Consider the following 55,342-nt stretch of genomic DNA (forward strand, 5'->3'; position numbering starts at 1 on the left):
CGCCAAGCCTCGGGCCGGATGGCCATCCGGCCCGAGGCTCAATCGCTTCCATCGCACATAATCATCTCGTGCAGATACAAGGGGCAGCGCTACCCTAGAACAAGTTCATCACTGCCCCGGCGCGATCAGCCTGAAATCCGGCAGCTCGCGCAAAACCAGTTCAGGCCCGGCCGGCGAATAGACGACGAAAAGCTGCATCGGCCCGTCGCCGGTGTTCAGCGTCGAATGAAAGCGGCTTTCCGGGACATAGATGGTACAGCCGGGGCCGACTTTTGCGACCACCGGATTGCCCTTTTCGTCCTCGACCATCTGCTCGCCATGACCGGAGATGACGAAGATGATTTCTTCCGCGCCCGGATGGTTGTGGCGCGTGTGGCCCTTGCCGGAGGGCAGGTCGACCACGCCGCCGGAAAAGCGGGTCGCGCCATTCACCTCCGGCGCCACCGTCAGTGCCAGTTTTCCCCAGTCGAAACCGAAGGCGCTGACGTCCTTCGGGTAGACAAATACCTTGCTCGTGTCGGTCATCGTCTCATCATCCCTTCTTTTTCTTCGTGGTCTTGTCACCACCAAGTGTCACCGCCTTGAAATCGGCCGTCTGTTTGGCGATCGCGGCTTCCGCCGGCAGCCGTTCCATCGAGCTGGCGCCATAGAAGCCGTGCAGGCCCTTGGCATGGGAGAGGATGTAGCGGGCGTCGTCGGGCATCGAGATCGGCCCGCCATGGCAAAGCAGGATGACGTCCTTGCGCACCGAGCGCGCGGCGTCGGCGATGGCATCGATCTCGACGATGCAGTCGTCGAGCGACTTGGCCGAGGTGGCGCCGATCGAGCCGCCTGTCGTCACACCCATATGGGCGACGACGATGTCGGCGCCGGCTTTTGTCATGGCGCGGGCCTCGTCGGGGTTGAAGACATAGGGCGTGGTCAAGAGATCGAGCTTGTGCGCCTCGGCGATCATGTCGACCTCGAGCCCGAAGCCCATGCCGGTTTCCTCGAAGCTTTGCCGCATGCTGCCGTCGAACAGGCCGATGGTGGGAAAGTTCTGCACGCCGGAAAAGCCCATGGTCTTCAGCTCTGCCAGCAGCAGCGGCATGATGACGAACGGGTCGGTGCCGTTGACGCCGGCCAGCACAGGCGTGTGTCTGACCACCGGCAGCACCTCGTAGGCCATTTCCTTGACGATCTCGTTGGCATTGCCATAGGCGAGCAGGCCGGCGGCCGAGCCGCGCCCGGCCATGCGGTAGCGGCCGGAATTGTAGATGATGATGAGGTCGATGCCGCCAGCCTCCTCGGCTTTCGCCGACAGGCCGGTGCCGGCGCCGCCGCCGACGATCGGCACGCTCTTGGCGATCATTCCCCTGAATTTCTTCAGTATATCCTTGCGCGGTATGGCGGGCATCTTTCTGGATCTCTCACTGTCTGGCGATGTCGAGGAAGGCTGATGTTGCAGCCTTTGCGAATTCCGGGTCGTTGATATGCAGCGGCAGGCGCGTCACGCGGCGCTTGCTGTTGGGTTCGATGGTGCGCTCGATGGCATCGAACAGAACGGCGTCGGCTTCCGGGTTGAAGAAGGCGCCGCCTTCGATGTCGAGCGCCGAGACGCCTTTTTCCGGGATGAGAAAATGCACCGGCCCTCCGCAGCGGGCGAGTCTGGTGCCGATCCACTCGCCGATCGCGCGGCATTCGTCCGCCGTGGTGCGCATCAGCGTGACATTGGGATTGTGTTCGTAGAACAGCCGATCGCGATAGGGCTCCGGAATGGTCGAAGGCGCCCAGAAGTTCACCATGTCGAGCGCGCCGACGGAGCCGACATAGGGCAGCCCCGTGCGAACTATGGCGCCGAAACGATCCTCCGTCGCCGGCAGCACGCCGCCGAACAGCAGATCGCAGACTTCGGTCGTGGTGATGTCGACGATACCGGACAGCAAGCCGCTGTCGGCCAGCTTTTCCATGCTGCGGCCGCCGGTGCCGGTGGCGTGGAAGACCATGCAGTCATATCTGGAACGGAGCTGGTCGGCGATGGCGGTCACGCAAGGCGTTGTGACGCCGAACATGGTGAGGCCGATCGATGGTTTGCCGTCGGGTGGCGGCGCCGGCTTGGTTGCCATGCCTACGATCGCCTGGGCGGCATTGTGCAGCACGACACGGGAGATCCGGTTCAGTCCGGCCATGTCGGTCACCGCAGGCATCATGATGATGTCGGAGACATCGACATAGGGTGCGGTATCGCCGGAGGCGAGCGTCGAGACCATGATCTTGGGCAGGCCGAGCGGCAGGGCGCGCATGCCCGACGTGATGATCGAGGTGCCGCCGCCGCCGCCAATGCCGATGATGCCGGAAATGTCGGCGCGCGACTGGACGAAGCGGGCGAAGGCGATGCCCATCGCGGCGACCGCGGCGCCACGGTCATTGCCGCCGAGCACGGCGTCACGGCCGCCGGGATGATGGTCGGCGATTTCCCTCGCGCCGATATCGACGGGGATGGTTGCGTCGCGCGTTCCGACATCGACACGACAAACGATGGCGCCCGCAGCAGTGATCGCATCGGCCAGGAAGGCGAGCTCCTCGCCCTTGGTGTCCGCGGTACCCGCCACATAGATACGCTTCATTGCGCTCCCCCGATCCTGGCAGGCGCAATGCCGCCCCCATTGCTCATTGCTCGGGCCACTCGACGATGCGGACACCATTGCAAATTTTTGAGACACGCGTATCGTATTGGTATGAATGTCTCACGTCAACAATCCACTGCGAGCGACGACGCTGAACGGGCAGCCGGCCCGGTGCCCGAACGTGGGCCGCGCGCGCGGACCAAACGGCTGATGCTGGAGACGGCAACAAGGCTGATGCAGGCGGGCGTCACGCCCTCGGTCAGCGAGGTCGCCGAGGCGGCCGAGGTTTCCCGTGCCACCGCCTATCGTTACTTCCCGAGCCAGTCGGCACTGGTGCAGGCCGCCGTCAACGAGGGGCTGGGGCCAATCCTCACCTGGCAATCGACCTCCGCCGATGCCGAGCGCCGGGTCGCGGAGCTGTTCGATACGGCCATGCCGCGCATCGAGGCCTTCGAGGCCACGTTCAAGGCAGCACTGAAGCTGTCGCTCGATCAATGGGCGCGGCGTCAGGCCGGCACGCTGGGCGGCGAGCCCGCCTTTACGCGCGGCCATCGCATCGACTTGCTGAAAGATGCGATCGCGCCGCTCGAGGGCCGTTTGCCGCCGCGCGACTTGAAGCGGCTGGCGCAGGCGCTGTCGCTGATCTTCGGCGTCGAGGTGCTGATTGTGCTCAAGGATATCTGGGGACTGGACAGCCGCCGGACGAGGGCGGTCGCACAGTGGGCAGCCGGGGCGCTGGTGCGTGCGGCAGTCGCGGAATCGGTCGATGAAGGAGGCAGCCCCGATCCGAAGGCAGTCATGAAATAGAGCCTATCTGGTTCGACCAGATTGGCATGCACGCTACTGATCTTAGCCGTTGAGTGGGGTGTCGGACAATACCCAATCATATCACTGAGTAGGAAAATCTTGGTAAAACAGGCAGATAAAGCCGGAATCCGATGGCAATGACCACGTCAAGCTGTCAAGAAAGGGCTTGACGTGCATGCAAAATTGGTAATACCAGATTGGATCAGAAAAGCGGATCGAAAGTGAGGGCTGCGATCCATTTTCCGGCAGGGGCGAGGAGGCTCGAAACCGGGAAGGTGCGATCACGGGAGGAACTACCAGGGCCGGCCCCGTTGCCGGCTCGCACGATAAGGTAGAACGCGCACAAGGGAGGAAATCATTATGCGCAAGTTAGTGACCAGCGCACTTGCTGGTATCGGCTTAACGCTTGCCTGCGGAACGTCCGTTTACGCGCAAGACAAAGAACTCACCATATTCTGGGCGGAATGGGATCCGGCGAACTATTTGCAGGAACTCGTCAATCTCTACGAGGCCGAGACCGGCGTGAAGGTCACGGTCGAAACCACACCTTGGTCCGACTTCCAGACCAAGGCATTCACCGAGTTCAACGCCAAGGGCAGCGCCTACGACATGGTGGTCGGCGACTCGCAGTGGATCGGTGCCGCATCCGAGGCGGGCCACTATGTCGACCTTACCGACTTCTTCAACAAGCATAATTTGAAGGAGGTGATGGCGCCGGCGACTGTCAAGTACTACGCCGAATATCCGTCGGCCTCCGGCAAGTACTGGTCGATCCCGGCCGAGGGTGACGCAGTCGGCTGGTCCTACCGTAAGGACTGGTTCGAGGACCCCAAGGAAATGGAAGCCTTCAAGGCCAAGTATGGCTACGATCTCGGCGTGCCGAAGGATTTCAAGGCGCTGCGCGACATTGCCGAATTCTTCCACCGTCCCGACCAGAAGCGCTACGGCGTCGCCATCTACACCGACAATTCATATGATGCCCTGGTGATGGGCGTCGAGAACGCCATCTTCTCCTACGGCGGCGAACTTGGCGACTATGCCACTTACAAGGTCGACGGGATCATCAACTCCGATCAGAACGTCAAGGCGCTCGAGGTCTACAAGGAACTCTATTCCTTCACACCTCCTGGTTGGGCCAAGAGCTTCTTCATCGAGGACAACCAGGCGATCACCGAGAATCTGGCTGCGATGAGCATGAACTACTTCGCCTTCTTCCCGGCGCTCATCAACGAAGCCTCGAACCCGAATGCCAAGAACACAGGCTTCTTCGCCAACCCGGCCGGCCCGAACGGCGACCAGTTCGCCGCGCTCGGCGGCCAGGGCATCTCCGTCATCTCCTATTCCAACAACAAGGAAGAGGCGATGAAGTTCCTGGAATGGTTCATCAAAGACGAGACGCAGAAGAAGTGGGCGGAACTCGGCGGTTACACGGCAAGTGCCAAGGTGCTCGAGTCGCCTGAATTCCAGAACGCCACGCCTTACAACAAGGCTTTCTACGAAACCATGTTCAAGGTGAAGGACTTCTGGGCGACGCCGGAATATGCCGAGCTGCTCATCGCGATGAACCAACGCGTCTATCCGTACATCACCGGCAATCAGGGCACGGCCAAGGAAGTGCTCGATTCGCTCGCCGCGGACTGGAACGCGACGTTCAAGAAGTACAACCGCGTGAAGTAAGCGGTACTAACGCTCGGAAGGGGTGGGAGCCCACCCCTTCCGTTTTCTTTTCTCAAGGAAGGAACTGGCTTTGGCCACTGCAGTCATGACCACGCTGGATCCCAACTCGCGCTCCGCCACCCGCGGCATGAGCGACCTCACGATCCGAAATCTCTTCATCATTCCGACGATCGTTTTCCTGATCGTCTTCAACATCTTTCCACTGCTCTATTCGCTCGGCTATTCGTTCACCGACTTTCGCGCGTCGAGCCCGGCGGCGGCCAATTTCGTCGGACTGCAGAATTACCGCGAACTGCTCAACGACCCGTTCATCTGGTCGAATTTCGCCATCACCGCCAAATATGTCATCGTCTCCGTGGTCGGTCAGGTCATCGTCGGCTTTGGCGTGGCGTTGCTGCTCAACCGCGATATCCCGCTGAAGGGCCTGCTGACGACACTGCTGCTGTTGCCGATGATGCTGTCGATGGCCGTCGTCGGTCTGTTCTGGAAACTGCTCTATGATCCGTCATGGGGTGTCATCAACTATGCACTCGGCCTCGGCAATTTCGAGTGGCTGTCCAACCCTGACATGGCGCTCTACGCGGTTGCCATCACCGACATCTGGATGTGGTCGCCCTTCGTCATGCTGCTGTCGCTTGCCGGCCTGTCGGCAGTGCCGAAGCACCTCTACGAGGCGGCGGCGATTGACCGCGCCGGCTCGTTCTATACCTTCTTTCGCATTACGCTGCCGCTGGTCGCGCCGATTCTGATGATCGCGATCATCTTCCGCACCATGGAGGCGTTCAAGACCTTCGATCTCGCCTACATCCTGACCAGCCAGCCAACCACCGAGGTGATCTCGATCCGGCTCTACAAGATGGCGTTCCAGGAATGGCAGACCGGGCGCTCCTGCGCGCTTGCCTACATCGTGCTGATCATGGTGCTGGCTATCACCAACATCTACGTCAAATACCTCAACAAGGTGAAGGAGCGCTGAGATGGCCGCCGTCCGCACTTCTTCCGAAATCGGCTTCAATCGCGTCGCCATCGTCGTTGTCCTTTTGGTGACGATCATCTTCCTCGCGCCGATCTACTGGATTGCCTCAACGGCGTTCAAGCCGCGCAATCTTGCCACGACCATCCCGCCGACGGTGGTGTTCCAGCCGGAGATATCGCCCTTCGTCAAACTGTTCACCAAGCGCTCGCAACTGCGCAGCGCGCCGACGCCGGAAGAGTATGCGGCAGCGCCCTGGTGGGAGCGCGTCGTCTTCGACGGCGGTGAAAAGATCGTGCGCGACGGCAAGGGCCAGGTGCAATGGTCCGGCTATCCGAGCCGCTTCATGAACTCGCTGATCATCGCCATCACCTCCACGGTGCTGGCGGTCGGCATGGGCACCTTCACCGCCTATGGCTTTTCGCGCTTCAAGGTGAAGGGGGAGGCTGACCTGCTCTTCTTCATCCTGTCGACACGCATGCTCCCGCCGGTGGTGGTGGCGATCCCGATGTTCCTGATGTACCGGGCGGTCGGCCTCAACGACACGCATGTGGGCCTGATCATCCTCTACACCGCCTTCAACCTGTCCTTCTCGGTGTGGCTGATGAAGGGTTTTATGGATGAGATACCGAAAGAGTATGAAGAGGCGGCCCTGGTCGACGGTTACACGCGCATGGAGGCCTTCTTCAAGATCGTGCTGCCCGAGGCGGCCACCGGCATCGCCGCCACCGCGGTGTTCTGCTTCATCACCGCGTGGAACGAATATGCCTTCGCACTGATCATGACCAACCGCCGCGCCCAGACCGCACCGCCCTTCATCCCGAGCCAGGTCGGCTCGGGCCTGCCGGACTGGACGGTGATCGCCGCCGGAACCTTTCTGTTCCTGCTGCCGGTCGCGATCTTCACGTTCCTGCTCCGCAACCATCTGCTGCGCGGCATGTCCTTCGGAGCGATTCGCAAATGAGCTTTCGTGCCATCAACCAGAAATATCTGGAGCCCGGTTCGCAGGTGCTGATGGTGCTCGGCATCATAGCACTCTGCCAGCCCTGGAACCTGTTGTTGCACACATATGGCCTGACCATCATCCTGATCGGGCTGGTCGGCTTCAACGTCACCTCCAAGATCGCACCTGAGGAAAAGGCCGGCACCGGCCAGGTGCGCAATCCGGGAGCACAGCATTGACCCAGATCGAGCTTCGCGGCGTCCAGAAATTCTTCGGCGCCGTCCAGGTCATCAAGGACCTGAACCTCAAGATCGCCGACAACGAGTTCATCGTTCTGCTCGGCCAGTCGGGCTGCGGCAAGACGACGACGCTGCGGGCCATCGCCGGGCTGGAAACGATCGACGAGGGCGACATCCTCATCGACGGCAAACCGATCCAGCATCTAAAGGCCGCCGACCGCGACATTGCCATGGTCTTCCAGTCGTTCTCGCTCTATCCGCATATGAGCGTCTACGAGAACATCGCCTTCCCCTTGCGCGCCACGCGCAAGAGCAAGACGGAGATCGACAGCGAGGTTCGCTCCGTCGCCAAGACGCTGCAGATCACCGATCTGCTGGACAAGAAGCCATCGGCGCTCTCGGGTGGCGACATGCAGCGCGTCGCCATTGGCCGGGCGCTGGTGCGGCGGCCGAAGGCCATGCTGATGGACGAGCCGATCGGCGCGCTCGACGCCAAGCTGCGCGAGGAGATGCGGGCCGAGATCAAGCGGCTGCACATCAAGCAAGGGTCGACGACCATCTATGTGACGCACGACCAGGTCGAGGCGATGAGCCTCGCCGACCGCATCGTCATCATGCATGAAGGCGTGCTGCAGCAGGTCGGCTCGCCCGACGAGGTCTATTCGCACCCGGCCAATCTGTTCGTGGCGCAATTCGTCGGCAGCCCGGTGATGAACGTCGCCGATGCGGCAGTCGCCGAGACGGCGTCCTCGGTCTCGGTGACGGTCGGCGGGGCTCCCGCCGGCTTCGAGTTCCCGCGGGCGCTGCTGTCGAAGCTCAACGGCCATGCAGGCGGCCAGCTCGCGCTCGGCATCCGGCCGGAAGGCGTTCTCATCCGCCGCGAGGCGACGGAGGGGTTTTTGCCGGTCGAGACGCAGATCGTCGAGCCGCTTGGCTCCTTCGACATTGTCGATCTCAAGGTCGGCTCAAAGATGCTGCGCGCACGCACCAAGAGCGGCTTCGTCGCCGGTCCCGGCCAGAAGGTGTTCGCCAGGATCGATCCGGCCCAAGCGCATTTCTTCGACACGGCAAGCGGCAAGTCGCTGGGAGTGAGATTGTGATGGCCGAAGGACACGAAAGGCCAATGATTTGGCCTTTCGAACAATCGAACGCCCGGAGCTATAGCGGAGGGCAGACGCCCTCGAAAAAGAGATCGGGACGATAGACATGGCCCATATCCAGCTCAAGAACATCTCGAAGACTTTCGGCAACCACACTGCGCTCACCGGGCTCGATCTCGATATTGCCGATGGCGAGTTCTTCGTGCTGCTGGGCGAGACGGGCGCCGGCAAGACGACGACGCTGCGGCTTATCGCCGGCCTGGAAAAGCCGAGCGAAGGCCAGGTCTTCATCGACGGCGTCGACGTCGCCGACTGGGGTGCGGCCGAGCGTGACGTGGCGCTGGTGCTGCAGCAATACTCGCTCTATCCGCGCTACACGGTGCGCGAAAATCTCGAATTCCCGCTGAAGCCGAAAATTCGCCGGCTGCCCGACGCCGAGATCAAGGATCGCGTCGACCGTGCCGCCCGTACGCTGCGGATCGAGCATCTGCTCGACCGCAAGACGGATCGGCTGTCCGGCGGCGAGATGCAGCGCGTCTCGATCGGCCGCGCCATCGTGCGCAAGCCGCGTGTGTTCCTGATGGACGAGCCGCTGTCTGCGCTCGACGCCAAGCTGCGCGAGGCGCTGCGGACTGAACTGAAGAACCTGCAGATGCAGCTCGGCGCCACCTTCCTGTTCGTCACCCACGACCAGATCGAGGCGATGTCGATGGGCGACAAGGTCGGCGTGCTCAACCATGGCCGCATCGTTCAGACCGGCACGCCGCACGAGATCTACAACAATCCGCGCGATACCTATGTGGCGAGCTTCGTCGGCTCGCCGCCGATGAACCTCATCGACGGCAAGCTTGTGAACGGCCGCGCGGTGATGGCTCCGTTGAACTTCGAACTGCCTTTTTCGGGGGGAGCCAAAGCGGGCGCGGCGACCGACGGTCGCCCGCTCGTCTTCGGCATTCGTCCCGAGGACGTCTATCTCGAGAGCGGCGCGCCGGTCGAGGCGCATGTTCACGACGTCGAGAACCACGGCGTCGAAAAGATCCTGACGCTGCGCGTCGGCGACGCGACACTGCGTGCCACCGTACCGGCCAGGACCGACGTCGCCATCGAGCAGGCGGTGCGCTTTGCCTGGAACCCCGACAAGGTAGTGCTGTTCGACAAGGGCAGCGGCGTCAGCTTGCGACACGCCTCATAAAGCGCGTCGCGCTGAAACGGATTCATGCGACGCGCTTTAGGTCTTTGTTTTTGTGCATGTCGTTCTCCAAAAACCGAGGTCACTTTTGGGCGACATGCGTTAGGCCGCATCCCAGCCTATTTCTGGAAGTAGGTTTCGTAGGGCGTGTCGTTGATCAGCAGGATCACGCATTCTGTGTCGGAGACGCAGGCGTCGTCATGCATCTCATTGGCTTTCTGGGTCCAGTAGGATCCAGGAGGCAGTTCGACCTTGGTCGCCTCGCCGCCATCCATTTGCCAGTGCGCCCACAGCCCCTTTATGACCACCGCGCGATAATCTGCGGTGTGCGCATGGACCGGTGCACGCCAGTTGCCGGGAACCTTCAGCAACGTGCCTGCCGGACCCTTGGCCCGCTCGCCCCACAATGGGCCAAGACGATGCGGCTGGTCGGGTACTTCCGCCACATAGGGGATCTTGTCGGCCGGCAGGTAGCTGTCCTCGAGGGCAAAGGCGCGCCCGGGAACCGCAAGCATGACGGCGAGTGCGATGACCTTCGGATGATCTGGCATGGTTCTCCTCTTCGGACCGACTGGACGCCGGCCTCTGGCTGCCTGGTGCTGGCAAGCTATTGCATGCGGGTGGCCCGGCAATGGCATTGCGTCCGGAAGGCTTGGCAATTCATCCAGACCCGGCAATTCATCCAGACCCTGCGATCCATGGCCGCGGATCCGGGATCGCCTCAGCGGTTTTCGGAGGTGCCGTCGACGGTGCGCAGGTGGCTGGGCGCGATGCCTATGATGCGCTTGAACGCCCGGCTGAACGACGCTTCGGAATCGTAACCCAGTCTGGCGGCGACCACCGAAACCCGCATCCGATCGTCGATCAGCCATTGCCGCGCCTGGTGCATGCGTATCCGGGCGACATATCTCGCCGGTGTTTCGCCAACGACGGCCGTGAAGCGTTCGGCGAAGGCCGATCGCGAAGCGCCCATTTCGCGCGCCAGCGCTTCGACAGTCCAGTTCCTGTCGGGCTGCAGATGAATGGCGGCAAGTACGCGGCCGATGTCCCGATCCCTGATCGCCGCGATCCAGCCTCTGGTGTCGCCGCCGCTGTTTTCCACCCATGAACGGATGATGCTTGCAGCCAGTACGTCGGCCAGCCGCGCCAGCATGCCGCCGGAACCGGCGCGGTTCATGGTGATCTCGCCGGCCATGGCTTGCAGCAGATGCGGAATACCTGGCTCGCCAGCCATCAATTCCTTGGCGCGCATCATGTCCGGCATCATGCCCAGCAAGGGGTGCGATCCGTCCAGGTTGAAGTGCATGCTGCCGCAAAACAGCAAGATTTTCGGGCCGTGGCCGCCATTGGAGACATTGAAGACATTGTCCTGCAAAGGCTCGACAGTGTAGCTTTCGATCGGCACGGCAGGAATGCCAGGCGCGCTGGCAACGACATGCTCGGCGCCGCGCGGCAAGAGCAACGCATCGCCGGGTGTCAGCTCAATCCATTCTCCGGCTGGCGAAAACAGCCAGCATCCGCGGCGGCCAATGAAGTGAAACCGCGCAGCCTTCTGGGCTGGAAACAACACGGCCCACGGCTCTGAAAGTTCGCAGCGGCCATAGTCGACGCCATCAAGCCGCAATCCGCGCAAGATGTCGGTGAGCGGACCCTCCGAGGCCGGCAAGGCAGTCTTGGGCGAGGTGAAAACCATGCGGATTTTTCTAGAGCAGTTCATCGTTTAACGGAAACGTTGAACCGCTCTATCTCTTTGTTTTGACGCAATTCCGGACGGAAAAACCGCTTCACAGTTTTCCTGGAATTGCTTTAGCCTGGAACCACCAGTCCGTCACGGCCTCCATGCGTCGGCTCAGGGCAATGAACTCGGGTCAACGGGTTCCTTCGGAGCTTTCGCCAGCGTAGGGACGGAGCATCAAACGAAAAACCCGCCTGTGCGGCGGGTCACTGGCGCAAATCAGCACCATAGACAGAAATGTAGCATAACTGAGGTCACCGAGTCAAGAAAAAATTCCTATCGCGAAAAGCCGGCACAAAAGCTGCCGGGACCGCCGAACTGGCTGCTGCCTTTGGCAAGCTGAGTTCGAAACCCTGTGCGTCAGCTGGCCTGGCGGATATCGGCCTGTTCCTCGCCCCGGAGATGGCTGCGCGCCAAGCCGATGACGCGCTTGAAGGCGCGGCTGAAGGCGGCATCGGATTCATAGCCGAGACGCCGAGAACCATCACGGTTTTCGGGCCGCTGCCGTTGTGATGGCAGCGACGAAGCGGTTCAGGCTGTCCTCGACATAGGCGGCCACTTCGATCGCCGGGTCAAAGCTCCACCACAGCAACGAGCCTTGCCAATGCGAGGCCATCAGCAGGCCGATGTCGCGTGGCGGGTTGGGCGTCTTGGCAAAACAGGCTGCAAGTGTGTCGCACAGGAACGCCTTCCAGGCCGCACCCCGCGCCCTGAGCACGGGATCGCGCAGATCCTCGCGCAGGACAAGCAGGCCTTCGGCATAGGATTCGATGCCGCCATAGGATTGCGACAGCGCCACCAGCAACGCGACCGCACCGGTGGGGGTTCTGGGAACGGTGGCTGCCAGCTTTCTGGTGTTCTCGTCGAGACCGTCCCAGGCGTGCAGCAAAGTGCGCTGTTTCAGCTGCGCCTTGTTCTTGAAGCGCTGCACCAGCGTTGCACCGGAGAGACCGCAGGCCTTTGCCAGACGCTCGAAGGTGAGTGCTTCGGGACCATGCTGGTGGATTAGCCGGTGCGCGGTCTCCAGCACCTGCTCGTCGGACTGGGTTTTTGGCCGTGTCATCTTGACATCCCGATATAACCGAATGATCATTTATATATATGGCGCGAACAGCACAAGCCAGCCTTGTCTGATCGATGAGTCCGTTTTTGGGAGAGTTCAATGACGCTGCAAGGGAAAGTTGCTCTGGTCGCCGGCGGGACGCGCGGCGCCGGACGGGGCATAGCGATCGAACTCGGCGCAGCCGGCGCCACCGTCTATGTCACCGGGCGCAGCACGCGCGCCCAGCAATCCGAATATGCCCGGCCCGAAACCATCGAGGAAACAGCGGAACTGGTCTCGGCGAACGGAGGCAAGGGCATAGCCGTTCAGGTCGATCATCTGGTGGCCGACGATGTGCGCAAACTGGTCGAGCGCATCCGCACCGAACAAGGCCGGCTCAACATACTGGTGAACGACATCTGGGGTGGCGAGAAACTGTTCGAGTGGGACAAACCGGTCTGGGACCACAATCTGGACAACGGCCTGCGCATGCTGCGGCTCGGCATCGACACGCATCTGATCACCGCGCACTGTGCGCTGCCGCTGTTGATCGAACGTCCGGGCGGGCTGCTCGTCGAGGTCACAGACGGCACGGCCGAATACAATGCCGATCACTACCGGCTGTCGCCATTCTACGATCTCGCCAAGGTCGCGGTGACGCGCATGGCATGGGCGCATGCCCAGGATCTCGCAAAACACGACGCAACGTCCGTGTCGCTGACGCCTGGCTGGCTGCGTTCGGAGATGATGCTGGAAGCCTTTGGCGTGAGCGAGGGCAATTGGCGCGACGCCACCACTGAGGTGCCGCATTTCGTCATTTCCGAGACGCCACGTTTCGTCGGCCGCGCCGTTGCGGCTTTGGCGGCGGATCCGGGTCGCGCGCGCTGGAACGGGCAGTCGCTGTCCAGCGGCGGGCTGGCGCAGGTCTACGGCTTTACCGACCTCGACGGCTCACGGCCCGACGCCTGGCGTTATGTTCCCGAGGTTCAGGACGCCGGCAAGCCCGCCGATGCGACGGGCTATCGATAGGTAATTGGTTCCTGCGCAATTTCGGACGGAAAACCGCTGCGCACTTTTCCTGGAATTGCGTCAGGCGGACCGCCCGTCGAAATCGAAGACCGACAGCGTCGAAGGGTCGAGATCGGCCACGCAGTTAATGTTGATATAGGCGCTGCGTTCACGGCCCTCGCGGACATCCTCCGCAAAGGGATGGATGCCGCAAGCCCGGCAGAACCGGTGCGCGATGGCATGGTTGCCGAATGTGTAGGTGCCCAAATCGTCGCCCCAGGCCAGGACCCCCAAGGTCTCATGCGGGATGGCACACAGCAGGGCGCCCTTGCGCGTGCAGATCGAACAATTGCACCTGATGGCACCGGTCAGTTCGGCCTTGAATTCGAAGGCCACCTTGCCGCAGTGGCAGCTGCCTTTGTAGAGCATCGGGTTTTTCCTCGTATTCGACAGGGTGCAAAACTGCCTGCGCCGGGTTAAGTCTGGGCAAGCCATGCACTGGCCGCACCCCCTTAAGACGTTCAAGGCGTCCGGAGTCCGACACCGAAAATGCAATCCGTCCGTGATCATCTGGAAACCATTCTGGCGCGCCTCGCCGCCCGTGCCGGCGAAGAGCACGTGTTCACGAAGCTCTATGCCGAAGCCGCACGGGCCGCGGCTGATGCCAGCGATGCCCGCAAGCGGGCCGGCGTGACACTCGGACCGCTCGACGGCACCATCGTCTCGATCAAGGACCTGTTCGATGTCGCCGGCGAGCCGACCACGGCCGGTTCGCTGATGCGCAGGACCGCAGCACCTCCGCTGCGCGATGCCGTGATCGTCAGCCGGCTGCGGCAGGCCGGCGCGGTCATTATCGGCAAGACCAACATGACCGAATTCGCCTTCACCGCGATCGGCGACAACAGGCATTTCGGCACGCCTGGCAATGCCGTGGACGCCAGTCGCATTCCGGGCGGCTCTTCCTCGGGCGCAGGCGTTTCCGTCGGCGAGGGGACAAGCGAAATATCGATCGGTTCCGACACCGGCGGTTCGATCCGCATTCCGGCTTCACTCAACGGTGTCGTCGGCTTCAAGCCGACAGCGCGACGCGTGCCGCTCGCCGGCGCGTTCCCATTGTCCGCCACGCTGGACTCGATCGGGCCGCTTGCCCGAACCGTCGCCCAGTGTGCCGCCGCCGACGCCGCGATGGCCGGCGAGGTGCCGACCGCGCTGGCGCCGATTGCCCTTGCAGGGCTTCGCATAGGCATTCCGCGCGGCGTCCTTTTCGAAGAGACGGAAGGCGAGGTGGCGACCGCGTTCGACCGCTGCCTTGGCAAGATCGAGCAGACAGGCGCGCGGATCGCCGACCTGTCGATCGACGATCTGCTTGCCGATTTGCGCGCGGCGACCAAGCGTGGCTCGATCGCTGCGATGGAAGGGGCCGAAGTGCATGCCGACTGGCTGGCGACAGGAGCGTCGGTGCCGGTCGACCCGCATGTCAGCGGACCTTTGTCGCGGGCGGCAATGCTGCCGACGCCTGTCTACATCAGGGCAATGCGTCGCCGCGCAGCACTTGCTGCCGCCATGGACGAGCGGCTGGCATCGGTCGATGTGCTGGCTCTGCCGACCACGCCGGTGACGGCGCCGACCATCGTCTCGATGGCTGACGACGCCGAGCTGCGCGACCGCACCGAGGGCCTGCTGCTGCGCAACACGCAGGTTGCCAACCAGTTCGATCTCTGCGCGATCTCGATACCGATGCCGGGTACTCCGCTGCCCGCCGGATTGATGCTGGTGGCGCGCAACGGGCATGACCGGCGCCTGCTGCGGATTGCCGCTGAAATAGAGCAGCTGCTTGGCGCGTGACCAGGGCTGAACCGCCTATCAGTGCGACGAACAGTGCTTGCGTTCGCTGTCCTTGGCGGTCCGCACGATACGGGTCGCGACCAGCCAGGGCAGATTGTACTTCTCGCCGGTGATGGTCTGGGTGCGGTGCTCGATCGAGCCCCTGACGACGATCTTGCCGGCATAAAGCGCGTCGGAAAGATCGGTTATCGCCTTGTCGGCCTGCGGCAATCCGCTTGGGTCGATCGAGACGCCCTTGATGATCGCCCCGGTGGCAAGGTCGAGTGCGCTGTTCGACGGGCACGGCGCCTTGAAGCAGCGCAGCCCGTTGTCGCAATAGACATAACTGCTTTCGGCCGCGAATGACGGCATGGCGCAGAGCGAACAAACGACGACTACCAGGGATGCGAGGCGTGGATCGGACATGGCCCTCAGCGTCGCGAAGAATTGGGGCGAAACCGCGATGCGTTACAGGTTCGCCGGAAACCGCCGCCGATAGTGATCGACCACCTCCGGATTGCGCAGATTGACCGGCAGCTTGTTGGCCAGCACCAACAAGGCTTCACCCGCCGCGCCGACGCCCATGCGCATCATCGATTCCTCGGTGATCCCGGCCATGTGCGGCGTGATGATGACATTGTCGAAGCCGAAATAGGGATGGTTCGACGGCAGCGGCTGTGTCGCAAAAACATCGAGCGCGGCACCGCCGATACGGCGTTTCTGCAACGCCTCGATCAGCGCATCGTCATCGATGACCGGTCCGCGCGACACGTTGATCAGCAGCGCATGCGGCTTCATTCGGGCGATCCGCTCACGGTTGATCAGGCCGCGCGTTTCCGGCGTCAGCGGGCAGCACAGAACGATGATGTCGCTCTGCTCGACGAGAGCGTCGATCGACAGGAAACCGACCTTGTCAGGCGCCGGCTGCATGCTGCGCGTCGTTGCCACCACCTTCAGGTCGAAGCCGTGCGCGGCGATATGGCCAACCGCCTGGCCGACGGCGCCGAGGCCGACGATGCCGATCGTCTTGCCGGCAAGCTCGCTGCTGGAATTGGCGTGCTCGCGGCCGGCGAGCCAGCCTTTGGTGCGCAGGTCGCGGTCGACGACGCGGAAGTTGCGCAGCAAGGCGAGCGCCGCGAACATGACGTGCTCGGCAACCGAGCGGGCATTGACCGCCGGCACATTCGCCACCAGCACGCCGGCCGCCGCCGCTGCTTCCATCGGGATCATGTCGAGCCCGGCGCCATGACGGATTGCCGCCCGCAGCAGCTTTGCGCCGTCGAAAAGCTGTGGTGGCAGCGGCGCGCGCACGATGACGATATCAGCATCCTTCGCCTCGGCAGCCAGCGTGGCCGGATCGATGGCGGAGGCGACGACGAGTTCTCCGGCGCCGGCCAGCATGGCCGAGGCGCGCGGGTGCAGGGCGTGGGTCGTGAGGATACGGGCCATGTCGGTCAAGCTTTTTCGAGCGCCGGGCTTTGAGGTTCCTCGCCATGGCCCTCGATCAGGCCTTTCCAGTAGCTCTCAGCCCCTTGCAGATGGGCGCTCATCAGCGCCTGGGCGAGATTGCCATCGCGGCGCAGCAGCGCCTCATAGATCTGGATATGCTCGGCATGCGAGCGCACGTTGCGCTCGGGGTCGTTGAAATAGATCGGCAGGCGCTGCTCGCCCATCATGTAGTAGACGCTGCAGACATTGTGGAAGACGCTGTTCTTGGTGGCGCGCACGATCTCGAGGTGGAATTCACGGTCTTCCCTGGCAAGCCCTTCGCCGGCGGCAATGCGCTCTTCCGAAGCTTTCAGTATCTCGCGCAGCCGCTCGAAATTCTCCTCTGTGGCGCGCGAACAGGCAAGTTCGGCCGCCTTGATCTCGTGGATTTTGCGCAGTTCGACCGTTTCGTAGATCTGGATCGGGTCGAGCGGCAGGCCCGCGCGCGCAAAAAGCGCCATGGCCTCCACGCTGGCCTGCTTGGTGTCGATGTAGATGCCGGACTTGGCCCGGCGCTCGACGATGCGCATGGCCTCCAGGATGGCCAGCGCCTCGCGGATCTGGCCGCGGCTGACGGCGAAATGCTCCGCCAGTTCGCGTTCCGAAGGCGTTCGGCCGCTCTCCTTGTCCGAATGGGAGAACAGGTAGGCAGCGAGTTCCGCGAGGAGGTTCTTTTCTTTCATCGTCAACCGCGTTGCGCGTGCGCCTCCAGGAACCGCTCCGAAATGGTGAATCCCAGACCCGGTTTTTCCGGGATCGCTATCATGCCGTCCCTGGCTTCGACAGTCTCTTCGACCAGATCATGGATCATCGGGTTGGCGCCGAGCGAATATTCGACGGTGAAACTCGACGGCGAGGCGGCGCAGACATGCAAGCCTGCGAAAAAACAGGGCGCGCCGGCCCACAAATGCGGTGCAAAGCGCAGATTGAAGGCGCTGGCGATGGTGCCGATCTTCATCGCCTCGCTGATACCGCCGCAGAAGGCGGGATCCGGCTGGAAAATGTCGGCGGCTTTCAGCACCGCGAGATCGCGGAAGGCATAGCGTGTCGCCTCGCTTTCGCCGGTGGCGATCGGGACGGCACCTGACGCCCGCACTTCAGCCATGCCGGGCTTGTCGTCGGCGATGATAGGCTCCTCGAACCAGGCGAGGTCCAGATCGTTGACGAGATGGATGAAGCGCTTGGCTTCGGCCACCGTGTAGGTGCCGTGCGCGTCGACCATCAGTTCGACATCGGGGCCGAGCGCCTGTCGTGCGGCCCGCACGCGGGTGGCGGAAATGTGCGCCGCGCCGTCCATGGCGCCGACCCGCATCTTCAGTGCCTTGAAACCGCCCTTGGCGATATAGGATTTCAACTGCTCGCCGATGGCGTCGGCAGCCGCCCAGCCGCCGGACGCGTAAGCCGGCATGCGATCGAGCTTGCGGCCGCCGAGCAGCCGCCAGACCGGAACGCCAAGCGATTTGCCAAGAATGTCCCACAGCGCGATGTCGACGGCGCTGATGGCGGCGATGCTCATGCCGCGCCGCGCCAGTTGCGGCATGGCGTGGCCGCCGCGCGCGGCGCTGTCGTGGCGCACGCCATTGTAGAGCATCTCCCATATGACGCCGATATCGGCCGGATCGCGACCGATCAGTTGCGGCCCGACCTCATGGTTCAGCATGTGGACGAGTGCACCGTAGCTGCCGGCACTGCCGGCGGCGTTCTTGCCTTCGCCCCAGCCGACCAGCCCGTCATCGGTTTCGATGCGCAGAATGGCGGCGTCGAAGGTCGTCACCTGACCGAAGTCGCTGCGGTGCTGCCGAGCGGCTTCGATCGGAACGCGGATCCACCAGGCTTGGACGGACTTGATACGCATATTCTTCCCCAGCCCCGCCGCCGGTCAGGGCGGAAGGGCGAATTTCCCAGAGGCAGTCGGCTACTTGATCAGCGGCAATAACGTTTCGGCGTTGATGCGCATCTGGTCGGTGTAGAATTTCTCGGTGAGCACGCTGGAGCCGTGGTCCTGGATGAACTTCAGCTGCTCGGGCGAGATGTCGACCGGATTGCGCTCGACCATGTCGGGATAGGGGGCTGCCGGCGTCCGGTCGACGGGCGCGACGAACTCATTGGTCAGCGCGCCGTCGTAGCCGATCTCGCGCAAGGTGGCGACGATCTTCGGCCAGTCGATCTGGCCGAGGCCGGCGGCAAACCGGTTGTTGTCGGCGACGTGGAAGTCGAACAGGCGCTTTCCGACCTGCCGGATCGCGTCATGGACGTTAAATTCTTCCATGTGGATGTGGTAAGCGTCGAGGCACACGCCGCATTCGGGGCTGACCGCGTCAGCCAGCGCCAGTGCCTGGGCGCCGCGATTGAACAGATAGGTCTCGAAGCGGTTGAGGGGTTCGACAGCGATCTTGACGCCGACCTTCTTGGCGTGGGTGAAGCATTCACGGGTGGCGTCGACGACCCACTTCCATTCCTCTTCTTCGGTCCCGTCAGGCACGACCTTGCCGACGGTGGCCGGAACCAGCGTGATGATCTCGCCATCGAGTTCGCTGACCATGGTCAGCACGTCCTTGACATACTGAACGGAACGCTCGCGCTGGCCCTGGTTCCTGGCGGCAAGATTGCGCTCGCCCAGCATCAGGGTCACCGCGCCCCAGCAGCGAATACCATGCTCCTTCAGCAGCGCCCGGGTCTCCTTGGTCTTGTACTGCTCGGGCTCGCCGGAAATCTCGATCGACTCATAGCCGAATTTCTTGATGCGCTTGAGCGTCGTCTCCAAGGGTTCCGCGCGCATCCAGTTGTGCGTCGAAAGATGCATGGTCTGTCCTTCCCAAATCGTCTCTATGGTTCGCCTGCGACATGCATCGCCAAAAGGCGACACAAAGGTTCCTCCCCAAGGCGTTCCCAGCCTTTTTTCGCAAACTGGTTCGACCAATTGGGCCTGAGGCGAGGTCTACAGCAAATTCTCCAGATCGGCAAGAAGCGCTGGGGTGCAACTTTCTCTATGGATTATTTCCTTGATTATATTGAGATATATAGGCCTGCAACAGGTGATTTTGGGGTCTTGATGGCGCATTGCGCGGCTTGACCAAATTTCCACATTTGGTAATACCAGAATGGCGGTGCGTGCAAGCACCCGTTGAGAAAAGACCAAAGTGGCTGGCCCTGCTTCCAATCGGCGCTATGCTCGGTCGAGAGAGAAATGAGAGAGGATGCGATGCCGACGACAATGAAGGGCCCTGGGCTGTTTCTGGCGCAGTTCGCGGGCGACGCCGCGCCGTTCAACTCACTGGCGTCGATCACCAAATGGGCGGCCGGTCTCGGCTACAAGGGCGTGCAGATCCCGACCTGGGACGCGCGGCTGTTCGACCTCAAGAAGGCGGCTTCTTCCAAGGCCTATTGCGATGAGGTGAAGGGCATCTGCGCTGACGCCGGCGTCGAGATCACCGAACTGTCGACGCATCTGCAGGGGCAGTTGGTCGCGGTTCATCCAGCCTATGACGCGCAGATGGATGGCTTTGCGCCGCCGTCGGTGCACAACAATCCCGCAGCCCGGCAGGAGTGGGCTGTCGAGCAGATGAAGTTCGGCGCTAAAGCATCGCGCAATCTGGGCCTGAATGCTTCAGTGTCGTTTACCGGCTCGCTGGCTTTCCCTTACCTCTATCCGTTCCCGCAGCGACCGGCTGGACTCATTGAGGAAGCGTTTGGCGAGCTCGGCAAACGCTGGAAGCCGATCCTCGACGTCTACGAGGACAACGGCGTCGATGTCGGCTATGAAATTCACCCCTCTGAGGACGTGTTCGACGGCGCCACTTTCGAGATGTTCCTCGACGCGGTCGGCGGCCACAAGCGCTGCAATATCAACTACGATCCGTCGCACTTCCTGCTGCAGCAGCTCGACTATCTAGAATTCATCGACATCTATCACGAGCGCATCAAGGCGTTTCACGTCAAGGACGCCGAGTTCAACCCGACCGGCCGGCAAGGCGTCTATTCCGGCTACCAGAGCTGGACCAACCGCGCCGGGCGCTTCCGTTCGCTGGGCGATGGACAGGTGGATTTCGGCGGCATCTTTTCCAAGCTGACGCAGTACAATTATGATTCCTGGGCGGTACTGGAGTGGGAGTGCTGCCTGAAGCATCCGGAGGATGGTGCGGCCGAAGGCGCGCCTTTCATCGAGCACCATATCATCCGGGTGACCGAAAAGGCATTCGACGACTTCGCCGCCGGCACCACCGACAAGAAGATGCTGCGCGCCATGATGGGCATCTAGCGCGGTTTCCCCTCCCCCTCGAGGGGAGGGTGGCCCGAAGGGCCGGGAGGGGTCGGTTCATGCCGAGCTCTGCCTCAACGACCCCACCCGATCCGCTGCGCGGATCGACCTCCCCTCAAGGGGGAGGTGAGCAACAGCGAGGAGCAAGATATGGTCGGCGCATCGAAGTCGGAAACGGGAGGCGGCCCGATCCGCTACGGCATGGTCGGCGGCGGGCAAGGCGCGTTCATCGGCGCGGTGCACCGGATCGCGGCGCGGCTGGACAATGATTTCGTGCTGGTTGCCGGTGCTTTGTCAGCCGACCCGGCCCGTGCCAAGGCCTCGGCCGCCGAACTGGGGCTCGACCCCGCACGCAGCTATGCATCCTATGCCGAGATGGCCAAGGCCGAGGCGAAGCGCCCCGACGGCATCGAGGCAGTGGCCATCGTCACGCCCAACAATGTCCATGTGCCGGCGGCAAAAGCTTTCCTCGAGGCCGGCATCCACGTCATCTGCGACAAGCCGCTGGCGACGACGCTGGCCGAGGCGAAAAAGCTTGCGGCGATCGTCGAGAAGACCGGGAAGGTGTTCGTGCTGACGCACAACTACACCGCCTATCCGATGATCCGGCAAGCACGCGAAATGGTCGCCAAGGGCGTGCTCGGCGACATCCGCATCGTGCAGTCCGAATATCCGCAGGACTGGCTGACTGAGGATTTGGCCGCGACAGGCCAGAAGCAGGCGGCGTGGCGCTCCGACCCCAAGCAGGCAGGCGCCGGCGGCGCGCTGGGCGATATCGGCACGCATGCCTACAACCTCGCCCGCTTCGTCTCGGGGCTGGAACTGGACTCCCTGTCGGCCGATCTCGACGCCTTCGTGCCGGGCCGGCTTCTCGATGACAACGTCAACGTCATGCTGCGCTTCAAGCCTATCGGCAAGACGCATCCGGCCAAGGGCATGATCTGGGCAAGCCAGGTGGCGCCCGGCCACGAGAACGGGCTGAAGCTGCGCATCTATGGCTCCAAGGGTGGGCTGGAATGGGTGCAGGCCGACCCGAACTATCTCTGGTACACGCCGTTCGGCCAGCCGAAGCAATTGATCACCCGCAACGGCGCCGGCGCGCTGCCGGTGGCGGGCCGTGTCAGCCGCGTGCCGTCGGGCCATCCGGAGGGCTATCTCGAAGGTTTCGCCAACATCTACCAGGAGGCCGCGCGGGCGATCCGGGCAGCGCGCCGCAAGGGTGGCAAGCCGCCCAAGGATGTCGTCTTCCCGACCATCCAGGACGGCGTAGAAGGCATGGCCTTCATCGAGGCCTGCGTGAAGTCGTCGAAGAAGAATGGGGCGTGGACGAAGCTCTGAAATAGAGGCGGTCCGGGGGATTCAAGGGGAGGGGCGTCGATGAAAATCGGCATGTGCATGTTCTTATGGACGACGGCCGTGTCGAAGAAACACGAGCCGCTGTTGCGCGACATCAAGGCAACGGGCTTCGATGGCGTCGAGATACCGATCTTCGCCGGCGCGCCGGACGATTATAAAAAACTCGGCGATCTGCTCGACCGCATCGGACTGGAGCGGACCTCGGTTTCGGCCATGGGCGATCCGGCGATGAATTTGATCTCGGCCGACGCGGCGACGCGCAAGGCCGGTGTCGACTATATGAAATGGGCGATCGACTGCGCGCAGGCACTTGGCGCCAGCACACTGAGCGGTCCGCTGCATTCGACGCTCGGGTCGTTTTCCGGCTCCGGACCGACCTCTGCCGAGAAGAAGCGCTCGGTCGCCTCGCAACGCGCGATCGGCGACCATGCCGGCAACAAGGGCGTCACCATCGGCCTCGAGGCGCTCAACCGCTTCGAATGCTATCTCCTCAACACGATGGCGGATTTGTCGGAGCATATCGACGCCATCGACCGGCCGCACATCAAGGCGATGTACGACACCTTCCACGCCAATATCGAGGAGGCCGACCCGATCGGCGCCTACACGAAACACCGCAGGAATGTCGTGCATATCCATATTTCGGAGAATGACCGCGGCGTGCCGGGGCGCGGCAACATTCCCTGGACCGAAACGTTTTCCGCCATCCGCAAGAGCGGCTATGACGACTGGCTGACGATCGAGGCGTTCGGCCGTTCGCTCAAGGATTTGGCGGCGGCGACCAAGGTGTGGCGCGATTTTTCCGAGAGCCCTGAAGCGGTTTATCGGGATGGGTATAAGCATATCAGGAACGGGTGGAAGAGGGCCGGCGCCTGAGACGCGAGCCGAAGGTCGGCGAAGCAAAACCGGTACCACCTTTGCTTCGTCGACCTTCGATTCAGGATCGTGGTCTAAGCCGCCGGCAGCAGGCGGGCGGAGGCGCCCCGCGCGCGCTCGTCGTTGCCGTTTCCGACGGTCCCCATCAGTTTGCGGCGGAGATAGTTGGAGATATTGTCGAAGACAAAAACGACAATCAGGATCAACAGCACCATGTAGAAAACATTGGCCCAGTTGGTGCCGGTGCGCATGGCTTCCCATAATTTCAGACCGATGCCGCCGGCACCGACGGCGCCGATGATTGTCGCCGAGCGGGTGTTCGATTCCCAGAAATAGAGGGATTGGCTAAGGAACACTGGCAGAACCTGAGGCAGCACGCCGTAGCGTTGCACCATTGTTGGTGTGGCGCCCACCGAGCGGATGCCTTCGCGCTGCTTGTCGTCGATGTTTTCCAGCGCCTCGGAATAGAGCTTGCCCAGGGTTCCGGTATCGGTGAAGAAGATCGCCGACATGCCGGCCAGCGGCCCCGGACCAAAGCCGCGGGTGAAGAACAGCGCCCAGATCAGCATGTCGACAGACCGCAGGAAGTCGAAGAAGCGTTTTGTCGCCTGGTTGGTCAACCAGTTCGGCGTGATGTTGCGCGCAGCCAGGAAGGCGAGCGGAAAGGCGACGACCGAGGCCAACACTGTGCCGACAAAAGCCATGACGATGGTTTGCAGAAGCTTCAGCCACACGTCGCCGTGTTGCCACTCGGCATTGTAGAGGATGTTGTCCCAGGCAAGCGCTGCGTTTGACCTCGACGGATCGATGCGTTCTCCGGAGACGATCAATGAAGCGACCTCGCCAAACGATTTTCCCCAGAATGGCGAATTCGTGTCAAACACAAAATTCGCCCAACCAAAAAACCGCCTCCAGGCGATCACCTCGTCATTTTGCACTTCAGCGCGGCCCAAAAATCCGAACGAGACATAGGCTGTCGAACCTGGCTTGCGTTGCTCTATCCAGTCAGGCAGCGGTGTGCGCGGCGTGACAGACCTGTCCTTGGCAATGTCGAAGACGACGCTTTCGGCGCCGCGCGTCACCGTGACAAGATTTGGCGCAATGGCAATCTGGCCGCTGCCAAGGACGACGGTCGCCGCCACCACGGCCTTTTCGCGCACCGTTTTGGGCGCGGCCGGAACTGGTTTGTCTGGCGAGGGGGCCGGATTCTCGGCCGTTGGCGCGCCAGCCGCCATGAACGAACCCTGCGACGACTTGTCGGTCGCGGTCGCCGGTGCCGGTGCGGCGTCGACCCGCCGCTCGACCTCGGCAATCTGCTTGATAACCCAGTCGGGATTTGGATTGGATCCCAGTTTGGAGAAACGAGAGTAGTCGATGGTCAGATAGCCGTCCTTGAATTCGATGTCCGGGCGGATTTCGTAAGACACCCAGTCGGCGAGATAAGCGCCGGCCAGGTTCCAGTTCGCCTTTCCGAGAACGATGCCGATCGAGAAGAACCACGAGCAGTAAAAGGTGTAGAGGATGCATAGAAGGATGCCGAACGGGGCGGCATAGCGCTTCCATAAAGGCCGCTGAAACGCATCGGGATAGCGAGCGGCGATGTCGTTGATGGCGTCGGCGTTCATTGCGTTACTCTCCGCGCCCGTATGCGAACGCCTGCCTGCCGACGAGACGTTGTCTCAGCCATGCCGAAAACTGGTCAACGGCGACAATCGTGCAGAACAGCAGAAACACGATGGCTATGGTCTTGGCCTCATGGCCCCGGCTGATCGAAAGACGCAGGGATTCGCCGATGCCGCCGGCGCCGACGGCACCGAGAATGGTCGAAGCGCGCACATTGATCTCGAAGCGGAGCAGGAAATAGCTCATGAAGTTGGGCAGAACCTGAGGCACCATGCCGAACCACACCCGTTCGACCCAGTTGGCGCCAACGGCCCGCAAGCCTTCGTCAGGCTTCATGTCGGCGTTCTCGACCACTTCGTAGAACATTTTTCCGAGCGCGCCGACGGTGTGGATGCTGACCGCGAGGATCGCTGGAATGGGCCCAAGCGAGAAGATCGCCAGAAAAAAGCCGGCAATGACGATTTCCGGAAAGGCGCGGACAATTTCGAGGAAGCGGCGCGTGGTGAAGCGGAGCCAGCGGCTGGCCGTCACGTTGCTTGCAGCCAGGAAGCAGAGCAGGAAACCGAAGGTGGAGCCGACCAGGGTCGAAAACAGCGCAATGTTCAGGGTCTCGATCATCCGGTAGAAATACTCCGGAATGTAGATGCCTTGGGTCAGGTAGACCCGGCCTTCGGGATAGTCGAATTTGAGGCTGCCATCGTCATAGGGCGACGGCAGGTCGAACAGCGCGCGCACCGGGTCGAACCAGTCGCGCGGCTTCAATTCGACGAAAAAGTCGGCGATGTGGGGAAGGCGGTCGAAGAACTTTCCGGCGTTGGTTTCATTGGCGAACCAGAGCGAGCCCGAGAGCGCAAGTAACAGGAAAACCAGGCCTCCGATCGTGTAGAGGCGCCGGCGAGCGGCGAGGTCGCGCCAGTGCCGCTCGGCTAACGCTCCTTCCGTGGAGAGCGCAGGCGCGCGGTAAATTTCGGTCGCACTCATCGATAGTTCCCCAGCCCGTGACGCGGCAACGCCGCCGGCGGCACTTTGGCCCCGGCGGCGTCGTGCCTTTTGGCTTACGAGCCGATCTTCGCCTTACGAGCGTCGATGATCGCCTGATAGAATTCCGGGGTGACCGGCGAATAGCTCTTGAAGTCGCCGCCTTGCACCGCCGCGAAACAGGCCGGGTCGGTCTGCGGAAGCTTGGTCAGGAAATCGGTGATCTTCTGCTTGGTGTCGGCGTCGAGCGAGGTGCGTATGACCAGCGGGCCGTTCGGGATCAAGGGGGACTGCCACAACTCTACGAGGTCGTCCATCTTGAGGACACCCTTGTCGACCATCTTGCGCAGATTGCCGGAGCTGTAGCCATCCTTGAAGTCGCCGACGCCGGAGGCCCAGGTGGTGCCGGCATCGAAGGTGCCCTTCAGAACTTCAAGGACAAGCTGTTCATGGCCGCCGCCGAAACCGGTCGACGCGAAATAGCTCTTCACATCCATGCCGATGTCTTTGGGCAGCGAGGTGACCGGGACCAGGTAGCCGGAAGTCGAATCGGGATCGGCGAAACCGAGTTTCTTGCCCTTCATGTCAGCGAGTGTCTTGATGCCGGAATCCGCACGGGCGACCATAACCGAATGGTAGCCGGTCGAACCGTCGGTCTGGACCGTCGTCAGGATCGGCTGAACCGCGTCCTTGTTCTCGAGGTAGACCTTGGCGTAGGCGGAAGCGCCGAGTTCGGCATAGTCGAGCGTGCCGCCGAGCAGACCCTGGATGACGCCGTCGTAGTCGGCGGCCGGGAACAGCGAAACTTTCTCGACGCCGAGGACTTGCTTGATGTGGTCGGCGAAGCACTGGTAGTTGCGCAGACGGTCGGCTTCGTTCTCGCCGCCCAGAATGCCGACGCGGAATTCCTTCAGATCCTGTGCCTGGACCGAGCCCATCGCCATGGCCATGATGGAAACGGCACCGAAAAGTATCTTTCTAAACATCTCTTCTCTCTCCTGTTGGTCCCGGCATCGCGCCGGCTGCGTTGGGATATGATGCCCTTGACGCGGGCTGGCGATCCAGGTCGCTCAGTAACCAGGAAAGGCTGGCTCAAGCGGTCCGGCGGATGCGGCGATTTTTTGCTTGATGATGACACTGGTCGAGGTGATGGCCTCGGAGATTTCGCCGCCGCTGCTGTCGGCGCCGTAGACCATGCGCACGGCCTCGCGGTTGAGCTCTTCCGGCGGGCCGTCGAAGACGACCTTGCCGGCAGCCATGCCGATGATACGGTTGCAATAGGTGCGGGCCGTGTCCAGCGTGTGCAGGTTGGTGATCACGGTGATGCCTTCGCGCAAATTGATATCCTGCAGCGAATCCATAACCACCTTGGCGTTGAGCGGATCGAGTGACGCGATCGGCTCGTCGGCGAGGATCACCTTCGGCTGCTGCATCAACGCGCGGGCAATGGCGACGCGCTGCTGCTGGCCACCCGACAAGGTGCCGGCGGCCTGCAGCGCGGTGCGGGCGATATCGAGACGCTCCAGCGCTGCTATCGCCTCGGCTCGTTCCTCGCGGGAGAAGATGCCGAGCAGGTTCGACATGGTGGAGCGGTGGTTCAGCCGGCCGAGAAGCACATTGGTCAGCACGTCGAGGCGCGGCACCAGGTTGAACTGCTGGAAGATCATGGCGCAATCGCGCTGCCAGCGCCGTAGTGGCGAACCGCGCAGCTGGGAGACCTCGGCGCCGTCAAAAAAAATCGACCCCTGGCTGGGATCGATGAGACGGTTGATCATGCGAAGAAGCGTCGATTTGCCGGCGCCCGAACGGCCGATGACGCCAACCATCTGACCATGCGGGATCGCGATGTTGATGTCGCTGACGGCAGTGTTCTTGCCAAATCGTCGGGTGACACCGCGGATTTCGAGCGTGGCGGAATTTGCTGGCATGGGGGCAGGTTCCAGGTCCGGACCATTGATCGTCAGGCTCTCGCCTAGCGCAGCCACATGAACCTGCCGTGTCGCGGTGATGTCAGTTTTGTTACGCTCCACAGGCTGGAGTCTAGTGTCGACCCTGGGTCAGCAGTCGAAGGTGATTTGGAACGCGGGCCTGGCGAGCTGGTGCCATCAAGCGTTCCAGACAAGGGCCGTCATGGCGCCGATGCTGGTGTCGAGAGGCATGTCATGCGGATAGTAGGGGCCGGGGCGGTTTGTGATAATGCCCCGCTGCCCCGCGTCAGTGACCGCCATTCCTGGACGTCGCTATCCACCATATTTCTCTAGGAACGTCTCGGCCTCAAGCTCCCGGAAATCATCCAACGCGGCGCGCAGCCTTGCATGGTCCCAGTCCCACCAGGCGAGCGCCTGGTAGCGTTCGGCCGTGCGGCGATCGAAGCGTTCGCGGATCGGCTTTGCCGGCACGCCGCCGACAATGGTATAGGGCGCGACATCTTTCGAGACCACCGCACCCGCGCCGACCGCGGCGCCATCGCCGACGGCGACGCCGGGCAGGATGGTCGAGCCGTGACCGAGCCAGGTGTCGTGGCCGATGGTGACGCGTTTAGCGCGGCGCTGGGCGAAGAATTCTGTCTCGTGCTCGGCATCGTCCCAGTAGTCCGAGGCGCGATAGGTGAAGTGATGCAGCGTCGGCCGCCAGGTCGGGTGGTTGGTGGCGTTGATGCGAACGCTGGCGGCGATGTTGGCGAATTTGCCTATTGTCGCGCACCAGACGGAGCAGTCCTGCATCATGTAAGAATAGTCGCCGAGTTCGCTTTCCGAGACCCGGCTGCGGTCGGCGATCTCGGTCCAGCGGCCGAGCGTCGAATTCTGTACATCCGCCGTCGGGTGGACCAGCGGCGTCTCGGACAATTTCCCGGTCATGCAGCGATTTTTCCGGACGCGAACGCGGTGACGTCGATGATGCGGTCGGCAACCGCCTCGCGCACGTCGTGGTCATGGAAGATGCCGAGCAGGGCGACATCAGCCGCCTTCTTGGCGGCGATGAGTTCGATCACGACATCGCGGTTCCTGGCGTCGAGCGAAGCGGTCGGTTCGTCGAGCAGCAGGATCGGATGCTCGGTGATGAAGCCGCGCGCGATGTTGACGCGCTGCTGCTCGCCGCCGGAAAAGGTCGCAGGCGGCAAAGCCCAGAGTTTCTCCGGCAGGTTGAGCTGTGCCAGCAAGGCGCGCGCCTTGCCGCGGGCAATCTCGCGATCCTCGCCGCGCTCGACCAGCGGTTCGGCGACGACATCGAGCGCCGAAACGCGCGGCACGGTGCGCAGGAACTGGCTGACATAGCCGATCGTTTGCCGGCGCACCGCAAGCACGGTGCGAGGGCTGGCGGTGGCCAGGTCGATCAGCCCGTCATCATGCGTGACGATGATCTGGCCTTCGTCGACGGCGTAGTTGCCGTAGAGCATCTTCAGGATCGAGCTCTTGCCGGCACCGGACGGGCCGCCGAGCACGGTGCATTCGCCGGCCCTGATCGAGAACGAGACACCGGCGACAACAGGCAGTTTGATGCCGTCACGCAGATGCATGGTGAAGCTCTTGGCAACGCCGGAAACAACGAGCGGGGTTGCCATCAGAAGGTTCTCCAATCGTCAGTCGTTTGCGTCATCGTCAAACCTGCAGAATCGAGGAAACAAGCAATTGCGTGTAAGGCGCGCGCGGGTCGTCGAGCACGCGGTCGGTGAGACCGCTTTCGACGACGCGGCCGTCCTTCATCACCATCATGCGCTGCGACAAAAGCCGCGCCACGGCAAGGTCATGGGTGACGACGATGGCCGCCAGACCAAGATCGGTGACCAGACCGCGCAGCAGGTCGAGCAGGCGCGCCTGGACCGAGACGTCGAGGCCGCCGGTTGGCTCGTCCATGAACACCAGACGCGGGCCGGTGACGAGGTTGCGGGCAATCTGCAGGCGCTGGCGCATGCCGCCGGAAAAGGCGCGGGGCTCGTCGTCGATGCGGTCCTCGTCGATCTCGACGCGCGATAGCCAGTCGACGGCGGTGGCGCGGATCTTGCCGTAGTGGCGGTCGCCGACCGCCATCAGCCGCTCGCCGACATTGGCGCCGGCCGACACCGTCATGCGCAGGCCGTCGGCCGGGTTCTGGTGGACAAACCCCCAGTCGGTGCGCATCAGGAAGCGGCGCTCGGCCTCACTCATGCGGTAGAGCTCGCGGAACTGGGCGTCGCGCATGCGGTAGCTGGCGGTGCCGGAGGAGGGCAATAGCCGCGTCGACAGGCAGTTGAGCAATGTCGTCTTGCCGGAGCCGGACTCGCCGACCACAGCCAGGACTTCGCCCGGCCACAGGTCGAAGGAGACGTTGTCGCAGCCGACGCGCGAGCCGTAGAATTTGGAGAGCGCCGAGACGCGCAGCAGCGGTTCGTCGGTCATTGCGCCGGCTCCATTTTTTCCGAGGCAAGATGGTTTTCTGGAGCAAGGTGGCCGTGATGGCCGTCCGCCCGCCGCTTCTCGCAATGATCCGTGTCGGAGCAGACGAACATGTGGCCTCCATGGTCGTCGAGGATGACCTCGTCGAGATAGACATTCTCGGCCGCGCACAGCGCGCAGGGCTGGTCGAAGGTCTGCACCTCGAACGGATGATCCTCGAAGTCGAGGCTGACCACTTCGGTGAAGGGCGGCACCGCATAGATGCGCTTTTCGCGCCCGGCGCCGAACAGCTGCAGCGCCGGCGAGCGGTGCATCTTGGGATTGTCGAATTTCGGCGTCGGCGACGGGTCCATCACATAGCGGCCCTCGACCTTGACCGGATAGGCATAGGTGGTGGCGATGCGGCCGTGTTTGGCGATGTCCTCGTAAAGTTTCACATGCATGAGGCCGTATTCTTCCAGCGCATGCATTTTCCGCGTTTCGGTCTCGCGTGGCTCGAGGAAGCGCAAGGGTTCCGGGATGGGCACCTGGTAGACCAGCACCTGGCCCGCCGTCAGCGGATGCTCGGGAATGCGGTGACGGGTCTGGATGATGGTGGCGCTGGCGGTGTCGGTCGTCACCGCGACGTTGGCGACCTTCTTGAAGAAGGCGCGGATCGAGACCGCGTTGGTGGTGTCGTCGGCGCCCTGGTCGATCACCTTGAGCACATCGTCTGGGCCGATGATCGAAGCGGTGACCTGGACGCCGCCAGTGCCCCAGCCATAGGGCATCGGCATTTCGCGCGAGGCGAACGGCACCTGATATCCCGGGATGGCGATGCCCTTGAGGATCGCGCGGCGGATCATCCTTTTGGTCTGTTCGTCGAGATAGGCGAAGTTGTAGGTGGCGATGTCGGTCATGATGCGACCTCAAATCCCTTGGCGTAGCGCGCCAGCCGCTCATTGAGCGTGCCCGTGTGCAGTTCGAACATGTGGTTGTCGTCGTCGTAGAAATAGATCGAGCGGCCCTCGCCCTCGACGCGCGGGCGCGGCGGGCGCATGTCGAGGCCGAGCTTGCCGATGCACTCGGCATAGTGGTCGAAATCGGCGTCATCGATCTTGAAGGCGATGTGGTTGTAGCTGCGCTCCGGCAAGGGCTCGCCCTCCATGATGGCGACCCAGATGTCGCCGATCAGGAAGAATTTTTCGCGCGACACCGAGAACTGCTCGGCATCGCTGGCATAGATTTCGCGTGCGTCGAATACGCCCTCGAGGATTTTGGTCATCCGCTCGAGATCGCGGACGATGAAGGTCATGTGGGAAAGCCCTTCGATCATTCCGCGGCCTCCCGCTTCTCTTCGACCTTCACGGGGTTTTGGTGGGCGTCGTGTTCGGCGCGCATGCGGCGCACGAGGTCGAGTTCGGCCTGGAAATCGACATAGTGCGGCAGCTTCAGATGCTCGACGAAGCCGGTCGCCTGGACATTGTCGGAGTGTGAGATGACGAACTCCTCGTCCTGGGCCGCGGCGACGACATCCTCGCCGAGCTCCTTCGCGCGCAGCGCCCGGTCGCAGAGCGCCATCGCCATCGCCTTGCGCTCGCTCTGGCCGAAGACGAGGCCATAGCCGCGGGTGAACTGCGGCGGCGCCTTGGCTGAGCCTTTGAACTGGTTGACCATCTGGCATTCGGTGACACGGACAGTGCCGAGCGGGACAGCGAAGGGCAGTTCGGGAACGTCGAGCTCGAGCTCGACCTCGCCGATGCGGATCTCGCCGACAAAGGGATGGTTGCGGGCATAGCCGCGCTGGGTGGAATAGCCGAGCGCCAGCAAAAACCCCTCATCGCCGCGCGACAGCGCCTGCAGCCGGATGTCGCGCGCCATTGGGAATTCCAGCGGCTCGCGGGTGATGTCGCCGGGGACATGGTCCTGCGGCATGTCGCCATCCGGTTCGATCAAGCCTTCGCGGGCGAGGATGGCCGAAACGCGCGGCATGGCTTGCGCTTCCGTCTCGCGCAGCAAGGGCTCGGCGACCTCGGCCCCCGCGGCAAGCTCGGGATCGAGCAGTCTGTGCGTGTAGTCGAAGGTGGGCCCGAGCAATTGGCCGCCGGGCAGATCCTTGTAGGTCGCCGACACACGTCGCTCGACCAGCATGGTGGCGGTGTCGATCGGCTTGGAGTAGCCGAAGCGTGGCAGCGTGGTGCGATAGGCGCGCACCAGGAAGATCGCCTCGATCATGTCGCCGCGCGCCTGGACGATGGCTAGGGCGGCCAGCTCCCGATCGTAGAGCGAGCCTTCGCTCATCACCCGGTCGACGCCGAGCGCCAGCTGTTCGACGATCTGGTCGAGGCGAAGCGCCGGCACCGAACGGTCGCCGCGCCGGCGGTCGGCAAGCAGGCTGTGGGCGTTGGCGATTGCGGCTTCGCCACCTTTTACCGCGACATACATCTTACGCCTCCATCGTCTTAATGCGCGTCGTGCGCGGCAGGCAGGCAATGCCGCCTGATGTGACGAGGATGATGTCGACGCCACGCGGAAAGCGCTTGATGTTCTGTTTCCACTGCTCGACGAAATGGCGCGGCATCTGTGCCGGCGCGATCGTGGCGCTGGTTTCGATGCCGGGACCTTCGAGCAACAGCGGCGTGCCGGAGACGAGATCGCCGACTTGCAGGATCAACGTGGTCGAACGGTCGGGATAGTCCTGCGTGCCCTGCGAAAAACCATCAAGCGACATCATCTCGGCCGGGGCCGCGATGAAGGCGAAATGCGCATCGGCCGGTGTGTTGGCCACGGGCGCGCCAGTGTGGAACCCAAGCCAGGATCTGATCGCGGCGGAAGCTTGCAGGGCCTGGTCGAGCCAGAGCGGGGTGTCGTTGTCGCACAGCGCCAGTGCGATGGCGCCGGCGGTCGCCGAGAGCGGCGCCATCGGGCGGGCGAAGGCCGGCAGCGGCTGCACGCTGCCCGGCCGAGCCATTGCGTCCATGACGGCGCGGAACACGGTCTGGGCGTCGAAGACCGGATCGGCGAAACCGCCCTCGATCGATTGCGCTGCAATGTCCATCAGTCTTCTCCGCGAACCATGGTGAAGAAATCCACCTTCGTTGCCGCCGTCTCGGCGCGGCGTTTTTCATGCGCTGCGGTCAGAGCCGACCGCAGGGGCGCTATCAGCCCGGTCTCGACCTCATTGCGGCGGGCAGGGTCCTGCCACAGCGCGTCGGCAATGGCCGCCAGCTTCGCCTTCTGCTTGTCGCGGCCAAGCGCATAGCAATGGCCGACCTGACCGGAGGGCAGCCGGACGGTGGCGCGGGTAACGGTCGCCTCGCCGACATTGAAAGGGGCGCCGCCGCCGCCGATGCGGCCGCGCAGGGTGACAAGGCCGGTTTCGGGGCCGCGCAGCAACTCGGCGTCCGAAGGCAGTCCGGCCTCATTCCAGAGCCGTACGATGTCATCGCCGCTGGATTGCGTAAGGGTTGCCATGGCGGCTTTGCGCTCGGCCTGGTCGCGGGCTTCCTGTCCTCGCATCAGCAGCATTCCTCTTTGTCAATTTGTCTATTGATGTAGACAACTATACAAATTATATCTATTATCTAACGCGTGTCCATGACGGGTGGATGACAGCGATAGAAGACTGGGCGCTGGAAGGTTGGGGCAATGATGGTCGGGCGGCTGTTAGCGGACAGCATCGAGCGGCGCAGTGGCGTTTCGCTGTGGCGGCAGATCGCCGACAAGATCCTGCATGCGATCGCCATCGGCGATTTCACGGAGAATGCAGCGCTGCCGCCGGAGGTGGCGCTGGCAGAACGCTATGGCGTCAACCGTCACACGGTGCGCAACGCCATATCAGCCCTTGTAAGGGAAGGCGTGCTGCGGGCCGAGCAGGGGCGCGGCACCTTCGTGCTGTCGCGCAAGCGGCTGTCCTATCCGATCGGGGCGCGCACACGTTTTTCGACAGGGCTGCAAGGGCAAACGACGGAACGGCACATCGTCCTGCTCGCCTCGTCGGTCGAGCCGGCCAGCCAGCGCGTCGCCGAGGGACTGGGTCTTCCCAAGGGAGCCGATGTGATCCGGCTGGAAACGCGCGGCGAAGCCGACGGACGGCCGGTGTCGCGCGCTGCCGGCTGGTTCGAGGCCCGGCGCTTTGCCGGCATCGATGCCGCGATGGCGGAAACAGGGTCGATCACCGCATCGCTGGCGCGTTTCGGCATCGACGACTATCTCCGGCAATCGACCGTGCTGTCGGCGCGCCATGCCGATGCGGCGGACCTTGCCGACCTCGACCTGCAGCCGGGCGCCATCGTGCTGGTCACGGTTGCCGTCAACGTCACGCCGGGCGGCCAGCCGATCCAGTTTTCCGAGTCGCGCTTTCCGGCCGAACGGGTGGAGCTGAAGCTGTCGGCGCTGTAGGGAGTGCCCGGCCCAGCTCGGCCGCATTCACTTGCCAGCGGCGGCGCATTTGAGGACCGGCTTCGCCGTTTGCCATGTTATGATCCGACCTCGATCACAGCCTTGATCAGGCCGGATTTCTCATGTGCCCAACGAGCCAGATCGCGCGGCGTGCCGGCGAGTGTGGTGCGGTGTGTAACGAGCTTGGCCAGGGGAACGGCGCCGTTGCGGATCGAGGCGGCGACGTGATCGAAGTCGGCGCGCAAGGCGTTGCGGCTGCCGATCAGCGTCATCTCGCGCTTGTGGAATTCCGGATCGGAAAAGCTGATGTCGTCCTTGACAACGGAGACCAGTACCAAGGTGCCGCCATGCGCGACATGGGCAAAGGCCGACTGCACCGACTGGGTGTTGCCGGTGGCGTCGAAGACCACATCGAAGCCTTCGCCTGATGTCGCTTGCCTGACCAGATCGGGCACCGCGCCGCGCGAGCCGTCGAGGGTCTGGAAACCAAGCTCATTTGCGGCGAAGGCGAGCCTTTCACTGCTCATGTCGAGCAGCGTCACGTCGAGTTCGGCGATGCGGGCGAAGATGGCGGTGCCGAGCCCGATCGGGCCGGCGCCGATGACCAGCGTGCGGGCGCCGGGGTCGGCGCGGGCGCGCCGCACGGCATGCGCGCCGATGGCCAGGAACTCGACTGCGGCGGCGTCGGCCAGCGACAGGCCGTTGGCCGGATAGAGATTTTGCGCCGGCACCAGGATCTGTTCGCACATGGCGCCGTCGCGATGCACGCCCAGCACCTCGATCCTGACGCAGCAATTGGGCTTGCCGTGCCGGCAGGCGATGCACTTGCCGCAGGAAAGATAGGGGTTGATCACCACGGGCTCACCAACGGCAAGATCGACGCCGTCGCCGGTCTCGACGATCGTTCCCGACACCTCATGGCCCATGATGCGGGGATAGGCGAGGAACGGGTGCTTGCCCTCGAAAATGTGGTAGTCGGTGCCGCAGATGCCGACATGGCTGACCGCCACCAGCGCCCAGCCGGGAGGCGGTGCCTCTGGTGCGGGCCGGTCTTCAAGGACGAGATCGCCGGGCGAACGGCAGAGGACGGCTTTCATGCGCTAATCCAGTCATGAAATCGCCGGCCCGTTGGTGTGGCGGGCCGGCGGTTGATTGCGGGATCGCTACTTGCCGCGGCGGCGCAGGCCGTCGAAGTAGACGATGATGATGATCAGCGCGCCGGTGATGATGCGCTGCCAGAACGAATTGACGTTGAGCAGGTTGGCGCCGTTGTTGATGGTGGCCAGGATGAAGGCGCCGAGCAGCGGCCCATGCACCGAGCCGACGGCGCCGAACAGCGAGGTGCCGCCAATGACGGAAGACGCGATCGCCTGCAGCTCCCAGCCCTCGGCCTGCGTCGGGTTGCCGATGCCGATGCGGGCGGCCAGCAGCACGCCGACAAAGGCGGCGCACAGGCCCGACAGCGTGTAGGCCATGTAGATGGTTCGCTGGACATTGACGCCGGACAGACGCGAAGCCTCGGCGTTGGAGCCGACCGAAAACAGGTATCGGCCCCAGCGGCTGTGGTGGAGGAAGATATAGGCTGGAATGCCGACCAGGATCACCATCCAGAACAGGTTGGGGATGCCGATGAAGGAATTGCGAGAGAAGGCGGTGAAGGTGTCGCTGTTGATGTTGATCGAATTGCCGTTGGTCATCAAAAGGCCGATGCCGCGCAGCGAGGTCAGCGTTGCCAGCGTGATGATGAAGGGCGGCAGGCCCATCTTGACGATGCCGAAGCCGTGGAACATGCCGATGGCGACGCCGACCAGCAGCGTCACCAGAATGGCGAGCCAGATGGGGAAGCCGGCATTGATCATCATGGCCACGACCACCGTGGCGAAACCGACCACGGCGCCGACCGACAGGTCGATGCCGCCGGTGATGATGACGAAGGTCTGGCCGACCGCCATGATGGCGATCATCGAGCCCTGGCGCAAGAGATTGGCCATGTTGTTGGCGGAGGCGAAGCTCGTGGTCGCCACGGAGAGAAGAATCCAGAGCAGAACCAGCAGCGCCAAAAGCGTCAGCCCAAACAGGACGTTGTAGTTGCGCTTCGGTTTTTCGACGGCGATCGCCTCGGTGCTCATATCTGTCCTCCCAGCTTTTCTTGTTTCTCGGCGAGCGCCTGAGTGAGAATATCCTCGTGGCTGGCGGCGTGAAAACCGTGCGTCGCCACCAGTTTGCCGCGCCGGAACACATGCAGCGTGTCGGCGAGTTCATAGACTTCCGGCAGATAGGACGAGATCAGGATGATGCCGGCTCCCTTTGACAAAAGTGCGCTGAACAGGCGGTAGATCTCGGCCTTGGTGCCGACATCGACGCCGACCGTCGGTTCGTCGAAGATGAACAGCTTGGCGCCGTGCGCCAGCCATTTGCCGATGACGATCTTCTGCTGGTTGCCGCCCGACAGGCTGGATGCCAGCGCGCCGCGCGTCGGTGTCTTGATGCGCAGATCGGCGATCTGGCGATCGGCTTGCGTCTTCTCCTGCGTGCTCGAAATCAGCAGATTGTTCGAGATACGCTTGTAGATCGGCAGGTTGAGGTTGAAGCCGACCGGCAGGTTGAGGCAGAGGCCCTGGTCGCGGCGGCTTTCCGGCGCCAGCGCCATGCCGAGCTTGATCGCGTCATGCTCGGAATTGACCTGCACCTCCTTGCCTTCCCAGAGGATCTGGCCGGCGGATTTGCGGTGGCGGCCGTAAAGCGTGGTGACGAACTCGCTGCGTCCGGCGCCGATCAGGCCATAGAGTCCGACGATCTCGCCGGCGCGGACCGTCATCGAGACATTTTCGAAGCCCTTGCCGGACAGGTTCCTCGCCTCGATGAGGGCGGCGCCCGGCGTGAAATGCTCCTTGTGGTAGACCTGCTCGATCGAGCGGTTGATCATCATCTTGACCAGTTCGGCATCGTTGGTCTCGGCGATGTTGCGGGTGCCGACCAGCGTGCCGTCGCGCAGCACGGAAACACGGTCGGCGAGCTCGAACACTTCCTCCATGCGGTGGCTGATGTAGATGATCGTCACGCCTTCGCTCTTCAGCCGGCGGATCAAGGTGAAAAGCTGGTCGGCCTCTTTGCGGGTGAGGTAGGCGGTCGGCTCGTCGAAGATCAGGAATTTGGTGCCGCGCACGGTGGCGCGGGCGGCGGCTATCAACTGCTGCTGGCCGATGGTCAGGTCGCCAAGCGTGACATGCGCCGGCAGGTCGAAGCCGAGGTCGTCGATGATCGTCTGCGCCTGCCTGACCATGGCGCGCTGCTGCAGGATGCCGAAACGCGAATTCTCCTCGCCGAGGAACATGTTGGCGGCGACCGTCAGGTGACGGCACAGCACGACTTCCTGGTGCACGGCATTGATGCCGAGCGCCATCGCCTCGTGCGGCGTCGCCAGGGCGGCCGGCTGGCCCTCCCAGGCGATCTCTCCGGAGGTGCGCGGCATGACGCCGGTCAGAAGCTTGATGAGCGTGGATTTGCCGGCGCCGTTCTCGCCGACGATGGCGTGGATCTCACCGGACTTGAAGGCGAGGTCGACCGGCTTCAGCGCGTGGGTGCCGGGATAGCGCTTCTCCAGCCCGCGCAATTCGAGGATGGTCCGCCCCGGTTCCAGCACAGGGGCCGGATGCAGTTCCTGCGCCGTCGATGTCATGACAATCCTCCCAGATTGGCCTCACGATTGGCACGCGGCGAGACAAGGATATGTCTCGAAAACAGCCTAGCCTACGCTTATGGATTGCCAAGCCGTTTGTGCGGCAGCTTGTCTCCGGGGCGAGGTGCCCCGGAGACCATTGCGGATGCGACGGCTCAGAGCTTCGGATTGAGCAGCGCGTCGATCTTGGGGTCTTTCATGTTGTCCTTGGTCACCAGATTGGCGCCGGTGTCGACATTGGCTTCGACCTTCTCGCCCTTGGAAGCGGCGAGTGCGGTCTTGATGCCGTCATAGCCCATCCGGTACGGATCCTGGACGACGAGGGCGGAAATGACGCCGTCGTTGAGGAACTTGATCAGCTTCTCGTCGCTGTCGAAACCGACCAGCGCCAGCTTGCCGCCAAGGCTGTTTTCCGCGACAGCCTGACCGACGCCCTGCGCCATGATCAGGTTGGAAGCGAAGATGCCCTTGAGGTTCGGGTTGGCGGTGATCAGGTCGGTGGCGATGTTGAGGCCGGTGGTGGCCTGGCCGTCGGCATATTTATCGGCGACCAGCTTGAGGCCCGGATATTTGGCGGCCAGCTGTTCGGTGAAGCCCTGCTTGCGCTGTTCGAGCGAGCCGGCGCCCGGCGCGTTGGTGATCAGGGCGACGTCGCCCTCGATCTTGCCGCCGTTGGCGGCGCCGATGGCGGCTGCGAGGCCGTCGGCAGCGACGCGGCCGCCCTGGACGTTGTCGGTGGTCAGGAACGAGGTGAAGGCCTTGGAGTCGGCGCCGGAGTCGATGCCGATGACCTTGACCTTGGCAGCGGCTTCATCGATCGGCTTGCCAAGCGCCTTGAACTCGGTCGGCGCAATGACGATCGCCGCCGGGTTGCTGGCAACGGCGTTCTCGAGGATCGAGACCTGGCCGTTGACGTCGGTTTCAGCCTGGGCACCGAGTTCCGGCACGTTGACGCCGAGATCCTTGCCGGCCTTGCGGGCGCCGGCCAGAACGATCTGCCAGTAGAACGACGTGGTGTCCTTGACGATGATCGGAATGGTGACGTCCGCCGCCGAAACCGGCGCCGAATGCATGACGCCGGCGAGCATCGAAGCTGCTGCCAGCGCCATGACGGCGCGGCGGTTGAGAATGCTGGTCACGAATTTCATGAGGTTTCCTCCCTAAGTCGCCCGGTGAACGATACGGAAGCTCCGTCCGGATAGGCGTGATCCAAAACAGAACTTTATCAATAAAAAACAATTGCCATGTTTTGATAATGCATCGAACAGATCGATGCAAGCGCTGTTTGATCAGTCCTTGCGAGGCCTGGCAGAGGCAAATCCACCGCGCTGCTCCCCATTGGCGCCGTCGCACTTCCGTTCCGTTCCGGGAACGTATGGAATATTAATTCCATCATTTCGTCAATATAGAATGTCCATTCCTTCGTGTGACCGCAAGAACAAGAATATGGAGTTTCACACCATCTCCTGCACCAGCGTGTGGGGACGATATCTCGCGTATTCCGTCTCCGGCACGTCGATGTCGAGCAGTTGGAGGTTGCGCGTCAGGTTCGCCAGCTTGGCGGTGCCGGTCAGCACGGTGGCGACGGCAGGTTCATGCAAGGGGAATTGGAACGCTGCGGCGGCGAGCGGATAGCCACCCTCGGCGGCGATCCTTTCCATTGCGCCGACGCGGTCGAGCACGTCATGGCTGGCAGGGCGGTAGTCGAAATGTGCGCCTTGCACCGGCCCGGTCGCCAGGATACCGGAGTTGAACACGCCGCCAATGACCAAGGAGGTCTGCCGCGCCCGGCATAGGGGCAGCAACTCCGCTTCGGCGCTGCGGTCGAGCAAGGAATAGCGGCTGGCGAGCAGGATGCAGTCGAGCGGCGCCTCGCGCATCACGTCCAGACAGATCTGCACTTCGTTGACGCCAAGCCCATAGGCGGAAATGACGCCGGACCGTTTCAGCTCTTCAAGTGCCTTGAGGCCGCCGTCCATCAGGTCGCGAAAGTGCAGCTTGGTCTTCTCGACACCATGGGTGTAGGCGCCGATGTCGTGGACAAACAGGATGTCTATCCTGTTTAGGCCAAGCCGCGCATAGCTGAACTCGACCGACCGCATGATGCCGTCATAGGAATAGTCGTAGTCGAGCGCGAAGGGCAGCGGATCGACATAGGAGTGATCGGGAACCTGATCGTCCGGCACCGGGCGGAACAGCCGGCCGACCTTGGTCGACAGCACATAGGAATCGCGCGGCTTGTAGCGCAGGAAGTCGCCGAAGCGGCGCTCCGACAGGCCGAAACCGTAGAAGGGTGCGGTGTCGAAATAGCGCAGGCCGGCATCCCAGGCGCCCTGCAGCGTCTCCATCGCCGCTTCGCGCGAACAGGCGCGGTAAAGGCCGCCAAGTGCAGCGCCGCCGAAGCTGACCTCGGTGACTTCCAGCGCTGTCTGGCCGATGCGGCGTCTTTCCATGCACAACCTCCCCGTTGCCCGCCGCTGACCGGCGCGCAGTCTACTTATATCAGTAAAATCTAAAGTGTTGCGCCCAGATGCCAGGGCACGAACTCGTTGTCGCCGTAGCCGAAGTCCTCGCTCTTGGTCTTGCGGCCGGAAGCCGTCTCGACGATCAGTTCGAAGATCTCGCGGCCCATGCCGGCGATGGTCTTTTCACCCGAGGCGATGACGCCGCAATTGACGTCCATGTCCTCTTCCATCTGGTGGTACATGGTGGAGTTGGTGGCGACCTTGATCGACGGCGTCGGGCGGCAGCCGAAGCATGAGCCGCGGCCGGTGGTGAAGACGATGACGTTGGCGCCGCCCGCCACCTGGCCGGTCGCCGAAACCGGGTCGTAGCCGGGCGTGTCCATGAACACGAGGCCGCTGCCAGTGACTTTTTCGGCGTAGCCGAAGACGCCGTTGAGGGGCGTCTGACCGCCCTTGGCGACCGCGCCGAGCGACTTCTCCAGGATGGTGGTGAGACCGCCGCGCTTGTTGCCGGGCGAGGGGTTGTTGTCGATCGAGGCGCCATGCTTGGCGACGTGGTCCTCCCACCATTTCACGAAACCGTCGAGCTTCTGCGCGATCTCCGGCGTTGCCGCGCGGTAGGCAAGCAGATGCTCGGCGCCGTAGATCTCCGTGGTCTCGGAGAGGATGCCGATGCCGCCGACGCCAGCCAGGATATCGACAGCCGCGCCCAGCGCCGGATTGGCCGTGATGCCCGACATGCCGTCCGAGCCGCCGCATTGCAGGCCGACGACGATCTCGCTGACCGGGATCGGCTCACGCTTCAGCTGGCCGACTTCCTCGGCGATCTCGGCCAGCACGCCCATCGCTTTTTCGACCGATTTGCGCGATCCGCCGGCGTCCTGGATGTTGAAATGGCGTTTGCCCGCAGCGACGCCCTTCTGGCCGTATAGGGTGAGCTGGTTGACTTCGCAGCCGAGGCCGACCATCAGCACGCCGCCGAAATTCGGGTGGCGGGCGTAGCCGGCGAGTGTACGGTGCAGCACCATCATGCCGTCGCCGGTGCCGCTCATACCGCAGCCCTGGCCGTGCACGATCGGCACGAAACCGTCGATGCCGGGATAGTTAGGCAAAAGCGTGCGGTTGGCGGTGTCGGCGATGGAATGGCAGACGGTGGCCGAGCAATTGACGCTGGCGACGATGCCGATGAAGTTGCGCGTGCCGGCGCGGCCATCGGCGCGGCGATAGCCCATGAAGGTGCGGGCGCGATCGGTCTCCGTCGCGTGCTCGGCCTCGCTCGGCGGCACGACCGGCAAGCGGCCTGATTCGAAAACCAGATTGTGCGAATGAACGTGCTCGCCCGCTGCAATATCCTGTGTCGCTCGACCGATCGCTTGGGCGTATTTCACCACGGCCTCGCCGGCGGCGATCGGCTTGATCGCCACCTTGTGGCCGGGCTCGATCAGCGCACTGGCGACGGCACCGCCCGGCAGCGCGGTGCCAATCTCGATGCGGCCGTTGGCGACGGCGACATTGTCGGCAGGGGACAGGAGAATGCAGTTGGAGGCGTTCACGGGCGGTTTCCTGGGTGATCCTGGGTTGCGCGGACGGATTGACACGCGTCTGTTTAGAGATAATGTCTTTTATCGTGAAAAAACAGTTTTGCGTCAATTGTTTTTTCGTGGGGAGTTCCGCATGTCTGGGTTGTTCCGGGAAGCAATTTCGCTTCTCAGGGCCATGGGAACGTCATATTGCGCTTCAAACCGGCCGCCGCAAGCGACGGCGTGCAACGGGTCAGGGATGTCGAAGAGCAACAACGTCTACAAGGATGCCTACAACCGCTGCCTGCGGCTGCTCGACGAAACGCGCAGCCTGCCTTCGGAGCCGGAACTGGGCACCTTGCTTGGCGTCAGCCGTACGACCGTCCGCACCATTCTTGCGCGCATGGAAGAGACAGGGCTGATCGCCTGGGACAAGCGCGCCAAGACGGTGCTGCGCGAAGCGCGTCCGGACGATTTTTTCCCCGAAGAAGAGACCGACACGCTGGCCGAGATCATCGAACGGTCGTTCATGCGCAGGCTGCTCGCCGGCGGCGCCGAAGCCGGCATGCAGATCAACGAACTCGAACTGGCGCGTGAGATCGGCGTCGGCACCACCAGCGTGCGCGAGTTCCTGATCCGCTTCTCCCGCTTCGGCCTGATCGAGAAGCGCCGCAACAGCCATTGGGTGCTGAAGGGCTTTACCCGCGCCTTCGCGCTGGAGCTGACCGAAATCCGCGAGATGTTCGAACTGCGCTCGGCGGCCGCCTTTGCCGCTCTACCGCAGGACAGCGCGGTCTGGACCGATCTCGACCGCCTGGAAGACGAGCATCGCCAGTTGGCAGGCGACATAGCCGCCCGCTTCACCGAGTTCTCCGAACTCGACGAGCGCTTCCACCGGCTCATCCACCGGGCGTCGCGCAACCGCTTCATCGTCGATTTCTACGATGTCATCGCCATGATCTTCCACTATCATTACCAGTGGAACAAGGCGCAGGAACGCGAGCGCAACGAAGTCGCCATCGGTGAGCATCTGGTCTACATAGAGGCGCTGAAATCACGCGATCTCGGCAAGGTCGACGCCGCTTGCCGCAAGCACCTGAAGTCGGCGCGCCAGACATTGCTGACCTCGATCCCGGAGAGCCGGTCGCTGCAAAAATCCTGAGTCGCATCGCGGCTCGGAGTCTCGTTTCATGCATGTCGTTGTCCCAAAGCCGCTATACACTTTGGGGCGACATGCATTGACCCTGCCGCGTTGGCGCCGCGGCGATTTGGCGATTTTCCACCCGCCAGCCCTGTGCTAGGAATGTCGCATTGCTGCGAAGAGGCAGGGCTTTGAGCGTATCGAGGAGACGGTGGAGCATGCCGGTCGCGCTGGTCGCGGCCTATCTGCTGTTGCTCCAGTCGACGCTCGGAGCATTCGCCTTCGGCACCGGTCCCAATGCATCGCAGCTCGACGCCTTTGGCAACGTCATCTGCACCCATGAGGGCGCAGCCCAGCTTCCCGGCGGCAACCAGCAGCCGTCCCATCTTCCGGCATGCTGCGTGCTCGGCTGCAGCATGGTTTCGGCGGCCTTTGCGCCGCCGCCCGGTGCTGGCCTGGCGCTGGGCAGCCTTTCCTTAAAAACGGTCGCCTTTGTTTTTCCGGCGGCCATCCATCTCGACTTTGCGCGTGAGCGCTCGCCGTCGAACCCGCGCGCGCCGCCGCTGACGGCCTGAGCCTGTTTGCCCGGCGGAACTTTTCGTGGGCGTACCCATCCAAAGATCAAACTGCTCGCGACCGGCAACGGCGCGACCTTCATTTCATGGAGCAACCATGTCCTATTTTTTCACTGACGCCGCGCGTCCTGCGCCAGGCGGCATTCTACGCGGCATCGAAGAGCGTGTCGGCATTGCCGTGCTGGCACTTGCGCTGCTGTTCACAGGCGCCCAGTCCGTCCTCGCGCATGAGTTCAAGGTTGGCGATCTCGAGGTCGGCCACCCTTGGTCGCGCGCCACACCGGCCGGCGCCAAAGTGGCCGGGGGTTATTTCACCGTCACCAACAACGGCAGTGCACCGGACCGGCTGGTGTCGATTTCCTCCGATGTTTCTGAAAAGACCGAGCTGCATGAGATGGGCGTCAAGGACGGCGTCATGACCATGCGGCCGGTTGCCGGCGGCCTGGAAATTCCGGCCGGCGGCAAGGTCGCCCTTGCGCCTGGCGGCTATCATTTGATGTTCATCGGCCTGAAGCGGCAACCCAAACAGGGCGAAAAGTTCTCCGCCACCCTGACCTTCGAAAAGGCCGGCGCCGTCAGCGTCGATTTCGCTGTCGAAGGCATGGGCGGTGGCGCCATGGACGATCACGCCAATTGATCCGGCCGGTTCGACAAATTTTGAAAATCCGAGGGACCATCATGAACAAATATCTTTTGTCGGCCGGCGCACTTCTCGCGCTCGGAACCAGCGCCGCCTTCGCGCATATCACGTTCGAAACCCAGGAGGCGGCGGTCGGCTCGACCTACAAGGCCGTTTTGCGGGTGCCGCATGGCTGCGAAGGCAAGGCGACGACCGCCGTGCGCGTGCAGATTCCGGAAGGGGTGATCGCGGTGAAGCCGATGCCGAAGCCTGGCTGGACGCTACAGACCAAGAAGGGCAAGTACGACAAATCCTACCAACTCTACGGTCAGGCGGTTGCCGACGGGGTCAAGGAGGTCGACTGGAGCGCCGGCAGCCTGCCCGATGAATTCTACGACGAGTTCGTCTTCCGCGCGACGTTGACGGCGGATCTCCCGGCGGGCCAAAAACTCTACTTCCCGGTGGTGCAGGAATGCGACGGCGCCGCCGATCGCTGGATCGATATCCCGGCGGCAGGGCAGGATGAAGACGCGCTGGAAAGCCCGGCACCCGGCATCAAGCTGCTGCCGAAGAAATGATCTCCCAGGCGGCGCGCCCTTTCGAGCGCGCCGCTCCTTTTCGTGGCGGTGACATGAGCACGACCTCCTTCCTGCAAACGGCTTCCATGACCGGCCAACGCGCCGGCCGGCTTGCCGCCGGCCTGTTGGCCGTGATCGTGTTTCTTGCCAGCCTTGCCGTGTCGGATCAGGCCTTTGCCCATGCCGCGCTGATCAAGACCGACCCGGCCGACGGCGCGGTGCTGGCACAGGGGCCGGCGCAGTTCTCGCTGACCTTCAGCGAGCCGGTCTCGCCTCTGGTGCTGACGCTGGTGAAGCCCGACGGCAAGCCGGTTCCGCTAACGTCATTCCGGCTCAGCGACCAGACCGTCGAGATCGACAATCCGCAGCCACTCAAGTCCGGCACGCATGTCTTGAGCTGGCGCGTCATCTCCGCAGACGGTCATCCCGTCGGCGGATCGCTGCTGTTTTCCATCGGCGCGCCCAGCGAGCCGCCCGCCGTATCCGAAGCCGTCGACTGGCCGTTGCGGTCGGCTATCTGGACGGGCAAAATCTTTCTCTACGTCGGCCTTTTCCTCGGCGTTGGCGGCGCCTTCGCGCTTGCCTGGTTGGCCGGAAGTGGCCGTGCCGGGCAGCGCTTCGTTGCAGCTGCAATCCTGAGCGGGCTGGTCGCGTCGTGCCTGTCGCTCGGCCTGCAAGGTCTGGACGCATTGGGGGCGCCGCTCTCCCATCTGGCACAATCGGTCGTCTGGCGGACCGGGCTCGGCACCAGTTTCGGCTGGACAGTGCTGGTCGCGCTGATCGCGCTGGGCCTTGGCCTGCTGTCGCTGGCCGGTCCCCGCGCCACCGCCAAACCATTGGCGCTGGTCGGCCTGGCCGGGGTGGGGGTTGCCCTTGCCGCCAGCGGCCATGCCAGTGCCGCCGAACCGCAGTGGCTGACGCGGCCGATGGTGTTCCTGCACGGCGTCGGCATCGCGTTGTGGGCCGGCGCATTGATCCCACTCGGGCTGGCGCTGAAGGGGCAATCGGCGGGGGCCACGCCATTCCTGCGGCGGTTTTCTTGGGCGATCCTGCCCGTGGTGGCCGTGCTTGCCGCTGCCGGCGTCGTGCTTGCCGTCATCCAGGTGCAGACACCCGCGGCTTTGGTCGAGACCGCCTATGGAAGGCTGCTGCTTATCAAGCTGGGGCTGCTGGTCTTTCTGTTCACGCTTGCTGCCGTCAATCGCTGGAAACTCACCGCATCGGCCGAGGCGGGATCGACGGAAGTTCAACGCAGGCTGGTCCGCTCGATCGGCGTCGAGATGTTGATCGTGTTGGCGATTTTCGGCGTTGCCGCGGGCTGGCGCTTCACACCGCCGCCCCGAGCCCTGGCGATTGCGGCAGCGCAACCGGTGTCGGTTCATATCCACGCGCTGCAAGCGATGGCCGATCTCAGCATCACTCCCGGCCATGCCGGCCCGGTCGTTGCCTCGATGGTCATCATGAGCGGCGATTTCGGCCCGCTCGACGCCAAGGAGGTGACGCTTGTGCTGTCAAAACCCGATTCCGGCATCGAGCCGCTGAAGCGCGCTGCGAGCAAGCCCGGTGACGGCAGCTGGCGCGTCGACAACCTCGTCATCCCGGTGCCGGGCCGGTGGACGGTGCGCATCGACATCCTGGTCTCGGACTTCGAGATGGTGAAGATCGAGGCGCCCGTCGATATCAGGCCGTAGCGTCGGCCTTATTGTCCTCACGAAATAGCACCCGCAAAAAGGAGCGACCCAGTCGGCAAATGACGACTGTCAAAATGGTCGCTTTCGTTCGACCTTGGCGGCCATCACTTCGGTTTCGATGCCAATCGCGGTCGTCTCGCCCTATCGAGGCGCATTGGCAAGGGCAAGCGAGGACAAATCGCATGAAGAAGGATCAACGCCTCTCCACTGCGGGGAACGAGAATGCCGGGCGCAACAGGCGACCACCAAACCTCAAGGCGCTGGCTGCGCACAACGACCTTGGCGCTCTCATCGAAAAACTTGATCGTGATCCGACGGAGCCGATGCCTGTCGACATCATCAATCATCTCAGCCTGGGCCGATTTCCGGACGCCCGCAAGGTGGCTGAGCGGGTCTCTGCGCCGAAGGGCTATGTGCCGCGATTGGAATCGAGGCTCAACCTGCCTGTTGCGAAGGCCGTCGCGCGGCCTGAGGGCAAGCCGACGCGCACGGGCAGGCGAAACGAGGATCTGCTCAAGGCCTATGTTCCTCGCCATCTCGCCGTGCGAACGGTCCCACGGTTGCGACCGTTCTTTGCTGGACCGGACGGCGATATTGCCGTCAAGCGGTCGGGGCTTACGGCTATCGGCATGGATCTGGTGGCGTTTCCCTGGTCGGCGATAGGCCACATCCGCACCTTCTCCGAAGGCAAGGAGCTTCCAGGAGGCACCGCCTTCATGGTTGGGCCGAACCTGTTGATGACAGCCAGCCATGTCATGCCGTGGGACTACAGCGGCAACTGTCAAATCGAATTCACGCCGGCTATGTACCCGGGTCACTCCCCTCGCTTCGGCTCCACATGGGTCAGCGACTGGTATGGCGTCAGGCATGACGGCTTCTGGGATATGGCGTTCAAAGCGGATGCCAGCGACTATGCAATCTGCAGGACGATTGATCCGATTGGCAACGTCTGCGGCTGGCTGGGTACGCAGGCCTTCGACGACCACGATGAGTATTTCGACCATCTTTACATGAGCGCTGGCTATCCTGATTTCGCCGCCGGATACCCGGCTGTCGAGCTGGCTGCCTTCATCAGAGATGTCGACGGAGACAAGCATGCGCGCGAGCTTGAAACGACAAACTTCGCCGGCCACGGGTGGTCGGGAGGACCTCTGTTCGGCTTCATCCGCGACGACTGGCGCGTCGTGGGAGTTTGCCATGGCCAGGAAACCGAGTTCGTGGTTCCCTTCCCGCCTTGGAACCCGCCTTGGAATGTGAATCTGCTCTTTGCCGGAGGGGACGCAATGGTGGATTTGGTCTACCATGGCTATGCCAACTACAATTTCTGAACCCGCTTTTCCCTCGACGCCGGCACCTGAACTTCCCGGCGGCTGCGCCAATTGCCAATCTTCTCGGGCTCTGGTCTTCACGTTCGATCCGCGCAACACAATTCGGCGAGGCGGTTGACGCGGCCCGAAAGGCCCGTCAATCATCCCGTGAAGAATGGCATCCCGTGATGAATGGGCATCCCCGCAAATCGCGGGCTCGAACCAACAAGATCCGAAAGCAGGGAAGAAACGATGGAAAATGCCGAAATCGGCCTGATCGGCCTTGGCACGATGGGCTCCAACCTGGCGCTCAACATCGCCGAGCACGGGCACCGCATCGCTGTTTTCAACCGCACCAGGGCGCACACCGACGCTTTCATCGAGAACGCCGGCGCGCTCAGGGACATGGTCGTGCCCTGCTACAGCCTGGAAGAGCTTGCCGCCGCCATCCGGCCGCCGCGCCCGATCATCATCATGGTGCTGGCCGGCAAGCCGGTCGACGAACAGATCGCGGCTCTGCGCGGCGTGCTGTCGGCCAATGACATCGTCATCGATGCCGGCAACGCCAATTTCCGCGACACGATGCGGCGCTTCTCCGAGCTTTCCGGCTCGGACCTCACCTTCATCGGCATGGGCGTATCCGGCGGCGAGGAGGGCGCGCGCCACGGGCCGTCGATCATGGTCGGCGGCACGGAGGACTCGTGGAAGCGCGTCGAGAAGGTGCTGACGGCGATCTCCGCCAAGTTCAAGGACGAACCCTGCGCGGCATGGCTCGGCACCGACGGCGCCGGCCATTTCGTCAAGACCATCCACAACGGCATCGAATATGCCGACATGCAGATGATCGCCGAAATTTACGGCATCTTGCGCGACGGCTTGGGCATGGGGCCGAAGGACATCGGCACGGTGTTTTCCAACTGGAACAAGGGCCGGCTCAATTCCTACCTGATCGAGATCACCGCCAAGGTGCTGGCATCAGACGATCCGAAGACCGGCAAGCCGGTGGTCGACATCATCCTCGACCGCGCCGGCCAGAAGGGCACCGGCAAATGGTCGGTCATCGAGGCGCAGCAACTCGGCATTCCGGCGACGGCGATCGAGGCGGCGGTGGCGGCACGCGTTCTGTCATCGATCAAGGACGAGCGGCTGGCGGCGGAAAAGGCCTATGGCAACGCCGGCGTCACGAAGATTTCAGGTGACAAGGATGCCCTGCTGAAAGATCTGGAACTGGCGCTGTTCGCCGGCAAGATCGCCGCCTACGCCCAAGGATTCGCGGTGATGAGCGGCGCCTCCAAGGAATTCAACTGGAACCTGCCGATGCCGACCATCGCCAGGATCTGGCGCGCCGGCTGCATCATCCGCTCGCAGATGCTCGACACCATGGCGGAAGCCTTCAGCAAGGGCGGCGCCTCGACCAACCTCCTGATGGCCCCGGCCTTCATCGCGCTGATGCAGGAAGCGCATCCGTCGCTGCGCCGTATCGTGGCGAGGGCTTCGGAGGCCGGTTCGCCGGTGCCGGCGCTGTCTTCCGCACTTGCCTATTTCGACAGCTACCGCCAGGGCCGCGGCACCTCGAACCTGATCCAGGCGCAGCGCGACTTCTTCGGCGCGCACGGCTTCGAGCGCATCGACGACAAGGGCGCTTTCCATGGGCCGTGGGGAAGCGGTGCGGCTGGCTAGCCCAAGGGCCTAAACGGAAACCGGCGGGCTGAACGCCTGAACCTCGCTGGTGGCGACCAGGCGCTGCAACGAGCCGGGTGCGGCGCCGCCGATCCAGCCGAGCACGGAGCGGGCGAGATCGGAGCCGGCCAGGCGGAAGTTCTCGTTGACGACGAGCAATTCCGGCCGGAACAGATGCAACAGGTCCGACGACTGCTTGGACACGACATCGACGTCGCGGCCAAGCTTGAGGCCGGCATCCTCGATGCCGGCGACGATCGCCAGTGTCGCGGCGGCAGCGCTGCTGACGAAGCCGTCCGGCCTGTTCTCGCGGCGCATCACCTGCGCGGTCCTGGTCCTGATCTGCTCGATCGTGTGATCGATGGAAACGGTGTTGAACGGAATTTCGCTGGCTCCGACCTCGCTCAGCGCATCGGCAAAGCCGTTCAGCGTGTGGCCATAATAGGTCAGCCCGGGCGGCGGCGACAGAAGCGCCAACTTGTGCCTGCCCATGCTCGCCAGGCGGCGCACGGCTTCCATCGCGAAAACATGGTTGTCGAAGTCATGGTAGGGATGGACGAGGCCCATGTCGGTGCGGCCATGCGTGGCAAAGGGCATGCCGTGCTCGAGCATGTAGCGGGCGCGCGGATCGTTCGGTTGGGTGCGCGAAATGATGACGCCGTCGGCCGAGCCGGTCTCGACGAGATAGCGGATCGGCTCCATCGGATCCTGCGAGCGGGAATAGGGCGTGACGATCAGGTGATAGGGCGTTTCGGCGAGCACTTCCGAAACGCCGTAGATGATGTCCGAGACAAAGCTCATGATCTCGCGGTCAGTGTTGAGCACGAGGCTGATGACATTGGTCCTGCCGGTGCGCAGACGCACGCCGGCGCGGTTCGGCCGGTAGCCGATTTGCTTGGCGACGAGCTGGACGCGGCGCCTGGTTTCGGCGCCGATTTCCGGGGCATCCTTCAAGGCGCGTGACACGGTGGTGACGCCGAGCCCGGTCATGAAGGCAAGCGTCTTCAACGTCGGCCGTCCCTGTGCCGAGGTCTCCCCGCTCTTGTCCGTACGTTGTCTGTCCATTCGTCCCGCCCGTCAGGCGCATAGCAGCCGCGAGCCATGTCGGCAATCGCCGTCATGGCGATACGATATGCGTTCCAGCCCCGGTAAAGTCTCAATATACTGAAACGTTACAGATTGCCATATCGAGTTACATGTCCCTCGCCCACGAGGTGGATGGTTCTTTTGCGAAACGCTTGGGATTCCAGGAGAAATCGCCTCTGCCGCCGCCTTTTGCCCGTATCAGGCGGCATTTCGGTGTTTGCGCCGCAGCAAACCATGCTGCAGTGCATGAGAAGCGCGATCATTCATGCGAATTTGTTCGCGGTCCGAAAAAATATCGGGGGCGCTTCGTTGATGGGTTGCACAGCCCGCGCAATTGCCGTATCGAAAATCTGTAACGTTTCAGATTCTGGGAGGAGCCGAAATGCGATACAAACTTTTGACCGCTGCGCTGGCAGCGACGGCCGCGTTGCAGTTTGCCGGCCAGGCGGCCGCGACGGACCTGGAAGTCACCCATTGGTGGACGTCGGGCGGCGAGGCGGCGGCGGTTGCGGAACTTGCCAAGGCATTCGATGCGACCGGCAACCACTGGGTGGACGGCGCCATTGCCGGCTCCGGCGGAACGGCGCGGCCAATCATGATCAGCCGCATCACCGGTGGCGATCCGATGGGCGCCACGCAATTCAACCATGGCCGGCAGGCGGAAGAGCTGGTGCAGGCCGGCCTGATGCGCGACCTCACCGACGTCGCCACCAAGGGCAAGTGGACTGATGTCGTCCGGCCGAAGAGCCTGCTCGACGGCTGCACCATCGACGGCAAGATCTATTGCGTGCCCGTCAACATCCATTCCTGGCAGTGGTTGTGGCTGTCCAACGAGGCCTTCGAGAAGGCCGGCGTGCCGTTGCCGAAGGACTGGAATGAATTCGTGGCGGCAGCGCCGGCGCTGGAAAAGGCCGGCATCATCCCGCTCGCCGTCGGCGGACAGGCCTGGCAATCCTCCGGTGCCTTCGACGTCCTGCTTGCGGCAGTGGGCGGCACGGACACGTTCCTCAAGGTCTACAAGGACAAGGATGCCAAATTCGCCGCCGGGCCCGAAGTCGCCAAGGTCTTCAAGGCCGCGGACGATGCCCGCAAGATGGCGAAGAACACCAATGTGCAGGACTGGAACCAGGCGACCAACCTGGTCATCACCGGCAAGGCCGCTGGCCAGATCATGGGCGACTGGGCACAGGGCGAATTCCAGGTTGCCGGCAAGACCGCCGGCAAGGATTACACCTGCCTGCCAGGCCTTGGGCTGAACGAGGTGATAGCCACGGGCGGTGACGCCTTCTACTTCCCGCTGCTCAAGGATGCCGACAAGAGCAAGGCGCAGGAGGTGCTGGCCGAGACGCTGCTCGATCCCAAGACGCAGGTTGCCTTCAATCTGAAGAAGGGATCCCTGCCGGTGCGCGGCGACGTCGATCTCAATGCGGCCAACGACTGCATGAAGAAGGGCCTAGCCATTCTTGCCAAGGGCGCCGTCATGCCGTGGACGGACCAGTTGCTTTCACAGGACACCCAGAAACAGAAGGAAGACCTTTTCGCCGAATTCTTCGCCAAGCCGGAACTGACCGTCGAAGACGCGCAGAAGCGCTTCGCCGACCTCATCGCTTCGGCGGACTGACGCTGGAGGCAACCCGCCTCGCTCCCGGCCTTGCGAATGCGGGGCCGGGAATGCACCGCCCTTACCCAGCCGGCTGACGAGATGAGCAAGAGCGCACGCCCCAACCTTCTGTTCCGCAACCTCAATGCGAAGGTCGCCTCGATCCCGATGATCCTCACCGCCATGGTGGTTTTCGTCGGCGGCACCGTTTGGACGGTGCTCTATTCCTTCACCAATTCGAAGCTCCTGCCGCGGCTGAATTTCGTCGGACTAGACCAGTATTACCGGCTGTGGGCGGCGCCGCGCTGGCTGATCTCGATCGAGAACCTGTTGATCTACGGCGCGATCTCGCTGGTGTTCTCGCTGGTCATCGGTTTTCTGCTTGCCGCGCTGCTCGATCAGAAGATCCGCTTCGAGGACACGTTCCGCACCATCTTCCTTTATCCTTTCGCGCTCTCCTTCATCGTCACCGGCCTGGTCTGGCAGTGGTTGCTCAACCCGGATTTCGGCATCCAGCATGTCGTGCGGGACTTAGGCTGGACGAGCTTCAGCTTCGACCCGCTCTATAATTCCAGCATCGTCATCTACGGCATATCGATCGCTGCGCTGTGGCAAGGCACCGGGCTCATCATGTGCCTGATGCTGGCCGGCCTGCGCGGCATCGACGAAGACATCTGGAAGGCGGCGCGCGTGGATGGGATCCCGATGTGGAAGACCTATCTGTTCATCGTCATCCCGATGATGCGGCCGGTCTTCATCACCACGCTCGTCATCATCGCTTCCGGCATCGTCAAGGTCTATGACCTGGTCGTGGCCCAGACCAGCGGCGGCCCGGGCATCGCATCCGAAGTGCCGGCCAAATACGTCTACGACTATATGTTCTTCGCCCAGAACCTCGGCCAGGGTTTTGCCGCCTCGACCATGATGCTGCTCTCGGTGGTGATCGTCATCGTGCCTTGGGCCCATCTCGAGTTCGGGCGACGCAAATGAGCATTGCAGACATCACCGCTCAAGCAAGCGTTGCCGCCGGCGCGCGCCAGGACATCGCAGGGCCCTACGGTCCAAAGCCGCGCCGCATGATTTCGCGCCGCAATGTCTTCCTCTACGGCACATTGTTCGTCATGGCGGTCTACTACCTCTTGCCGCTCTATGTCATGATCGTCACCTCGCTCAAGGGCATGCCGGAGATCCGGCTCGGCAACATCTTCTCACCGCCGCTCGAGATCACCTTCGAGCCGTGGGTCAAGGCGTGGTCGACGGCCTGCACCGGCCTTAACTGCGACGGGCTCTCGCGCGGCTTCTGGAATTCGGTGCGGATCACCGTGCCGTCGGTGCTGCTGTCGATCGCCATCGCCTCGGTGAATGGTTATGCACTGGCCAATTGGCGCTTCAAGGGCGCCGATACGTTCTTCATCATCCTGATCGTCGGCGCCTTCATTCCCTACCAGGTGATGATCTATCCGATCGTCATCATCCTGCGCGAGATCGGCCTCTATGGCAGCCTCAGCGGACTGGTGATCGTCCATTCCATTTTCGGCATGCCGATCCTGACGCTGCTGTTCCGCAATTATTTCGCCTCGATGCCGGAAGAGCTGTTCCGGGCGGCACGCGTCGACGGCGCCGGCTTCTGGGGCATCTTCCTGCGCATCATGCTGCCGATGTCGCTGCCGATCTTCGTCGTCGCCATCATCCTGCAGGTGACCGGCATCTGGAACGACTTCCTGTTCGGCGTCGTCTACACCCGCCCCGACACCTATCCGATGACGGTGCAGCTCAACAACATCGTCAATTCGGTGCAAGGCGTGAAGGAGTACAACGTCAACATGGCCGCAACCATCCTGACCGGGCTTGTGCCGCTCATCGTCTACTTCATTTCCGGCAAGCTTTTCGTACGCGGCATCGCAGCCGGCGCGGTGAAGGGGTGATGGCGATGACGGCAGCCAATGATACCAGCGTTTCGATCCAGGACCTGTCATTGAATTTCGGCGCGGTGACCGTCCTGGAGACGCTCAATCTCGATGTCGCCGATGGCGAGTTCATCGTGCTGCTCGGGCCGTCCGGCTGCGGCAAGTCGACCTTGCTCAACTGCATTGCCGGCCTGCTCGACGTTTCCGAGGGCCGCATCTTCATCAAGGGCAAGAACGTCACCTGGGAAGAGCCCAAGGACCGCGGCATCGGCATGGTGTTCCAGTCCTATGCGCTCTATCCGCAAATGACGGTGGAGAAGAACCTGTCCTTCGGGCTGCGTGTCGCCGGCACGCCAAGAGAAGAGATCGCCAAGCGGATCGCGCGGGCGGCTGAGATCCTGCAGATCGAACCGCTGCTGCAACGCAAGCCGGCCGCACTTTCCGGCGGCCAGCGCCAGCGCGTCGCGATCGGACGGGCGCTGGTGCGCGATGTTGACGTGTTCCTGTTCGACGAGCCGCTGTCCAATCTCGATGCCAAGCTGCGCGCCGAACTGCGCGTCGAGATCAAGCTGCTGCATCGCAAGCTGCAGAACACCATGATCTACGTCACCCACGACCAGATCGAGGCGATGACGCTGGCCGACCGCATCGCGGTGATGAAGGGCGGCGTTATCCAGCAGCTCGATGCGCCGCAGACCATTTACAACCGCCCGGTCAACCGCTTCGTCGCCGGCTTCCTTGGCTCGCCCGCAATGAACTTCGTCGATGGCCGCCTGGAAGACGCCGACGGCGGCTGGCGGTTCGCGGCCGAGGATATCAAGATCCCGCTCGGCACTTACGACTTTGCCAAGCCTCCGGCTCCCGGCCCCGTCACATTCGGTATCAGGCCCGAGCATGTCAGTCTGAACAGCGGCACCGGTTGGCCGTTTTCGATAGCCGCCAATGTCGAGGTGGTCGAACCCATGGGCTCCGACACGCTGGTCTGGCTGAAGCTTGCCCAGCAGAATTTCAGCGTCCGA

The 55,342-nt window shown here is 62.9% G+C and carries 55 protein-coding genes and 1 pseudogene (1 of these 56 cut by a window edge); 24 read left to right on the forward strand and 32 right to left on the reverse strand.

The genetic code is table 11. The annotated features are described in order from the left end of the window. Positions 1-108 precede the first annotated feature (108 nt). The 3 genes from NKJ67_RS07315 to NKJ67_RS07325 are packed head-to-tail and all read right to left on the reverse strand — an operon-like array spanning position 109 to position 2,606. The gene (locus NKJ67_RS07315; RefSeq protein WP_127268329.1) at positions 109-525 is read right to left on the reverse strand and encodes a cupin domain-containing protein; all 417 of its coding nucleotides are present in this window, start codon (positions 523-525) and stop codon (positions 109-111) included. Positions 526-532: 7 nt separating this feature from the next. Continuing rightward, entirely contained in the window at positions 533-1,396 is an 864-nt protein-coding gene (locus NKJ67_RS07320; protein ID WP_127268330.1) for a phosphoenolpyruvate hydrolase family protein, read from the reverse strand. Between the two features lie 13 nt (positions 1,397-1,409). Next, entirely contained in the window at positions 1,410-2,606 is a 1,197-nt protein-coding gene (locus NKJ67_RS07325; protein WP_352580932.1) for a Tm-1-like ATP-binding domain-containing protein, read from the reverse strand. Positions 2,607-2,717: 111 nt separating this feature from the next. Here NKJ67_RS07325 and NKJ67_RS07330 point away from each other — a divergent pair, with 111 nt between their 5' ends. The 7 genes from NKJ67_RS07330 (at position 2,718) to NKJ67_RS07360 (ending at position 9,537) form a co-directional block, all read left to right on the forward strand. Beyond that, positions 2,718-3,413, forward strand: a complete 696-nt coding sequence (locus NKJ67_RS07330) for a TetR/AcrR family transcriptional regulator (RefSeq protein ID WP_352580933.1) — start codon at positions 2,718-2,720, stop codon at positions 3,411-3,413. 360 nt (positions 3,414-3,773) lie between these two features. Beyond that, complete coding sequence (locus tag NKJ67_RS07335) at positions 3,774-5,090, forward strand: ABC transporter substrate-binding protein (RefSeq protein ID WP_023812445.1); 1,317 nt, start codon at positions 3,774-3,776, stop codon at positions 5,088-5,090. A 70-nt stretch (positions 5,091-5,160) separates the two neighbouring features. Then, the gene (locus tag NKJ67_RS07340) at positions 5,161-6,066 is read left to right on the forward strand and encodes a carbohydrate ABC transporter permease (protein WP_023812446.1); all 906 of its coding nucleotides are present in this window, start codon (positions 5,161-5,163) and stop codon (positions 6,064-6,066) included. Between the two features lies 1 nt (position 6,067). Beyond that, positions 6,068-7,027: a carbohydrate ABC transporter permease gene (locus NKJ67_RS07345; protein ID WP_127268334.1), complete on the forward strand. Its 960-nt coding sequence runs from the start codon at positions 6,068-6,070 to the stop codon at positions 7,025-7,027. Then, positions 7,024-7,245: a hypothetical protein gene (locus NKJ67_RS07350; RefSeq protein WP_127268335.1), complete on the forward strand. Its 222-nt coding sequence runs from the start codon at positions 7,024-7,026 to the stop codon at positions 7,243-7,245. The genes NKJ67_RS07345 and NKJ67_RS07350 overlap by 4 nt, the downstream gene beginning before the upstream one ends. Beyond that, positions 7,242-8,345 (forward strand): ABC transporter ATP-binding protein, encoded by a 1,104-nt coding sequence (locus NKJ67_RS07355; protein ID WP_128289236.1) that lies wholly within the window; start codon positions 7,242-7,244, stop codon positions 8,343-8,345. Before NKJ67_RS07350 ends, NKJ67_RS07355 begins: the two co-directional genes overlap by 4 nt. A gap of 106 nt (positions 8,346-8,451) precedes the next feature. Next, complete coding sequence (locus NKJ67_RS07360) at positions 8,452-9,537, forward strand: ABC transporter ATP-binding protein (protein ID WP_292661558.1); 1,086 nt, start codon at positions 8,452-8,454, stop codon at positions 9,535-9,537. 116 nt (positions 9,538-9,653) lie between these two features. Here the strand turns inward: NKJ67_RS07360 and NKJ67_RS07365 are convergent, their stop codons facing one another. The 4 genes and pseudogenes from NKJ67_RS07365 to NKJ67_RS07380 all read right to left on the reverse strand — a co-directional run bounded on the left by NKJ67_RS07365 (position 9,654) and on the right by NKJ67_RS07380 (position 12,332). After that, positions 9,654-10,085: a DUF4437 domain-containing protein gene (locus tag NKJ67_RS07365; RefSeq protein WP_352580934.1), complete on the reverse strand. Its 432-nt coding sequence runs from the start codon at positions 10,083-10,085 to the stop codon at positions 9,654-9,656. A gap of 170 nt (positions 10,086-10,255) precedes the next feature. Next, complete coding sequence (locus tag NKJ67_RS07370) at positions 10,256-11,227, reverse strand: AraC family transcriptional regulator (protein ID WP_164873788.1); 972 nt, start codon at positions 11,225-11,227, stop codon at positions 10,256-10,258. 402 nt (positions 11,228-11,629) lie between these two features. Further along, a pseudogene (locus tag NKJ67_RS07375) lies at positions 11,630-11,749 on the reverse strand (AraC family transcriptional regulator); the annotation flags it as partial. Positions 11,750-11,753: 4 nt separating this feature from the next. Further along, positions 11,754-12,332, reverse strand: coding sequence for a TetR/AcrR family transcriptional regulator (locus NKJ67_RS07380; protein ID WP_352580935.1), 579 nt, complete (start codon positions 12,330-12,332; stop codon positions 11,754-11,756). 99 nt (positions 12,333-12,431) lie between these two features. Here NKJ67_RS07380 and NKJ67_RS07385 point away from each other — a divergent pair, with 99 nt between their 5' ends. Beyond that, entirely contained in the window at positions 12,432-13,340 is a 909-nt protein-coding gene (locus NKJ67_RS07385) for an SDR family oxidoreductase (RefSeq protein ID WP_352580936.1), read from the forward strand. 60 nt (positions 13,341-13,400) lie between these two features. Here the strand turns inward: NKJ67_RS07385 and NKJ67_RS07390 are convergent, their stop codons facing one another. Next, on the reverse strand, positions 13,401-13,748 hold the full coding sequence (locus NKJ67_RS07390; RefSeq protein WP_352580937.1) for a GFA family protein: 348 nt from the start codon (positions 13,746-13,748) through the stop codon (positions 13,401-13,403). Positions 13,749-13,868: 120 nt separating this feature from the next. On the opposite strand from NKJ67_RS07390, the gene NKJ67_RS07395 reads away from it, so the two are divergent. Then, entirely contained in the window at positions 13,869-15,164 is a 1,296-nt protein-coding gene (locus NKJ67_RS07395) for an amidase (protein WP_352580938.1), read from the forward strand. An 18-nt stretch (positions 15,165-15,182) separates the two neighbouring features. Here the strand turns inward: NKJ67_RS07395 and NKJ67_RS07400 are convergent, their stop codons facing one another. The 5 genes from NKJ67_RS07400 to NKJ67_RS07420 are packed head-to-tail and all read right to left on the reverse strand — an operon-like array spanning position 15,183 to position 19,434. After that, a complete protein-coding gene (locus tag NKJ67_RS07400) occupies positions 15,183-15,569 on the reverse strand; it encodes a hypothetical protein (RefSeq protein ID WP_128289241.1) in 387 nt (128 codons plus the stop codon). Between the two features lie 42 nt (positions 15,570-15,611). After that, positions 15,612-16,592, reverse strand: coding sequence for a hydroxyacid dehydrogenase (locus NKJ67_RS07405; RefSeq protein ID WP_292456033.1), 981 nt, complete (start codon positions 16,590-16,592; stop codon positions 15,612-15,614). A gap of 5 nt (positions 16,593-16,597) precedes the next feature. After that, complete coding sequence (locus NKJ67_RS07410) at positions 16,598-17,314, reverse strand: FadR/GntR family transcriptional regulator (protein ID WP_013529506.1); 717 nt, start codon at positions 17,312-17,314, stop codon at positions 16,598-16,600. Between the two features lie 2 nt (positions 17,315-17,316). Continuing rightward, positions 17,317-18,486 carry a mandelate racemase/muconate lactonizing enzyme family protein gene (locus NKJ67_RS07415; RefSeq protein WP_352580939.1) on the reverse strand — a complete coding sequence of 390 codons (1,170 nt, stop codon included), beginning with the start codon at positions 18,484-18,486 and terminating at the stop codon, positions 17,317-17,319. A 60-nt stretch (positions 18,487-18,546) separates the two neighbouring features. Continuing rightward, a complete protein-coding gene (locus NKJ67_RS07420) occupies positions 18,547-19,434 on the reverse strand; it encodes a sugar phosphate isomerase/epimerase family protein (RefSeq protein ID WP_027037785.1) in 888 nt (295 codons plus the stop codon). Between the two features lie 399 nt (positions 19,435-19,833). Here NKJ67_RS07420 and NKJ67_RS07425 point away from each other — a divergent pair, with 399 nt between their 5' ends. From NKJ67_RS07425 to NKJ67_RS07435, 3 genes are all read left to right on the forward strand, one after another. Continuing rightward, positions 19,834-20,889: a sugar phosphate isomerase/epimerase family protein gene (locus NKJ67_RS07425; RefSeq protein WP_127318760.1), complete on the forward strand. Its 1,056-nt coding sequence runs from the start codon at positions 19,834-19,836 to the stop codon at positions 20,887-20,889. Positions 20,890-21,039: 150 nt separating this feature from the next. After that, the gene (locus NKJ67_RS07430; RefSeq protein ID WP_127269535.1) at positions 21,040-22,227 is read left to right on the forward strand and encodes a Gfo/Idh/MocA family protein; all 1,188 of its coding nucleotides are present in this window, start codon (positions 21,040-21,042) and stop codon (positions 22,225-22,227) included. 39 nt (positions 22,228-22,266) lie between these two features. Beyond that, positions 22,267-23,121, forward strand: coding sequence for a sugar phosphate isomerase/epimerase family protein (locus NKJ67_RS07435; RefSeq protein ID WP_352580940.1), 855 nt, complete (start codon positions 22,267-22,269; stop codon positions 23,119-23,121). A gap of 74 nt (positions 23,122-23,195) precedes the next feature. Here NKJ67_RS07435 and phnE (NKJ67_RS07440) read toward each other — a convergent pair whose 3' ends face one another. The 12 genes from phnE (NKJ67_RS07440) to phnG all read right to left on the reverse strand — a co-directional run bounded on the left by phnE (NKJ67_RS07440) (position 23,196) and on the right by phnG (position 33,593). Next, a complete protein-coding gene (phnE, locus tag NKJ67_RS07440) occupies positions 23,196-24,746 on the reverse strand; it encodes a phosphonate ABC transporter, permease protein PhnE (protein ID WP_127272207.1) in 1,551 nt (516 codons plus the stop codon). Between the two features lie 4 nt (positions 24,747-24,750). After that, positions 24,751-25,725 carry a phosphonate ABC transporter, permease protein PhnE gene (gene phnE / locus NKJ67_RS07445; RefSeq protein ID WP_127271835.1) on the reverse strand — a complete coding sequence of 325 codons (975 nt, stop codon included), beginning with the start codon at positions 25,723-25,725 and terminating at the stop codon, positions 24,751-24,753. A 74-nt stretch (positions 25,726-25,799) separates the two neighbouring features. Beyond that, a complete protein-coding gene (gene phnD, locus NKJ67_RS07450; RefSeq protein ID WP_127321054.1) occupies positions 25,800-26,708 on the reverse strand; it encodes a phosphonate ABC transporter substrate-binding protein in 909 nt (302 codons plus the stop codon). An 84-nt stretch (positions 26,709-26,792) separates the two neighbouring features. Beyond that, entirely contained in the window at positions 26,793-27,650 is an 858-nt protein-coding gene (phnC, locus tag NKJ67_RS07455; protein WP_127382627.1) for a phosphonate ABC transporter ATP-binding protein, read from the reverse strand. 312 nt (positions 27,651-27,962) lie between these two features. Beyond that, the gene (locus tag NKJ67_RS07460; RefSeq protein ID WP_352580941.1) at positions 27,963-28,580 is read right to left on the reverse strand and encodes a DapH/DapD/GlmU-related protein; all 618 of its coding nucleotides are present in this window, start codon (positions 28,578-28,580) and stop codon (positions 27,963-27,965) included. Next, on the reverse strand, positions 28,577-29,284 hold the full coding sequence (phnL, locus tag NKJ67_RS07465; protein ID WP_127267987.1) for a phosphonate C-P lyase system protein PhnL: 708 nt from the start codon (positions 29,282-29,284) through the stop codon (positions 28,577-28,579). Before phnL ends, NKJ67_RS07460 begins: the two co-directional genes overlap by 4 nt. 37 nt (positions 29,285-29,321) lie before the next feature. Then, positions 29,322-30,098 carry a phosphonate C-P lyase system protein PhnK gene (gene phnK, locus NKJ67_RS07470; RefSeq protein ID WP_352580942.1) on the reverse strand — a complete coding sequence of 259 codons (777 nt, stop codon included), beginning with the start codon at positions 30,096-30,098 and terminating at the stop codon, positions 29,322-29,324. After that, positions 30,095-30,994, reverse strand: a complete 900-nt coding sequence (locus NKJ67_RS07475; RefSeq protein ID WP_127321058.1) for an alpha-D-ribose 1-methylphosphonate 5-phosphate C-P-lyase PhnJ — start codon at positions 30,992-30,994, stop codon at positions 30,095-30,097. The genes phnK and NKJ67_RS07475 overlap by 4 nt, the downstream gene beginning before the upstream one ends. Continuing rightward, positions 30,991-31,410, reverse strand: a complete 420-nt coding sequence (gene fosX, locus NKJ67_RS07480; RefSeq protein ID WP_127267990.1) for a FosX/FosE/FosI family fosfomycin resistance hydrolase — start codon at positions 31,408-31,410, stop codon at positions 30,991-30,993. The genes NKJ67_RS07475 and fosX overlap by 4 nt, the downstream gene beginning before the upstream one ends. Further along, complete coding sequence (locus NKJ67_RS07485; RefSeq protein ID WP_128307404.1) at positions 31,407-32,519, reverse strand: carbon-phosphorus lyase complex subunit; 1,113 nt, start codon at positions 32,517-32,519, stop codon at positions 31,407-31,409. The genes fosX and NKJ67_RS07485 overlap by 4 nt, the downstream gene beginning before the upstream one ends. Position 32,520: 1 nt before the next feature. Beyond that, positions 32,521-33,132 carry a phosphonate C-P lyase system protein PhnH gene (phnH, locus tag NKJ67_RS07490; RefSeq protein WP_352580944.1) on the reverse strand — a complete coding sequence of 204 codons (612 nt, stop codon included), beginning with the start codon at positions 33,130-33,132 and terminating at the stop codon, positions 32,521-32,523. Continuing rightward, positions 33,132-33,593, reverse strand: coding sequence for a phosphonate C-P lyase system protein PhnG (phnG, locus tag NKJ67_RS07495; RefSeq protein WP_127328214.1), 462 nt, complete (start codon positions 33,591-33,593; stop codon positions 33,132-33,134). Before phnG ends, phnH begins: the two co-directional genes overlap by 1 nt. A 132-nt stretch (positions 33,594-33,725) precedes the next feature. Here phnG and phnF point away from each other — a divergent pair, with 132 nt between their 5' ends. Beyond that, the gene (gene phnF / locus NKJ67_RS07500; RefSeq protein WP_352581084.1) at positions 33,726-34,475 is read left to right on the forward strand and encodes a phosphonate metabolism transcriptional regulator PhnF; all 750 of its coding nucleotides are present in this window, start codon (positions 33,726-33,728) and stop codon (positions 34,473-34,475) included. Positions 34,476-34,552: 77 nt separating this feature from the next. Here phnF and NKJ67_RS07505 read toward each other — a convergent pair whose 3' ends face one another. The 6 genes from NKJ67_RS07505 to NKJ67_RS07530 form a co-directional block, all read right to left on the reverse strand. Further along, a complete protein-coding gene (locus NKJ67_RS07505; RefSeq protein ID WP_128363481.1) occupies positions 34,553-35,572 on the reverse strand; it encodes a zinc-binding alcohol dehydrogenase family protein in 1,020 nt (339 codons plus the stop codon). Positions 35,573-35,638: 66 nt separating this feature from the next. Continuing rightward, positions 35,639-36,604: an ABC transporter permease gene (locus tag NKJ67_RS07510; RefSeq protein WP_023812479.1), complete on the reverse strand. Its 966-nt coding sequence runs from the start codon at positions 36,602-36,604 to the stop codon at positions 35,639-35,641. Next, positions 36,601-38,154, reverse strand: coding sequence for a sugar ABC transporter ATP-binding protein (locus NKJ67_RS07515; RefSeq protein ID WP_352580946.1), 1,554 nt, complete (start codon positions 38,152-38,154; stop codon positions 36,601-36,603). Before NKJ67_RS07515 ends, NKJ67_RS07510 begins: the two co-directional genes overlap by 4 nt. Positions 38,155-38,309: 155 nt before the next feature. Continuing rightward, positions 38,310-39,302, reverse strand: a complete 993-nt coding sequence (locus tag NKJ67_RS07520) for an ABC transporter substrate-binding protein (protein ID WP_127272465.1) — start codon at positions 39,300-39,302, stop codon at positions 38,310-38,312. Positions 39,303-39,608: 306 nt separating this feature from the next. Next, positions 39,609-40,607, reverse strand: a complete 999-nt coding sequence (locus NKJ67_RS07525; RefSeq protein WP_352580947.1) for an aldo/keto reductase — start codon at positions 40,605-40,607, stop codon at positions 39,609-39,611. 59 nt (positions 40,608-40,666) lie between these two features. Then, complete coding sequence (locus tag NKJ67_RS07530; RefSeq protein ID WP_352580948.1) at positions 40,667-42,172, reverse strand: UxaA family hydrolase; 1,506 nt, start codon at positions 42,170-42,172, stop codon at positions 40,667-40,669. Positions 42,173-42,398: 226 nt separating this feature from the next. Between NKJ67_RS07530 and NKJ67_RS07535 the strand changes: the two genes are divergently transcribed. From NKJ67_RS07535 to gnd, 7 genes are all read left to right on the forward strand, one after another. Then, complete coding sequence (locus NKJ67_RS07535) at positions 42,399-43,301, forward strand: GntR family transcriptional regulator (protein ID WP_352580949.1); 903 nt, start codon at positions 42,399-42,401, stop codon at positions 43,299-43,301. Positions 43,302-43,498: 197 nt separating this feature from the next. Further along, positions 43,499-43,855 (forward strand): hypothetical protein, encoded by a 357-nt coding sequence (locus NKJ67_RS07540; RefSeq protein WP_352580950.1) that lies wholly within the window; start codon positions 43,499-43,501, stop codon positions 43,853-43,855. Between the two features lie 97 nt (positions 43,856-43,952). Further along, entirely contained in the window at positions 43,953-44,492 is a 540-nt protein-coding gene (locus tag NKJ67_RS07545; RefSeq protein WP_352580951.1) for a copper chaperone PCu(A)C, read from the forward strand. A 41-nt stretch (positions 44,493-44,533) separates the two neighbouring features. Continuing rightward, positions 44,534-45,052, forward strand: a complete 519-nt coding sequence (locus NKJ67_RS07550) for a YcnI family copper-binding membrane protein (protein ID WP_352580952.1) — start codon at positions 44,534-44,536, stop codon at positions 45,050-45,052. Positions 45,053-45,105: 53 nt separating this feature from the next. Further along, positions 45,106-46,743 (forward strand): copper resistance CopC/CopD family protein, encoded by a 1,638-nt coding sequence (locus tag NKJ67_RS07555; protein WP_352580953.1) that lies wholly within the window; start codon positions 45,106-45,108, stop codon positions 46,741-46,743. A 182-nt stretch (positions 46,744-46,925) separates the two neighbouring features. Continuing rightward, positions 46,926-48,071, forward strand: a complete 1,146-nt coding sequence (locus tag NKJ67_RS07560; protein WP_352580954.1) for a trypsin-like serine peptidase — start codon at positions 46,926-46,928, stop codon at positions 48,069-48,071. 231 nt (positions 48,072-48,302) lie between these two features. Continuing rightward, the gene (gene gnd / locus NKJ67_RS07565; protein ID WP_352580955.1) at positions 48,303-49,730 is read left to right on the forward strand and encodes an NADP-dependent phosphogluconate dehydrogenase; all 1,428 of its coding nucleotides are present in this window, start codon (positions 48,303-48,305) and stop codon (positions 49,728-49,730) included. A 9-nt stretch (positions 49,731-49,739) separates the two neighbouring features. Here gnd and NKJ67_RS07570 read toward each other — a convergent pair whose 3' ends face one another. Next, the gene (locus tag NKJ67_RS07570) at positions 49,740-50,795 is read right to left on the reverse strand and encodes a LacI family DNA-binding transcriptional regulator (protein ID WP_292334094.1); all 1,056 of its coding nucleotides are present in this window, start codon (positions 50,793-50,795) and stop codon (positions 49,740-49,742) included. 403 nt (positions 50,796-51,198) lie between these two features. Here NKJ67_RS07570 and NKJ67_RS07575 point away from each other — a divergent pair, with 403 nt between their 5' ends. From NKJ67_RS07575 to NKJ67_RS07590, 4 genes are all read left to right on the forward strand, one after another. Further along, the gene (locus NKJ67_RS07575; protein ID WP_127382134.1) at positions 51,199-52,437 is read left to right on the forward strand and encodes an ABC transporter substrate-binding protein; all 1,239 of its coding nucleotides are present in this window, start codon (positions 51,199-51,201) and stop codon (positions 52,435-52,437) included. 81 nt (positions 52,438-52,518) lie between these two features. After that, the gene (locus NKJ67_RS07580; RefSeq protein WP_352580956.1) at positions 52,519-53,406 is read left to right on the forward strand and encodes a carbohydrate ABC transporter permease; all 888 of its coding nucleotides are present in this window, start codon (positions 52,519-52,521) and stop codon (positions 53,404-53,406) included. 2 nt (positions 53,407-53,408) lie between these two features. Then, positions 53,409-54,341 (forward strand): carbohydrate ABC transporter permease, encoded by a 933-nt coding sequence (locus NKJ67_RS07585; RefSeq protein WP_292695750.1) that lies wholly within the window; start codon positions 53,409-53,411, stop codon positions 54,339-54,341. Between the two features lie 5 nt (positions 54,342-54,346). Beyond that, on the forward strand, positions 54,347-55,342 hold the 5' portion of the coding sequence (locus tag NKJ67_RS07590) for an ABC transporter ATP-binding protein (protein WP_023812494.1). Its footprint extends 102 nt past the window's final position; 996 of the gene's 1,098 nt are visible here — the first part of the coding sequence; it begins with the start codon at positions 54,347-54,349; its stop codon lies off the right edge, out of view.

Source organism: Mesorhizobium sp. M0088, from assembly GCF_040322895.1.
GTDB lineage: Bacteria > Pseudomonadota > Alphaproteobacteria > Rhizobiales > Rhizobiaceae > Mesorhizobium.

What these genes read in the sequence shown, in the direction of transcription:
- NKJ67_RS07315 (WP_127268329.1), bottom strand. Translation starts at nt 525, where the DNA reads ATGACCGACACGAGCAAGGTATTTGTCTACCCGAAGGACGTCAGCGCC.
- NKJ67_RS07320 (WP_127268330.1), bottom strand. Translation starts at nt 1,396, where the DNA reads ATGCCCGCCATACCGCGCAAGGATATACTGAAGAAATTCAGGGGAATG.
- NKJ67_RS07325 (WP_352580932.1), bottom strand. Translation starts at nt 2,606, where the DNA reads ATGAAGCGTATCTATGTGGCGGGTACCGCGGACACCAAGGGCGAGGAG.
- NKJ67_RS07330 (WP_352580933.1), top strand. Translation starts at nt 2,718, where the DNA reads ATGAATGTCTCACGTCAACAATCCACTGCGAGCGACGACGCTGAACGG.
- NKJ67_RS07335 (WP_023812445.1), top strand. Translation starts at nt 3,774, where the DNA reads ATGCGCAAGTTAGTGACCAGCGCACTTGCTGGTATCGGCTTAACGCTT.
- NKJ67_RS07345 (WP_127268334.1), top strand. Translation starts at nt 6,068, where the DNA reads ATGGCCGCCGTCCGCACTTCTTCCGAAATCGGCTTCAATCGCGTCGCC.
- NKJ67_RS07350 (WP_127268335.1), top strand. Translation starts at nt 7,024, where the DNA reads ATGAGCTTTCGTGCCATCAACCAGAAATATCTGGAGCCCGGTTCGCAG.
- NKJ67_RS07360 (WP_292661558.1), top strand. Translation starts at nt 8,452, where the DNA reads ATGGCCCATATCCAGCTCAAGAACATCTCGAAGACTTTCGGCAACCAC.
- NKJ67_RS07365 (WP_352580934.1), bottom strand. Translation starts at nt 10,085, where the DNA reads ATGCCAGATCATCCGAAGGTCATCGCACTCGCCGTCATGCTTGCGGTT.
- NKJ67_RS07370 (WP_164873788.1), bottom strand. Translation starts at nt 11,227, where the DNA reads ATGGTTTTCACCTCGCCCAAGACTGCCTTGCCGGCCTCGGAGGGTCCG.
- NKJ67_RS07380 (WP_352580935.1), bottom strand. Translation starts at nt 12,332, where the DNA reads ATGACACGGCCAAAAACCCAGTCCGACGAGCAGGTGCTGGAGACCGCG.
- NKJ67_RS07385 (WP_352580936.1), top strand. Translation starts at nt 12,432, where the DNA reads ATGACGCTGCAAGGGAAAGTTGCTCTGGTCGCCGGCGGGACGCGCGGC.
- NKJ67_RS07390 (WP_352580937.1), bottom strand. Translation starts at nt 13,748, where the DNA reads ATGCTCTACAAAGGCAGCTGCCACTGCGGCAAGGTGGCCTTCGAATTC.
- NKJ67_RS07395 (WP_352580938.1), top strand. Translation starts at nt 13,869, where the DNA reads ATGCAATCCGTCCGTGATCATCTGGAAACCATTCTGGCGCGCCTCGCC.
- NKJ67_RS07400 (WP_128289241.1), bottom strand. Translation starts at nt 15,569, where the DNA reads ATGTCCGATCCACGCCTCGCATCCCTGGTAGTCGTCGTTTGTTCGCTC.
- NKJ67_RS07405 (WP_292456033.1), bottom strand. Translation starts at nt 16,592, where the DNA reads ATGGCCCGTATCCTCACGACCCACGCCCTGCACCCGCGCGCCTCGGCC.
- NKJ67_RS07410 (WP_013529506.1), bottom strand. Translation starts at nt 17,314, where the DNA reads ATGAAAGAAAAGAACCTCCTCGCGGAACTCGCTGCCTACCTGTTCTCC.
- NKJ67_RS07415 (WP_352580939.1), bottom strand. Translation starts at nt 18,486, where the DNA reads ATGCGTATCAAGTCCGTCCAAGCCTGGTGGATCCGCGTTCCGATCGAA.
- NKJ67_RS07420 (WP_027037785.1), bottom strand. Translation starts at nt 19,434, where the DNA reads ATGCATCTTTCGACGCACAACTGGATGCGCGCGGAACCCTTGGAGACG.
- NKJ67_RS07425 (WP_127318760.1), top strand. Translation starts at nt 19,834, where the DNA reads ATGCCGACGACAATGAAGGGCCCTGGGCTGTTTCTGGCGCAGTTCGCG.
- NKJ67_RS07430 (WP_127269535.1), top strand. Translation starts at nt 21,040, where the DNA reads ATGGTCGGCGCATCGAAGTCGGAAACGGGAGGCGGCCCGATCCGCTAC.
- NKJ67_RS07435 (WP_352580940.1), top strand. Translation starts at nt 22,267, where the DNA reads ATGAAAATCGGCATGTGCATGTTCTTATGGACGACGGCCGTGTCGAAG.
- phnE (WP_127272207.1), bottom strand. Translation starts at nt 24,746, where the DNA reads ATGAACGCCGACGCCATCAACGACATCGCCGCTCGCTATCCCGATGCG.
- phnE (WP_127271835.1), bottom strand. Translation starts at nt 25,725, where the DNA reads ATGAGTGCGACCGAAATTTACCGCGCGCCTGCGCTCTCCACGGAAGGA.
- phnD (WP_127321054.1), bottom strand. Translation starts at nt 26,708, where the DNA reads ATGTTTAGAAAGATACTTTTCGGTGCCGTTTCCATCATGGCCATGGCG.
- phnC (WP_127382627.1), bottom strand. Translation starts at nt 27,650, where the DNA reads ATGCCAGCAAATTCCGCCACGCTCGAAATCCGCGGTGTCACCCGACGA.
- NKJ67_RS07460 (WP_352580941.1), bottom strand. Translation starts at nt 28,580, where the DNA reads ATGACCGGGAAATTGTCCGAGACGCCGCTGGTCCACCCGACGGCGGAT.
- phnL (WP_127267987.1), bottom strand. Translation starts at nt 29,284, where the DNA reads ATGGCAACCCCGCTCGTTGTTTCCGGCGTTGCCAAGAGCTTCACCATG.
- phnK (WP_352580942.1), bottom strand. Translation starts at nt 30,098, where the DNA reads ATGACCGACGAACCGCTGCTGCGCGTCTCGGCGCTCTCCAAATTCTAC.
- NKJ67_RS07475 (WP_127321058.1), bottom strand. Translation starts at nt 30,994, where the DNA reads ATGACCGACATCGCCACCTACAACTTCGCCTATCTCGACGAACAGACC.
- fosX (WP_127267990.1), bottom strand. Translation starts at nt 31,410, where the DNA reads ATGATCGAAGGGCTTTCCCACATGACCTTCATCGTCCGCGATCTCGAG.
- NKJ67_RS07485 (WP_128307404.1), bottom strand. Translation starts at nt 32,519, where the DNA reads ATGTATGTCGCGGTAAAAGGTGGCGAAGCCGCAATCGCCAACGCCCAC.
- phnH (WP_352580944.1), bottom strand. Translation starts at nt 33,132, where the DNA reads ATGGACATTGCAGCGCAATCGATCGAGGGCGGTTTCGCCGATCCGGTC.
- phnG (WP_127328214.1), bottom strand. Translation starts at nt 33,593, where the DNA reads ATGCGAGGACAGGAAGCCCGCGACCAGGCCGAGCGCAAAGCCGCCATG.
- phnF (WP_352581084.1), top strand. Translation starts at nt 33,726, where the DNA reads ATGGTCGGGCGGCTGTTAGCGGACAGCATCGAGCGGCGCAGTGGCGTT.
- NKJ67_RS07505 (WP_128363481.1), bottom strand. Translation starts at nt 35,572, where the DNA reads ATGAAAGCCGTCCTCTGCCGTTCGCCCGGCGATCTCGTCCTTGAAGAC.
- NKJ67_RS07510 (WP_023812479.1), bottom strand. Translation starts at nt 36,604, where the DNA reads ATGAGCACCGAGGCGATCGCCGTCGAAAAACCGAAGCGCAACTACAAC.
- NKJ67_RS07515 (WP_352580946.1), bottom strand. Translation starts at nt 38,154, where the DNA reads ATGACATCGACGGCGCAGGAACTGCATCCGGCCCCTGTGCTGGAACCG.
- NKJ67_RS07520 (WP_127272465.1), bottom strand. Translation starts at nt 39,302, where the DNA reads ATGAAATTCGTGACCAGCATTCTCAACCGCCGCGCCGTCATGGCGCTG.
- NKJ67_RS07525 (WP_352580947.1), bottom strand. Translation starts at nt 40,607, where the DNA reads ATGGAAAGACGCCGCATCGGCCAGACAGCGCTGGAAGTCACCGAGGTC.
- NKJ67_RS07535 (WP_352580949.1), top strand. Translation starts at nt 42,399, where the DNA reads ATGTCGAAGAGCAACAACGTCTACAAGGATGCCTACAACCGCTGCCTG.
- NKJ67_RS07540 (WP_352580950.1), top strand. Translation starts at nt 43,499, where the DNA reads ATGCCGGTCGCGCTGGTCGCGGCCTATCTGCTGTTGCTCCAGTCGACG.
- NKJ67_RS07545 (WP_352580951.1), top strand. Translation starts at nt 43,953, where the DNA reads ATGTCCTATTTTTTCACTGACGCCGCGCGTCCTGCGCCAGGCGGCATT.
- NKJ67_RS07550 (WP_352580952.1), top strand. Translation starts at nt 44,534, where the DNA reads ATGAACAAATATCTTTTGTCGGCCGGCGCACTTCTCGCGCTCGGAACC.
- NKJ67_RS07555 (WP_352580953.1), top strand. Translation starts at nt 45,106, where the DNA reads ATGAGCACGACCTCCTTCCTGCAAACGGCTTCCATGACCGGCCAACGC.
- NKJ67_RS07560 (WP_352580954.1), top strand. Translation starts at nt 46,926, where the DNA reads ATGAAGAAGGATCAACGCCTCTCCACTGCGGGGAACGAGAATGCCGGG.
- gnd (WP_352580955.1), top strand. Translation starts at nt 48,303, where the DNA reads ATGGAAAATGCCGAAATCGGCCTGATCGGCCTTGGCACGATGGGCTCC.
- NKJ67_RS07570 (WP_292334094.1), bottom strand. Translation starts at nt 50,795, where the DNA reads ATGGACAGACAACGTACGGACAAGAGCGGGGAGACCTCGGCACAGGGA.
- NKJ67_RS07575 (WP_127382134.1), top strand. Translation starts at nt 51,199, where the DNA reads ATGCGATACAAACTTTTGACCGCTGCGCTGGCAGCGACGGCCGCGTTG.
- NKJ67_RS07580 (WP_352580956.1), top strand. Translation starts at nt 52,519, where the DNA reads ATGAGCAAGAGCGCACGCCCCAACCTTCTGTTCCGCAACCTCAATGCG.